Below are 56405 nucleotides of genomic sequence, written 5' to 3'. Positions count from 1 at the left end.
GCGCAGGAAGGTCGGCGTCGGGCCGACGACGAGCAGGCCGCGGCGGGCCAGCCGCTCGCGGTGCGTGTAGAGCAGGTAGGCCGCCCGGTGCAGCGCGACCGCGGTCTTGCCGGTGCCCGGGCCGCCCTGGACGACGAGCACGCCGGCGGCGTCGCTGCGGATGATCCGGTCCTGCTCGGCCTGGATGGTGCGCACGATGTCGGTCATGCGCCCGGTGCGCGAGGCGTCCAGCGCCGACAGCAGCGCGGCCTCGCCGGTGAGCCCCGAGCCGGCCAGGCCCGTGGTCAGCACCTCGTCGTCGAGGCGGACGACGGTGCGCCCGCGAGTGCGGATGTGCCGGCGCCGCACGATGCCCAGCGGGTGCACCGGCGTGGCCACGTAGAACGGGCGCGCGGCCGGGGCGCGCCAGTCGACCAGCGCGGGGTCCTGGGCGGGGTCGTCGCCGGGCAGGCCGATGCGGCCGACGTAGAGCGCCCCGCCGTCGTCGGCGCGGTCGATGCGGCCCACGCACAGCCCGGCCTCGGCGGCGTCGAAGGCGACCATCCGCTCGCCGTGGAAGCGCACGGTGGCGTCGCGCTCCTGCAGCGCCTGCGGGTCGACGGCGGGCCAGGAGATCGCCTGCCGCCAGCGCCGCTCGGCCAGGTCGCGGGCGGCGTCCAGGCGGGTGTAGAGGTCGGTGACGTACTCCTGCTCGAGGGCCAGGTCGGGGTCGGGGACGACGTCGGACGGGGTCGCCGGCAATGCACTTCCCTCTGCTAGAATGGTCGCCAGTTCGTTTTCGGTGCCATTTCGCCCGCCATTTCCGGCGCGCGCGGCAATCGACCATCCTGCGCCATTCACCCCCGTCCTGTCACGTCCGGTCCGCGTGTCGGGACGAGGTCTGCGCCACCAGGCCGTCGAGGGCGGCAGCCAGCGCCTCCGGCCGGCTCAGCGCGCACAGGTGCCCGCCGGGCACCTCGCCGACTTCCAGGCCCAGCCGCTCCCGCGCCACCCGCCGCTGCAGCGCCGGCGGGAAGAAGCGGTCGTCGCGGCCGGCGAGCACCCGGGTGGGCACGTCCGGCCAGGTGGCCAGCGGCCACGGCTCGGTGAACGGCGTGCCCGACTGCGCGAACGCGTGCTCCGCGCCGGCCGCCCACACCTCCGGCGGCACGTCGTGGGAGAAGTCGGCGTCGGGGTCGGCGTCGACGGCGCGCTCCTGTGACCGGGCCAGGTCGTCGCGGGCGGCGGCCTGGCCGACGGCGTCCCACCACTCGCCGCCGGTCTCGCCGGGGCGGGGCACCATCGCGTTGAGCAGGACCAGCAGCCGGACCGGCCGCCGCGCGGCGACCAGCGGTGCGGTGAGGCCGCCCATCGACTGCCCGACCACCACGGCGTCCCCGTCCGCGCCGTCCCCTCCTGCGACGAGGGCGTCCAGCGCGGCCGTCGCCACGGCGGCGTAGGCCTCGAGTCCCGCGGCGTCGTCGCCGGCCGGGAGGTCGACGGCGACCGCGCGGTGTCCCCGCCGCTCGAGCTCGGGGACCAGCCGGTGCCAGTACCAGGCACGGCCGCCGGCGCCGGGGACGAGGAGGAAGGAGGTGCCCACGTCCTCCCGACCGGCGCCGGCTCTCCGACTCATCGGTGGGCACTCATCTGCAGGTCAGAACAGGCCGGCCAGGGCGTCGACGGCGTCGGTCACCGCGTCGTCGTCGGCGGTGTTGGCGGTGATCTGCAGCGTGCCGGCCTTCGGCGCCTCGATGCCGGTGTCGTCGGAGTCGTGGCCGCTGGTCAGGCCGTAGCCGTACTCGACGGACAGCTCCCAGTAGGTCCAGCCGTCGGCCTCGGCGAAGACGTAGGTCACCGACGCGTAGGCGTAGGAGGTCGGCGCCATCGCCTCGGAGTAGTCGGCGTACCCGTCGTCGTCGACGTCGTAGGCCGCCGCGTCCACGTAGCCGTCGTAGTCGGTGTCGGCGCCCCACACGTCCGGCAGCGCGTTGCCGGTCGTGTCGACGCCGACCTCCTCGACGTAGCCGTCCTCGTCGCTGTCGAAGGCGAAGGTGTCGGCCCAGCCGTCGAGGTCGGTGTCGACGGCGACCTGCTCGACGTAGCCGTCCTCGTCCCAGTCGACGGCCCAGGTGTCCTCGTACCAGTCGCCGCTGTCGTCGAAGGCGTAGAGGTCGATCCAGCCGTTGGCGTCGGTGTCGTAGGCGTTGTACTCGGTGCCGCCGGCCGAGGCCGGGCCCGCGGTGGCGATCACGGCGGCGACCGCGGTGGCGGGGACGGCGGTGCGCAGCAGGGCGCGGGTGAGGCGGGAGCGGGTGGAAGCAGTGCGGGTCATGGCAGTGTCTCCTCGGTCGGGAGCCGGGGTCCGGCTCGCTGCGAGGACGCTCGCGCGCACCGCATGTGCGGGACTGCAGCCCGACTGGGGCGCCCCACTTGCAGCGCCCCACCAGTGCCCTGCCAGTGCTCGGTGGCGGGATGGCGGAGGAGTCAGGGGAGACCGTGACGTCCCGCAACCCGCAGGACACCTCCCCGTCATCCCGGCTGCCTACCGTCGGGGGCTCCCGGACGACAGGGGAGTACACCCATGAGCACCACCACGACCGAACGTCCCGTCGAGCGCACCACCGAGCGCACCACCGAGCACGCCGCCGTGGCCACCTGGACCTGCCCGAACTGCCAGGGCTCCACGACCACGGCCAAGAAGCGCTGCCGCGACTGCGGCACGTCCCGCTGGTAGAAGGACCCCTCTGCCCCCCACGACTCGCGAGCTCGCCGTGGGGCCCTGCAGAGGGGCCGATCTCGGAGCGGTAGAAGGGCCGATCTGGGAGGCGGGCCCGTCGTCGCGCCCGCTCTCCTCCAGCGCCTACCGGGCCGGCGGTGCCCCGCGGAGCCGGACCACGGCCGCGCGGTGACGTGACCGGCCGACCAGCCGCCACACCAGCCGGGTCCCCCGGCCCAGTCCCGACAGCAGCCGCGCCCGCTCCGCGGGACCGGCGTCCTCGAGGGCCAGCCCCAGCACCGTCAGCTGTTCGCGCGGGCTGAGCGCCGGCCGCACGGTCCGGGTGACCGCCGTCCACTCGCGGGCGGGCAGGTGCGCCTCCAGCAGCGGCAGCAGGTCCCGCTCCTCGGCCGCGGTCTGCGCGTCCACGGCGGCCGCGAGGTCGAGGCAGGTGAGGGCGAAGGCGTCGCGGGCCGGCGGAGTGCCGGCCACCGCCCACTGCCGTGCGGCGGTGGACAGGTCGCGCAGCCGGTTGTCCACGGCGGCGCAGCGCGCGGTCCAGTCGGCGACGCGGTCGCGGGCGGGCCCGGCGAGGTCGGCGGGCAGCGCGCGCAGCAGGGCCGGCCACAGCAGGTCGCGTTCCACGGCGTGGTGGCCCAGGAGCACCCGCCCGAGCAGGTCGGCGTGCCGGGTGAGGGCGGCCACGCGCGCGGGGTCGCCGGCCGGTGCCCAGGTCGACAGCTCGGCCAGCAGCCGCAGCTCGCGGCGGACCAGCCGGTGCAGCACGCGCTCCGAGTCGCCGGCGCGGGTGGCGGCCGGGCGCACGGGAGCGGGACGCGGGGGAGCCGTCGCGACGGTCATGGGGCACCTCGATGCGGCTGGTCGGGAGGTCGGAACCGGATCGGTCGCTACCGGCGACGAGGGCAGGGTAGGAGCCCGCCGGACGGCGCGACAGGGGTCGGCGCGCGAACGGGGCGAGCCGGGCGGGGACAGCGACGCAGTCGTCCGTTACGGTCGCCGTGTGAGCGTGGCCACGCGGAACTGCGTGCGCGTGAGTGGGCCGGGGACCGCCCGGCCGATGGTCTTCGCCCACGGTTTCGGCTGCGACCAGACGATGTGGCGGGCCGTGGTGCCGCACTTCGCGGCCGACCACCGGGTGGTCACCTTTGACCACGTCGGCGCGGGCGGATCGGACCTCTCCGCCTACGACCCGGAGCGGCACGGCTCGCTGCGCGGCTACGCCGAGGACCTCGTCGAGGTCGTCCGGGAGCTGGACCTGACCGACGTCGTCCTGGTGGGCCACTCGGTGAGCTCGATGATCGGCGTCCTGGCGGTGCTGACGGCGCCGGAGCGCTTCGGGGCCCTGGTGATGGTCGGGCCCAGCCCCCGCTACGTCGACGACGAGGACTACACCGGCGGCTTCAGCCGGGCCGACGTCGCCGCACTCCTGGAGTCCCTGGACAGCAACCCGGCGCAGTGGTCCGCGGCGCTGGCCCCCCTGGTCGCCGGCCCGGACAACCCCGACGTGGCCCTCGAGCTGGCCGAGAGCTTCTGCCGCACCGACCCCCGGATCGCCCGCGACTTCGCCCGGGTCACCTTCCTCTCCGACAACCGCGACGACCTCCCGGCGGTCCGCGTGCCGACGCTCGTGCTGCAGTGCACCGACGACGCCATCGCGCCGGAGGTCGTCGGCCGCTACGTGCACTCCCGGGTCCCGGGCAGCGTGTTCACGCGGCTGTCGGCCACCGGGCACTGCCCGCACCTGTCCGCGCCGGAGGAGACGGCCGCGGCGATCCGGGCGTTCCTGCGCACCCTCTGATCCGGCCGTGACAGACCCGTCTGCGCCCCGGGACCGGCTCGAGCAGCCGGAGGAACTGGCCCGGCTGCTGGTGGAGGACCCCGCCGACCTCTACGAGCACGCCCCGTGCGGCTACCTGTCGCTGCTGCCCGACGGGCGGGTGGTCAAGGTCAACCGGACGTTCTGCGACTGGACCGGTCTGACACCCGGCGCGGTCGTCGGCCTGCGGCTGCCCGACCTGCTCAGCGCCGGCAGCCGGGTCTTCTACGAGACCCACCTCGCGCCGCTGCTGCGCCTGCAGGGCGCGGTGCGCGAGGCGGCCCTCGACGTCGTCCGCGCCGACGGCTCGGTGCTGCCGTGCCTGCTCAACGCCATCGAGGTCCGCGACGAGGGTGGCCGGCCGCTGCTGGTCCGGGCCACGGTGTTCGAGGCGACCTCGCGCCGGCGCTACGAGCGGGCGCTGCTGGCGGCGCAGCGGACCGCGACGGAGTCCGAGCGGCGGGCGCGGACGCTGCAGCAGGTGGTCTCCGAGCTCGCCGCGGCGGCCTCGCCGGAGCAGGTGGCCGAGGTCGTCGTCCGGCGCGCGCGGGCCGCGGTCGACGCGAGCGGCGCCGGCCTGTGGCTGGCCGTCCCCGGGCCCGACCACGTCTCCGGGCAGGGGCCGGTGCCGGTGGTCCTGGCCGCCAGCGACGGGCTGGGGCCCGCGCTGCTCGCCGAGCTGACCGCGGCCGCGGAGGGCGGGGCGGACCTCGTCCGCTCCGGCGGGGTGCGCACGGTGCCGGTCGGGCCGGCGCTGGGCGCTGCCTGGCCGGAGCTGGCCGGGGCGCTGATCGGGGCCGCGCAGGACGCGGTCGTCGTCGTCCCGGTGTCGGCCGCCGACGACCGGCACCTCGGGGCGCTCGTGCTGGTCCTCGGCGTCGTCGGCGACAGCGAGCTGATCAGCCTGGCCGAGCCGGGCACCCGCGGCGCCCTGCCGGAGGCCGACGCGGAGCTGCTCGCCACCCTCGGCCGGCAGGCCGGGCAGGCGCTGGAGCGCGTCCGCCTCCACCAGGAGACCGCCCGCCAGGCCACCCGCTCGGCGTTCCTGCTCGACGCCGCCCGGCTCATGGCCGCCGGGCACGGGGTGGCCGAGACGATCGAGCGGATCGCCGAGCTCGCCGTCAGCCGCCTGGCCGACATGTGCGTCGTCGACCTGATGACCGAGGGCGGGCTGGTCCAGCCGGTGGTCGCGCACGCCGACCCGGCCCGGCGCCACCTCATCGAGGAGCTCCGCGACGTCCACCTGCCCCGCCGCGACGGCGCCCACCCGAGCGTGCGGGCCATGGTGGAGCACCGCACGATCTGGCTGCGCGGCGTCGACGAGGCCGAGCTCGTCCGGTTCACCACCAGCCCGCGGCACCTGGCCGTCACCCGCGCGCTGGAGCTCACCGACCTCATCTGCGTGCCGCTGGTGCTGGAGAACCGGCCGCTCGGGGTGATCTCGCTGGGCGCCGACGCGCGCCACGGCCTGTTCACCGAGGCCGACGTCGAGACCGCCGAGCAGCTGGCCCTGCAGATGTCGCAGGGCATGGACGTCGCCCAGCGCTACGAGCTGGAGTGGCGGACCTCCCACACCCTGCAGGCCAGCCTGCTGCCGCCCACGCCGCCGGAGGTGCCGGGCTACGCCCTCGCCGTCCGCTACCTGCCGGCCAGCCGCGGCGCCGACGTCGGCGGCGACTTCCACGACGTCGTCCCGCTGCCCGGCGGCGACGTGGCGCTGGCCGTGGGCGACGTCGTCGGCCACGACGTGACGGCCGCGGCGACGATGGGCCAGCTGCGCAGCGTGCACCGGGCGCTGCTGGTCGACCTGCCCGGGCCGGCGGCGCTGGTCGACCGGCTGCACGGCAGCTGGCCGCTGCTCGGGCTGCCGCGCATGGCCACCGCGCTGTTCGCCCGGCTCGACCCCGCCACCGGGGACCTGCGGATCGCCTCGGCCGGTCACCTGCCGCCGCTGCTGGTCGCCGGGGGGCGGGCCGAGCTGCTCGACGTCCGGCCCGGGCGGCTGCTCGGCGCACCGCCGGGCCCGGCGCCGGAGTGGGCGGGCCGACTGGCCCCGGGCGCGACGCTGGTCTTCTACACCGACGGCCTGGTCGAGAGCCGCACCGCCGACCTCGACGCAGGCCTCGAGCGGCTGCGCGCCGTCGCGGTCCAGGGCCCGACCACCGACCCGGGCGCGCTCTGCGACCGGCTGCTCGACGCGCTGGCCGGCCCCCGCCGCGCCGACGACGTCGCTCTGCTCGTGCTCACCCGGCTGCCGGCCGATCCGCTGGCGGCTCCCGGCCGGGCGGCGGACCATCGCAGCCACCGCCCCGTGATCGGGGCCGGGTGCGAGGAGGCGGCCGTGGAGCAGGCGCGCAGTGACCTGACCGACGCCCTCGAGGGGGCCAGCGGGGACGTCAGCGTCTCCGGCGACGCGATGCGGTGGTCGCCCGGGCGGACCGAGGTGCCCGCCCCGCCGGTCGCCTTCCCGGGGCTCGACGTCGCCGCCGGGCTCGGCTCGGTGCTCGGGTTGGACCCGGCCGCGGTGCGCCGGCTGGTCACCGGCGCGGTGGACCGGCTGACGACGGTCGCCGGCGACGTCGCCGACGGGCTGCGGCTGCTCACCCGCGACGCCTTCCCCGGCGACCCCTCCCGCGACGAGGACCGCTGAGGGACCAGGCCGTCCGGATGCGGGCCGCGCAGTGGGACATCCGACACCCCCGCGCCTGGGTGGGACACGGCAGTGGCCTGTACAACCGACGGTGACAACTGCCACGCCGACGTGGGGACGTGTCCGTCATGAGCAGCAACCAGTTGACCCTGGCGCCCGCACCGCCGTCCGAGGCCGCGGAGCGGGTCCGCCTCGAGGTCCGGGAGTTCCTGGCGCAGGAGCTCGCCGCCGGGACCTTCACCACGCACGTGGACACCTGGCTGTCCGGCGTGGACCCGGAGTTCTCGAGGAAGCTCGGTGCCCGCGGCTGGCTGGGGATGACCTGGCCGAAGGAGTACGGCGGCCACGAGCGCACCGCGCAGGAGCGCTACGCCGTCACCGAGGAGCTGCTGGCCGCCGGCGCCCCGGTGGCCGCGCACTGGATCGCCGACCGGCAGTCGGGGCCGAACCTGCTGCGCTACGGCACCGAGGCGCAGCGCAAGGAGATCCTGCCGCGCATCGCGGCGGGCCAGTGCTACTTCGTCATCGGGATGAGCGAGCCCGACTCCGGCTCCGACCTCGCCTCGATCCGCACCCGCGGGGTGCGCAACGCCGACGGCGACTTCGTGGTCAACGGCGCCAAGATCTGGACGTCGAACGCGCACCACTCCCACTACGGGATCGTGCTCGTGCGCACCGGCCCGCCCGGTGAGGGCCCGCGCGGCAAGCACCAGGGCCTCACGCAGCTGCTGGTCGACCTGTCGCTGCCGGGCATCAGCATCAACCCGATCCGCATCCTCGACGGCGGCCACCACTTCAACGAGGTGGTGTTCACCGACGTCGTCGTCCCCGGCGACATGCTGCTGGGCACCGAGGGCGCCGGCTGGCACCAGGTGACCGCGGAGCTGGCCTTCGAGCGCTCCGGGCCCGAGCGGTTCCTCTCCACCTGGCCGCTGCTCGCCGAGTTCGGCCGCCGCGCCGCCGCGACCCGCGACCCCGCGCAGCTGGCGGTGCTCGGCCGGCTGTCCTCGCGGGCGCTGGCGCTGCGCCAGCTGTCGCTGCGCATCGCCGCGGCGCTCGACCGCGGCGAGCTGCCCGACATCCCGGCCGCGCTGGTCAAGGACATGGGGACGACGTTCGAGCAGGACGTCGTCGACGAGGTGCGCCGGGTGGTCGACGTCCCGGCGTCGCTGGACAGCCCCGACCCGCTCGGGCGGGCGCTGGCCGAGGCACAGCTGCACGCGCCGGGCTACACGCTGCGCGGCGGCACCAACGAGATCCTCAAGGGGATCGTGGCGCGCGGGCTGGGGCTCCGCTGATGGCATCCGACCAGGACCTGGTGGTCGAGACCGTCCGGGACATCCTCTCCGGGCACGAGCCGTTCGTGCTCACCGCCGAGCGGCCGTGGGACGCCGGCCTGTGGTCGGCGCTGGCCGAGGCCGGGCTGACCGGCGTCGGGCTGCCCGAGGAGGCCGGCGGCTCCGGTGGCGAGCTCGCCGACGCCGTCGCGATCGTGCGCACGCTGGCCGCCGGCGCGGCCGCGGTACCGGTGGCCGAGCAGCTGCTCGTGGCCGGGCCCGCGCTGGTGGCCGCTGACCTCGACCTGCCCTCGCCCGAGGAGCCGCTGACCGTGGCGGTCGAGGGCACCGTGGCCGCCGAGCCCTCCGACGACGGCGACGGCCCGGGGCGGTTCGTCCTCACCGGCACCGCCACCGACGTGCCGTGGGCCGGCGTCGCCAGGCACGTGGCGGTGCTCGCCGCGGCGCCGCCCGGGATCGAGGGCGCGGTGCTGGCCGTCGTCGACGTCTCGGGCCTGACGGCGTCCTCGGCGGTGAACCTGGCCGGGGAGCCGCGCGGCTCGCTCGTGCTCGACGGCGTCGGCGTGCCCGGTGCGCTGCTGACCCCGGCGCGGGCCGCCACCCTGCGGGCCCGCTACGCGCTGACCCGCGCGGTGCAGATCTCGGCCGCGCTCGAGCAGGTGCTGGCGTGGACGGTGCAGTACGCCGGCGAGCGGCAGCAGTTCGGCCGGCCGCTGGGGAAGTTCCAGGCGATCCAGATGGAGCTGGCGCAGATGGCCGGCGAGGTCACCAGCACCGCCGCGCTGGTCGACGCCGCCGTCCAGGCGCTCGGCCGCGGGGAGGAGACCGTCGCGCTGGCCGCGGCCGCCGCCAAGGTGCGCGCGGGGGAGGCCGTCGAGCGGGTGGCCAAGCTCGCCCACCAGGTGCACGGCGCGATCGGCTTCACGCAGGAGTACCGGCTGCACCACCTCACCCGGCGCTGCTGGTCGTGGCGCGACGAGGCCGGCACCGAACTGGCGTGGTCGCGGCTGCTCGGCGAGGCCCTGGTCGCCGCGGGCCCCGACGACGTCTGGCCCGCCTTCACCGCGGTGGTCTGAGCCCGCTGCCGGCGCCCCGTGCGAGGGGCGCCGGCACGGGCGTCAGACGGTCTCGGGCGCCCTCAGGTGGGCGAGGACGAGGTCGAACTCCGCGGCGTCGGTGATCTCGATCTTCATCGACCGCGCGAAGTCGTCCCGGGTGGCCCGGGCGTGCACGCGGCCGCGGTCCATGTCCTCGCGGTCCTCGAAGGTCACCGCGGAGGCGGCGCGCCCGCCCTCCCGGTCGATCATCAGGCTCACGCTGCAGAAGCCGGGGTAGTCCTCCATCCGCGGCACCAGGACGTCGCGGTAGCCGTCGAGGACGCGGTCGATGCGGGCGGGGTCGGTGCGCCACCAGGTCACCCGCGTGCACGCGCCCGACGGCGCCTCCGACCGGCGGTGCATGACCGCGATCTCCCACTCCTGGACCTCGGCGGGGCCGCCGAGGACCTCCGCGGCCCGGTCGCGCAGTCCGCGCACCCGGTCGGCGCTGGCCCGCATCGCCTCGACGTCGTTCCACGACGAGGTGACGACGCACCGGCCGGTCTCGCGGTCGGTGAGCATCGACAGGCCGGCGCACCCGGGCATCTGGGTGAGCGCGGGCATGACCTCGTCGCAGACGAACGCGATCCCGTCGTCGACCTTCTCCGGGGTGCCGGCGACGGTGGTCGAGCGTGCGTACATGGCCGCTCCTCTCGAGGGGCGGCGCTGCCCGTGCGGCACCGCCGCGGCCGACAGCCTGCTCGCGACGGGGACGCTGAGCGAGGGGGTGACGACACGCGCGGGACGTCTTCCACTCAGCGTGTGCGTTCCGGTGTGTGGAGTGACGGGATCAGCGTCGGGTGATGTCCTCGCGCCGGCTCCGCGGAGCGTGGCGCGGCGGCCGGCGGCCACTGGCCATCACCAGGCCGAGGACGCGGTAGCGGTGCGGACGGTGGGGCGCGAGGAGGTCGAGCATCGCCGCGTCGTCCGCCCGGCGCTGACCGGCCAGCACCCATGCCACCAGCGACGGGATGCCGCTGTCACCGGTGATGACGGCGTCCCGGTCGCCCCAGGTGAGCGCGGCCAGGCAGCCCGTGGTCCACGGTCCGATCCCCGGGACCGCCCGGAGCGTCGCGGTGCCGGCGGCGACGTCGGCGTCGGCGAGGTCCTGGTGGCGGGCGAGGGCGACGGCGGCACCCACGAGGGTCTGTGCGCGCCGCCGCTCGAGACCGAGCCGGTGGAGCGCCGGGGAGGACAGGCGGCCCAGGACGCCGGGGGAGGGCGGCGTCCACAGCCCAGGCGCGCCGGGGACCGGGGAGCCGTACGTCGTGACCAGGCGGCGCCACTGCTCGGCGGCGTCGACCCGGCTCACACGCTGCTGCACCACCAGACAGGCGAGGTCGTGCCACAGGGTGCCGGTGCGGGCGATCCGCCGCCGTCGATGACGCCGCCACAGGTCCCGCAGCGGCGCGGCGGCCGGGTCGAACCCGGTGACGTCGTCCTCGCAGCCGAGCAGCCGCGGCGCGCGCTCGAGCAGCCAGCCGGCGCCGTCCCCGGAGGCCTCGACGCGGGCGGTGCCGTCCCCCGGCGCCCAGGTGACGACCACGGTGCCGCTGCCCTCGGGCGTCCAGGTGGCGCGGGTGAACCGGCCGGGCTCGACGCGGACGGTCGGGTCGCCCGGGAGCCAGACGAGGGAGCCGAGCGTGGCGGCCACGTCGACGTCCCCGGTGGGCACCGTCCGCACGCCTGCTGGTGGGGGAGCGTCGGGCACCTGCCGATACTGCACCCGTGCAGACCGCGCTCGTCCTCGTCCACGACGCCGACCCCTCCCGCGGCTCCCGTCTGGTGGGCACCCTCCGGCCGGCGCTGGAGGCGCAGGGGCTGACGGTCGTCGTCGGGACGACGGTCGGGCCGTCGCCGCTGCTGACCGACCTGCCCGACCCCGCGACGCTGCGCACCCTCGTGGTGATGGGCTCGGGCGCGGCGGCCTACGACGACACGGTGCCGTGGCTCGGTGCGGAGCTCGCCTACCTCCGGCGGGCGGTCGACGCCGGGACGCCGGTGCTCGGCGTGTGCTTCGGCGGGCAGGCGCTGTCGCGGGTGCTCGGCGGCGTGGTGTCGCAGGCGCCGGAGGGCGAGCACGGCTTCCTCGACGTCGAGACCGCCGACCCGGCGCTGGTGCCGCCCGGGCCGTGGTTCGAGTACCACGGCGACCGGTTCACGGTGCCGCCCGGCGCGGTGGAGGTGGCGCGCACCTCCCGCGCCGTCCAGGCCTTCGTGTCCGGACCGCACCGCGGGGTGCAGTTCCACCCGGAGATCGACCCCGGCGCCTTCTCGGCGTGGGAGGAGACCTGGGAGCTGACCGGCCCGCCGCCGGCCGAGGCCGCGGCGAAGGTGCCGGGGCTGCGCCGGGAGATCGCCGAGCGCGAGCCCGAGGCCGCCGCGGCCTGCGCCCGGCTGGTGGAGGCGTTCCTCGCCCGCGCCGACGAGCTGGAGGCCACGGACGAGACGGCGGCGTGAGCGGCGCTCGCCTCCGTGTTGATCATCGGCTGCGTGCACGGTCCTCCGGCGTGTCCAGCCGTGTCGCGTGCACGCATCCGATGATCACGGCCGACCCGGGCTGTCGGCCGGTCACCGCGCGAGGCAGCATGCGCGGGTGAGCGCTGAGCAGCACGGGCACACCCACCGTCTCGACCTGGATGACGCCACCGTGCGGGAGTGGGACGCGACCGTCGTCGCGGCCGACCCGGAGCAGGGCATCGTGCTCGACCGCTCGGCGTTCTACCCGGGCGGCGGAGGGCAGCCGCCGGACGAGGGCGTGTTGCTGTGGGGCGGAGTCCGCACCCGGATCGCCGGCACGCGGAAGGGCGACGAGCTGTACCTCATCCCGGTCGAGGGCGACCCCGTGCCGCCGCCGGGGACCGCCGTCCGCGGGGCCCTCGACGACGAGCGGCGGACCGCGCTGATGCGCACGCACTCGGGGCTGCACGTGCTCACCGGCGTCGTCCTGCGCGACTTCGGCGCCAAGGTCACCGGCGGCAACATGGAGCCGTTGACCGCGCGGATGGACTTCGACCTCGCCGAGGTGCCGGCCGACTTCAAGGACCGCGTGGCCGAGGCGGTGAACGCCGAGATCGCCGCCGACCGGCGGATCGAGGTGCGCACGCTCCCCCGCGAGGAGGCCTACGCCATCCCCGACCTCATCCGGACGGCCACCGACCTGCTGCCGCCCGACATCGAGCAGGTCCGCATCGTCGACATCGTCGGCCTGGACCTGCAGGCCGACGGCGGTACGCACGTGGCCTCGACGGCGATGGTCGGCCGGGTCGAGGTGGTCAAGATCGAGAACAAGGGGCGCGGGTTCCGCCGCCTGCGGGTGCGCATCATCTGAGCAAGTTCCATGACAGATCAACGAGCGGACCGGCCGGTCCCGTTCTACTCTGCGGGAGTGCGGAGGGCGACTTCCTCACGGGGGATGGGCAGCGAGGTGGCTGCCGTCTGGCCCCGGAGGCTGCTCCTCCTGGCCTCGCTGATCGCTGGCCTCTACGCCCTCCTCCTCCTGGTCACCGGCACGTCCCGTGCCGACGACGACCCGCTGGCCCCCGCCGGCGCCCTGCTCGGTGGAGCGGCCGACGGCGTCGTCTCGACCGTTGACGAGGTCGCGGATGCGCCGGTCGTGGACGTTCCCGCGGAGACGCTGGAGCCGGTGATCGAGCCGGTGGCTCCCGTGGTCGAGCCGGTGGCGCCGGTGGTCGACACAGTCGTAGAGCCGGTCGTGGACGTTCCCGCGGAAACGCCCGAGCCGGTTGTCGAGACCGCGGTCGAGTCGCCCGTGGACGTTCCCGCGGAAATGCCCGAGCCCGTCGTCGAGACCGTCGCCGAGCCGGTGGCTCCCGTGGTCGAGACGGTGACCGAGCCGGTGGCTCCCGTCGTGGAGACGGTGACCGAGCCGGTGGCTCCCGTCGTGGAGACGGTCGTCGAGCCGGTCGTGGACGTTGCCGCGGAAACGCCCGAGTCGGTCGTGGACACCGTGGTCGAGCCGGTGGCTCCTGTCGTGGAGACCGTGGTCGAGCCGGTCGTCGAGGACGTCGCGTCTCCGGTGGTCGGCCCGCCGGCCGGACTGCCCCCGGTCGCCGCCCCGGCGGCGGAGCACCGTGGACCTCCCGTGGTCGAGCGCGTGCTTCCGCCGGTCGTGCCACCGGTGGTGGAGCACGTCGGGCGTCCCGTCGTCGATACCGTGCTGCCTCCGGTCGTGCCGGTGGTCGATCACGTGCTCCCGCCGGTCGCGGCACCGGTCGTGGACGAGGTCCTGCCTCCTGTCGTGCCGCCGGTGGCGCCTCCGGTCGTGCCGGTGGTCGATCACGTGCTCCCGCCGGTCGCGGCACCGGTCGTGGACGAGATCCTGCCTCCTGTCGTGCCGCCGGTGGCGGCTCCGGTCGTGGAGCACGTGTTGCCGCCCGTCGTGGCACCGGTGGTCGAGCACGTGCTGCTCCCGGTGGTCGAGCACGTGCTCCCGCCGGTCGTCGCGCCCGTGGTGCCGGTGGTCGAGCACGTGCTGCCGCCCGTCGTCGCCCCGGTGGTGCCGGTGGTCGAGCACGTGCTGCCGCCGGCCATTGCCCCGGTGGTGCCGGTGGTGGAGCACGTGGTGCCGCCCGTCGTCGCCCCGGTGGTGCCGGTGGTGGAGTACGTGCTGCCGCCGGTCGTGGCGCCCGTGGTGCCGGTGGTCGACACCGTGCCGCCTCCGGTTGTGCCGGTGGTCGAGCACGTGCTCCCACCGGTCGCCGACGTGGTGGCCCCGGTCGTCGATGCGGTGGTCGAGCCGGTCCTCGAGCCGGTCCTCCCGGTGGTCGAGGACGTCATCCACCCGGCCGTCCCCGTGATGGAGGCCGTCGTCCCGCCGGTCGTCCCGGTGATCGACACCGTCGTGGCGCCGATCGTGGAGCAGGTCCTGTCCCCGGTCGTGGCGCGGATCGTGGTCGAGGTCGTGGCGCCGATCGTGGTCGAGGTCGTGGCTCCGGTCGTGGCGCCGATCGTGGTCGAGGTCGTGTCCCCGGTCGTGGCGCCGATCGTGGTCGAGGTCGTGGCTCCGGTCGTGGCGCCGATCGTGGTCGAGGTCGTGGCTCCGGTCGTGGCGCCGGTGGTCGAGGTGCCGGTGGTCGAGGTCGTGTCTCCGGTCGAGGTGCCGGTGGTCGAGGTGCCGGTGGTCGAGGTGCCGGTGGTCGAGGTGCCGGTGGTCGAGGTCCCGGTGGTCGAGGTCCCGGTGGTCGAGGTCCCGGCGGCCACCAGCACCCCGGAGCCGGTGGTCACGACGACGCCGAGCGTCGCCGTCACCGAGCCGGTCACCACGACGACCGCACAGGCCACCGTGACCACCGCACAGCCCGCCGCCGTCCCGGCCACCAGCGCGATCACCGCGGTGACCGAGGTACCGCTCTGCGTCGCCCTGATGCAGACCGGGCAGCTCGCCCACTGGCTGTCCTCCACCGCCGGCGCCGTCGGCCCGGCCGAGCGGACCGTGACGAACGAGCACCCCGCCGGTCCGGAGCCCGTCGAGCCGCCGCTCGGCACCGACCTCCCGACCGAGCCCACGTCCCCGGCCCCGCCGGAGCCCAAGCCGATCGCGCCGTCCGCGCCCACGATGTCGTCCTCGATGTCGCTCACCGCGATGGCCGCCATCTGCCCGGCCTGGGTGCCGCCCTCCGCCGTCTGCACCGTCCCGGCACCGACGTCGGCTCCCGCCGTCGCGTCCGCCGCCCTGCGCGACCCGTCCTTCTCTCCCGACTGACCTCCTCACCAGGCGCGCACCAGCCGCCGGACGAGGTCGGGGTCTCTCCCGCACCGCACCGCCGGCCGTGCGCTGCCTTCCCGGGCGTGACCCCGACCTGGCTCCCGCTGGGTCCGGGCCACCGGGTGGGGAGGTATCGGGGATGGGGGTTCCGAGGACCGGCCGGTTCGCCGTCGCGGCACCCCTGACCTCCCCACCCAGCTCTCAGGACGACGGGGGCGGTGGCCACACCGCGGCCCCCGCCCCCGTCGACCGCTCTCGACGCGACACCACGGCGACGCCACATGGCCATGCGACCGACACGTCGGTGTGCTGTCATGACGTCATGACGACTCCGCGCGTGCTGCGCCCGCTGCCCGACCGCGCCACCGTCGTCGACGTGCACGGCTCCCGCTTCCTGCTCGAGTGGCTCGACCGGGACACGCTGGCCGATGCCGCGGAGACGGCGCGGCGCCGTGACGACCTGCCGGAGGAGCGCGCCGCGAGTTGAGGCGCGCGGAGATCTGTCGCCCGGACGCACCATCGGGCACAGTCCGCCCGTGATCGTCGTCCTGCTCGTCATCGTCTTCGTCGTGGTGCTCGTGTCGGCTGTCACTGCCGTGGAACGGAAGTACGGACCTCCCGGCCGTCACGCCCGCCGTGACGGGTCGGGCGGCGGCTGGTACGGCGACGGCGGCTCCTCCTACGACGGCGGGCACCACGGCCACGGCCACTCCGACGGCGGTGGCTGGGGCGGCGACGGCGGCGGTGGGGGAGACGGCGGCGGAGGGGGTGGCGGCGGGGACTGATCCCGCGCGCCGACCCGTACCGGCGGCGCCCGCGGTCGGGCACAGTGCCCGCCCGTGGCCGCGCTCACCCTCGTCGCGCTCGTCGCCCTGGTGCTCTACCTCGTGCTGTCCTGGCAGGGGCCGCAGCCAGGCGCCGGCCGGCCCGACGCGTTCGACCCCGGCCACACCGGCTACGGGCCCCGTTACGGCCCGACCGCCCCTGGCGGTTCCGGCGCCTGGTCCGACGGCGTCGACCGGGGGAGCGTCGCCGACGGCGGGGGTGACTGAGGCCGCGGGCCCCCTGGCGCGGCGAGCCCCGTCGCGGGACAGTTCCGCCATGACGACGGTCGTGGTGATCGCGGCGGTGGTGGCCCTGCTGCTCATGGCGTACGGCCTGCAACGGATCCGGCGGAGCACGGGCAGGGGCACGGGCGGCGCGACGCCGTCGCGCCGGGCACACCACCTCGGTCGCCTCGCTGGTAGCGGCTACGTGGCCGGCGGCTTCGGCGGCGGGGGCTTCGACGGCGGAGGCGGTGGGGGTGGCGACGGCGGCGGCGGAGGCGGCTGCTGACCGTCAGTCCGGCAGGCGCCGGGCGACCAGCCGCCCGTAGAGCACCGGCACGGCGGCCCACAGGACGAACGCCCACCGGCCGACGAGCGGGAACAGCGGCACCGAGACGAGGAAGCCGAGCGCGCCGGGCGCCGCGTGCCGCCACGGGTGGCGCGTGACCGAGGCCGGGGTCCCCGCCGCGAAGAGCCCCTCCCGCGCGGCCAGGGACACCATCGCCGCGAAGACCACCTGCAGCAGCGCCTGCGCGACGGCGTACAGCCCGAACCGGGCGGCGTCGAGGTCGCCCTCGGTCAGCACCCGGGTCAGGAACGGCGTCAGCACGATCAGGAGCAGCCAGGTCAGGGACAGCGTGACCAGCCGGGGGTGCTCCCCGACCAGCCAGCGGAACACGCGGTGGTGCGCCCGCCAGTGCGCGGCGACGACGAGGAAGCCGACGAGGAACGCCAGGTACTCGTAGCGCCGGTCGGCCAGCGACCGCAGCACGTCCGCCGCCGTCGCGCCCTCGGGCACCGGCAGCCCGAGCGCCAGCAGGGTGATCGCGATCGCGACCACGGCGTCGGAGAAGAAGGTCAACCGCTCGCCGGCGCCCCGCGCGACCTCGGCGGCGCTCGGGTCGCGCGGGTCGCCGTCGGCCATCCGGGGAGGTTAGTGGCGCTCCTCGTCGGGCCGGTGCCCGATGCCGCCGGGGCCGTGCGAGGTCGGCACCTCCTCGCCGGCGGCCACCGGGCCGGGCGGCGTGCCGTCGCCGAACGGGGAGCCGCCGAGCTCCTCGCGGCCGTGCGGAGTCAGCCAGTTGCGGGTGTCGGGGCCCATCGGGATGACCTGCGTCGGGTTGATGTCGGCGTGGACGACGTAGTAGTGCTCCTTGATCTGCGGGAAGTCGGTGGTGTCGCCGAACCCGGGCGTCTGGAACAGGTCGCGCGCGTAGGCCCACAGCACGGGCATCTCGCTCAGCTTCTGCCGGTTGGCCTTGAAGTGGCCGTGGTAGACGGCGTCGAAGCGGGCCAGCGTGGTGAACAGCCGGACGTCGGCCTCGGTGATCGTGTCGCCCATGAGGAAGCGCCGCGTGGCCAGGCGCTCCTCGAGCCAGTCCAGCGCCGTCCACAGCCGGTCGTAGGCCTTGTCGTAGGCGGTCTGGTCGCCGGCGAAGCCGCACCGGTACACGCCGTTGTTGACCTCGGTGTAGACGCGCTGCATCACGTCGTCCATCTCGTCGCGCAGGTGCTCGGGGTAGAGGTCCGGGGCGCCGTCGCGGTGGTGCGCCGTCCACTGCGTGGAGAAGTCGAGGGTCATCTGCATGAAGTCGTTGGTGACGACAGCCTTCGTCGGGACGTCGACCATCGCCGGCACGGTGATCCCGCGCGGGTACTGCGGGTCGCGGGCGAGGAAGGCCTCCTGCAGCCGCTCGTAGCCCAGCACCGGGTCGCGACCGCCGGGGTCGAGGTCGAAGGTCCAGCTCCGCTCGTCGTGCGTCGGCCCGCAGATCCCCATCGAGATGGCCGGCTCGAGGCCGAGCAGCCGGCGCACGATCGCCGCGCGGTTGGCCCACGGGCAGGCGCGCGCGATCACCAGGCGGTAGCGACCGGGCTCGACCGGCCACGGGCTGGAGCCGTCGGAGGTGATCCGGTCGGTGATGTAGTTCGTGTCGCGGCTGTACTCCTGGCCGCTGGAGACGTAACCGGATCCCTTGTCGTCGCTCACCGCACGAGCCTCGCCGACGGCGACGTCCGGCGCGCGGCGGACGATCGAGATCCGCAGCACCTCGGGGTCCACGCCCCGTGCTCCGGCGCTCGCTCGTGCTCTGCCCACGATCGTGGGCAGAGCACGAGCGAGCGCGGGACTACAGCCGCGCCGTCGTCGCGTCGTCCTCCTGCCCGCCGAAGTACTGCTCCAGCACGGCGCGGAACACCGGCTGCGACGGGTCGGCGTGCGCGAACAGCGTCATCGACGAGCGCAGCTTCTGCGCGTCCACCGGCCCGAGCACCGCGGCGGCGTCGCGGCCGGGCAGCGCCGCCAGCGCCTCGGCGCACTCCACCAGCCGCGGGCCGAGCACCGGGTGGGCGAGGTAGGCGCGCGCCTCGTCGAGCCCGGAGACGGCGTAGCGCTGCGCGGTCGCGCTGCGGCCGAGCCCGGCCACCTGCGGGAAGACGAACCACATCCAGTGGCTGGTCTTGCGCCCGGCCCGCAGCTCGGAGAGGGCCTGGGCGTAGGTGTCGGTCTGCGCGTCGACGAAGCGGTGCAGCTCGAACGGATCGGTCATGCGGGGCCTCCCGAGGTGGTGTCGGCGGGGTCGTCGTCGGAACCGAGGGTGATCGCGGCGTTGACCAGCGCCAGGTGCGAGAGCGCCTGCGGCAGGTTGCCCAGCCAGTCGCCGGTGGCCGGGTCGAGCATCTCCGGCAGCAGGCCGACGTCGTTGGGCGCGGCGTCCACGAGCTCGTCCATGAGCGCGCGGGCCTCGTCGCGCCGGCCGCACAGCGCGAGCGCCGAGGCCAGCCAGAACGAGCAGGGCAGGAACGCGCCCTCGACGTCGGCGGCGCCGGTGAACCGGTGCAGGTACGGGCCGGTGCCGAGCTCCTCGCGCAGGCGGTCGAGGGTGGCGCTCATCCGCTCGCCGCGGTCGAAGCCGCTGATGGCGTGCAGCACGATCGAGGCGTCCAGGTCGGTGGTGCCGGGGTACCAGACGTAGGTACCGCGCTCGGCGTCCCAGGCGTGCTCGTCCACCCACTGGGTGATCCGCCCGGCCTCGTGCCGCCAGCGGTCGGCGTCGCCGGGGATCTGCCCGCGCTCGGCGAGCTCCACCGCCTTGGTCAGCGCCTGCCAGCAGCCGAGCTTCGACGTCGTGTAGTGCCGCAGCTCCGGTAGCTCCCACATGCCCGAGTCGCGCACCTGCCAGCGGTCGCAGGCGAGGTCGGCGATGCCGGCGAGCATCCGGCTGGTCTCGGCGTCGAGCACGTGGCCGCTCTCCACGTAGAGGGAGACGATGCCGAAGACGTCGCCGAAGACGCCGAGCTGCAGCTGGTCGGCGGCGGCGTTGCCCACCCGCACCGGGCCGATGCCGCGCCAGCCGGGGACATCGGCCACGTGCACCCCGCCGCTGCGGCCGCCGTCGACGGTGTAGCAGACCCGCGGCTCGGGGCCGTGCCGGCGCATGACCGACAGCAGCCAGCTCATCGCGCCGTGCGTCTCCTCGCGCAGGCCGAAGCGGGTGAGCGCGATGAGCGCGTAGGCGGAGTCGCGGACCCAGGCGTAGCGGTAGTCCCAGGTGCGCCCGCCGGCCGGGCCCTCGGGCAGCGACGTCGTCGGCGCGGCGACGATCGCGCCGGTGGCCGCGTGCACGAGCTGCTTGAGCGTCAGGGTGCTGCGGCAGACGGCGTCGGCCCACGGCCCGTCCCAGGAGAAGCTCTCCATCCAGGCCGCCCAGGTGCGGACCGTGCGGTCGACGCCGGCGTCGATGACCTCCGGCGGCGGGAGGAACAGCGGCTCGTCCTCGGTGCCGACGACGGCGAGCAGGTGCCGCGAGCCCTCGGACGTGGTGAAGGTGACGTCGATGCGGCGGTCGCCGGCGGTGACGTCGTCGGCGTGCATCGTGCGGACGGCGAGGGTCAGCCCGGCGACGCGCAGCACCGGCCCGTGCGTGGTGTCGTGCACCCACGGGGCCACAGTGTTGAGGCAGGTGCCCGGGCGGACGGCGGCGCGCATGCGGACGCTGCCCTCCAGCCCCTCGATGCGGCGGGCCAGCTCCGACCACGGCAGCCGCCCGGAGATCCCGGTGGTGAGCGCGTCGGTGACGCGGACGCTGCCGGTGGGCGTGGTGAACGTCGTCTGCAGGACGTTGGTGTCGCCGACGTAGCCGCGGCGCACGGTGAAGTCCCCCTCGGGGCACAGCTCCAGGCAGCCGCCGTTGTCGGTGTCGAGCAGCGCGCCGAACACGGGCGGGCCGTCCATCTCCGGCAGCGGCAGCCAGTCGATGCGGCCGTCGCGGGCGACCAGCGCGACGGTGCGGCCGTCGCCGATCGCGGCGTAGGTGCGCAGGTCGGCGTAGCCGAGGTCGTCGCGCTCGGTGACCTCGGTGTCCGCGCCGGTGCCCCGGCGCAGATCTGCGCGGACGGCGCCGGGGCGGGGGACCTCGGTGCGGCCGGGGTCGACGCCGGAGTCCTCGGGCGCGGGCGGGATGCCGGGCATCGGGCGGGCGGCGGATCGCGCGGTGCCGGTCACCGCGGGAGGCTGCCCCTTCTGCCGCCGGCCGACACCCGGGTGGCCGCGCTCACAGGAGCACGCGTCCCGCGCCGGATGCGCCCGCCCGGGGTCCCGCGCCTCAGCCGGCCTTCGCGGCCTCGGTGAGCGCCCGGGCGCCGGCCCGCAGCGACGCCACTCGGGTCGGGGCGGGCGCGGGCACGGACCGCAGCCGCCGGACCGGCCGCGGCGGGAGGTTGTCGCGGCACCACCGCTCGCAGTCGGCCAGGAGGTGGCCGGTGGAGAGGGGACCGGGGACGCCCCGGACGGACTCGAGCCGGGTGCGGGGGAGCATGCGGTCCTCTCTGCAGGGGCGTGGTCGCGCCCGTTCCCTCTGGCTATCGGCAGGCGCGGCGCGTGTCGGAACCTCCGCCGCCGCGGAAGTCGTTCATCGCCTCGTTGCCGGTCCTGACGGCGTGTCCGTGCGTGTCGGCGGCAAGAACGCGATGGTCGACCGGTGTCAGCGCGGCACGACCGTGACGGCACAGCGGATGCCGGGCGCACGCGCCAACCGACCGTCGGCGGTGACGACCGCGCAGTCGAGCGCCTCGGCCAGGGCGACGTAGGTGGCGTCGTAGGCGGTCAGGTTGTCGCGCAGTTGCCACACCCGGTCGAGCAGCCCGGACGCGGGATGGCGTGTGACCCCGAGCCGCCGCCAGGTGTCCAGTGCAGCCCATCCCTCGTCCGCCGTCACGGTGCCGGCGGCCACGGTTCGCCGCAGTGCGCTGGCCACCTCGATGTCGACCAGGTGGGGCACCTGGATCCGCTCGCGAGCGAGCAGGTCGCGGGCGGCGCCGGCGTTCAGCAGGGCGGACACGACTGCCGAGGCGTCGGCGACGATCACCGCCCGGCGCGCTCGGCGTCCACGGCGGCGACGAGGTCCTCGGGTGGCACGCCGAGATCGGGCAGTGCGCCGAGCAGGGCGGGGTTGTCGGCGCGGCGCGATGCCTCGGACAGCTCGCGGACGGCGAGGGCTCCCACGGACGTCGCCTCGCGGGCGGCCAGCCGCTCCAGCCGGTCGACGACGTCGTCCGGGACGTTCCGCAGGTACAGCGTCCTCATGTCGCAGGATGCTAGCAGCCTGCAAGCACCATTGAACTCAGGCGAGCAGCCTGAGACCCGGGCAGTGTGTGCGCAGGTGCTCGCGGTGGTGGCGCATCCACACGACGGTCTCGATCGCGCGCAGGTCGCCCGTCGTCACGAGTCCTGCCTCGGCGCGGGCCGCGGCGACGACGTCGCCCAGTACGCCGCCGTCCGCCGAGAAGGCGTCCAGCGCCCAGCCCCACGGGTCGTCGCTCCAGTCCAGCGCGCACAGCACCACCGGGTCGGGCACCGGCACGAGCAGCGGCCGCTTGCGGGCGAGCAGCGTCCCCGCCGTCCGGAGGTCCATGCCCGCCGGCTCCTCGAGCAGGTCCCGCGCGAGAGCGAGGGGTCGGAGCAGGTCGGCGGCGAGCGGTGAGGTGATCGGCACGTCGGCGGGGACCTGGCGCAGCAGGTCGGCGACGTCGAGCCCGAGGTCGCCCTCCAGCAGGTCGAGCGCGACGCCCGCCGGGACGCAGACGCCGACCAGCGTGAGCGCCACGAGGTCGCCGGCGGTGACGCGGAGCGGGTCGACGTCGCCGACGAACTCGAAGCGCCGTCGCGGGTAGACCGGCGAGTCGGAGCGGCGCAGGTCGGCCACGGCGAGCGGGTCGTCGACGAGACGGAGCAGGTCCTCGAGCACGGCGTCACCGTGCCGGAGGGGTCCGACGAACCTAGGCCGGGAGCAGCGCCTCGAGGCCCTGCTCCGAGTCGGCGGCCAGGGCCCGGCCGACGGCGACCGCGTGCGTCATCCGCAGCGACCCGGACAGCCACAGCAGGACGTCGTGCAGCCGCAGCCGGGTGAGCGAGCGGCCGAGCAGCGTCGCCGCCGCCGTCTCGAGCACCTCGAACGCCGCGGCGTTGGCGACCAGCTCGCGGTGGACGACCGCCTCCGGCCCGCTGTCGCCCTCGCGCAGGTGGCCCCACAGCTGGCGCCGCGTGACGCCGTCGAGCAGCGGGACCAGCGCCGGGTGCCGGTGGTGCAGCGCGGCGACGACGTGCCGCGCGTCCGGTCCCTCGGCCAGCGACCGCAGCGCCGCGCCTACGGTGCCGGGCTCGGCGAGGACGGAGAACTCGTCGTCGGGGAGCTCCCAGAACGTCCGGACGCCGGCGCGCTCGAGAGCCATCTCCATGAGGGGCCAGGCGGAGACCAGGCGCGCGCGGACGGCCGACCACGCCGCCGGGTCGAGCCGGCCGTGCAGGCCCTCGGCGAGCAGGACGTCGCGGTCGGTGGGGCCGTCGGCGGTCTCGGGCGGCTGGCCGTCGAAGCGGTCCATCGCGTAGGCGAGCACCTGCACCCACCGGCCCTGCGGCGAGCTGGGGGAGCGGAAGAACAGCGGCCGGCGCCCGCGCGCGTAGCCGAGGACGGCGGCCAGCGCGGTGGCCAGCGGGATCGGGTCGGGCCCCGCGCTCGGGAGCACGAGGGCAGCGGCCTGCGGTCCCCCCATCACGACCCCATTCAACTCCGTCTCGCGAGGGCGGCGACGCGCTGACGCGGGTGGCGCTCACGGGGCCACTCGGGAGCGACGATGACCGCATGACCGCGGGGGAGATCGTCGAGACGCACAGGTCCTGGAAGGACCAGCACGCGAAGGAGCTCTTCGAGTACGAGCGGTTGATGCAGCGGGTACTGGCTCAGAACGCTCTCGTCTGGCAGACGCCGAGTCTCGGCCTGGCGGCCCAGGCGTTCGTGCTGACGACGTCCCTCAACGGCCGCACGGACACGGTTCCGCGGTGCCTGGCGAGTGTCCTCGGCGTCCTGCTGGCGCTGATGACCATGCAGCTCATGGCCAAGCACCGCTACCTGCTCCAGCTCGACCAGGCCCGCATGCGGCAGATCGAGACCGCTGTCGGCATCGACAACCTCGCCGACCACCACCGCGAGACCCCGGTCGACGACCTGGTGGACAAGCGCTTCTACACGCGGATCAGGAGCTCCCAGGTCTGGCAGGTGGGCCTGTTCACCCTGATGCTCGTCCACGTCGCGGTCCTCGTCCTGGCACTCGTCGCGCCGTCCGTCCTGACGACGCCGTGACGGGCGCCGGCGACCGCTGAGTCCCGGGGCCGGCGGGAGTCCTACCCCCATGACGACCGACCTGGGACCAGCGGCCGCCGCCACCGCGACGGTGGTCGCCGGCATCCGCGACGAGCAGCTGACCGAGCCCACCCCCTGCGAGGGCACACCGGTGGCGGGGGTCCTCGCCCACCTCGCCGGCCTGGCCTACGCCTTCCGCATGGCCGGGGAGAAGACGCCGGTCGACGGCCAGGCCTCCGCCGACCCGGGGATGCTGCCCGCCGACTGGCGCACCCGGATCCCCGCGGAGCTCGACGCGCTGGCCGCCGCCTGGCGCGACCCGGCCGCGCACGAGGGCGTCACCGCGGCCGGCGGGGTGGAGATGCCGGGGAGGGTGGCCGCCGTCGTCGCGCTCGACGAGGTGGTGGTGCACGGCTGGGACCTCGCCGTCGCCACCGGCCAGCCCTACGACGTCGACCCGGCCGACGCCGACGCCTGCCGCGCGTTCGCCGACTCCTTCGGCGACGAGCGCCCGCCGGACCTCTACGGCCCGCGCGTGCCGGTGCCCGAGGACGCGCCCGCGCTCGACCGGCTGCTCGGCGCCACCGGCCGCGACCCCGGGTGGAAGCCGCCGGTCTAGCCGAACCGCCACAGCGTCGGCTCGCCTCGGCAGTCGCTGACGACCGATCCGCGGCCCGCGTCGTCGACGTCGGCCCCCGCGACGGCGCCGCTGTCGCACAGCTCCACCTCGCCGGTCACCTCGTCGGCGGAGAGGTCGACGGTCCGCTGCAGCACGCGCGGCACCTCGCTGTCGGCCACCGTGTCGACGAGGGTGACCTCCTCACCGGCCGGGTCGACGGCGAGGGCGGCGGGCAGGTCGCCGGGCACCGTGGCGAGCACCTCGGCGCCCCGGGCGATCGAGACCTCGCCGTTCCCGCCGACGGTCGCGTACACCTCGCCGCCGGCGACGGTCACCGGTCCGGCCGCTCCCGGGCCGAGCGGCACCTCGCTCACGGTGCCCGATGCGTCGACGGTGACGGCCGCGGCGGCACGGCCGGTGTCCGTGGCGACGACGACGCCGCCGTCCCCGGTCGTCGTGAGGTCGCGAGGCGTACCGGGCAGCGCCACCTCGGTGCGGACGGCACCGGTGGCGGGGTCGACGGCGAGCAGCCGGTCGGTGCCGTCGATGCCGGTGAGCGCAAGCCACAGCACGCCGTCGGCGGCGGTGACGTGCAGCGCGGCGACGTCGGCGCCCCCGAGCGTGCCGACCGGCTGCGGCGCGCCGGCGCCCTGGGGCCCGGCGGGGACGAGGGCCACCCGCCCGGCCGCGAACCCGACGACGACCACGCCCTCGCCGGTCGCCGCGATGCGGGTGAGCCCGGGCCGCTCGGCGTCGAGGCCGGGGACGGGCACGGCGGTGGCCGAGCCGTCGGCGGTGACGTCGGCGAGGGTGAGCGGCCCGCCGGGTGGGGCCAGCAGGACGACGGACCGGCCGTCGTGGGTGGCGGCTACGTCGAGCACGCCGGCGTCAGCTCCCGCGACCTCGGCCAGGGGGATCGGCTCCGCCCCGGGGGACGCCGTGTCCTCGACGGCTGCCCCGCCGCACCCCGTCAGCAGGAGGGCGGCGAGCAGGAGCCCGCGGCGGCGACGCACGTCGAGGGACTCTGTCAGGTCCGGCGGGCGGGGACGAGGGGTCGCGGCGCGGTCGCCGGCGCGGCATCGTCGCGGGCATGCGACCGCTGAGCGAGCAGACAGTGCTGATCACCGGCGCCACCGACGGCCTCGGCCGCGCGCTGGCCCTCGACCTCGCCGGCCGCGGCATGACCGTGCTCGTCCACGGCCGGAACGAGGAGCGGCTGCAGGCGCTGCTCGCCGAGCTGGGGCCGACGGCACGGTCGTACCGGGCCGACCTGTCGTCGCTGGCGGAGGTCCGCGCGATGGCAGAGGCGGTGGAGGCCGACGTCGACCGGCTCGACGTGCTGGTCAGCAACGCCGGCATCGGCCGCGAGGTGCCGGGCGGGCCGGAGCGGCAGGAGAGCGCCGACGGCCTCGAGCTGCGGTTCGCCGTCAACTACCTGGCCGGCTACCTGCTGACCCGCGAGCTGCTGCCGCTGCTCAAGGCGGCCGGCGAGGCGCGGATCGTCAACGTCTCCTCGGCGGCGCAGATGCCGATCGACTTCGACGACGTCCAGCTCACGCAGGGCTACAGCGGCACCCGCGCCTACAGCCAGAGCAAGCTCGCGCAGATCCTGTCGACCGTCGACCTCGCCGAGGAGCTGGCCGGCACGGGCGTCACGGTGAACGCGCTGCACCCGGCCACGTTCATGCCGACGAAGATCGTCGCCAACCCGACGTCGACGATCGAGGAGGGCGTCGAGGCGACCGCGCGGCTCGTCGTCGACCCGGAGCTTGCCGGCGTCACCGGGCGCTACTTCGACGGCCTCCGCGAGACCCGCGCGCACGAGCAGACCTACGACGCCTCCGCGCGCGAGAGGCTGCGGAGGCTGTCCGACGAGCTGGTCGGGTGACGGCGCCGCCGCCACCCGACCGACGTCGTCAGCTCTGGCCGGCCTTCTCCTTCTCGTAGCGCTCGGTCATCGTGGCCACGGCCGCCATCTGCGCGGCGGCGTAGTCCTCGCGCTTGCCCATCGCGTACTCCTTGGCGCCGAGCGTCGCCTGCGCGTGGCTGACCTCCCCGCCCTGGAAGTGCGGCATGACGTGCTGGGCGATGAGCTCCCACGAGCGCTTGGTCGCCTGCGGGTTGGCCCACTCGTGGCCGAGCAGCAGCATCGCGCCGAAGCCGCCGGACTGGTCCCACAGCCGCTGCACCTGCGCGCGGGCGTCCTCGACGGTGCCGATCGCGCCGATGCCGGCCTCGTTGATGAAGTCGATCATCTCCGTGGCGTCGCCGCCCTCGACCGCCATCTGCGGGAACGCCGCCGTCTTCTGGAAGTAGCGGAACCAGGTCTCGATGCCGAACTGCACGTCGGCGTAGGCCTGCTCCTTGGTCTCCGCGATGTGCATGAGCCCGACCAGCCGCCAGTCCCGCCGCGACGCGGTCTGGCCGTGCTTCTGCGCCTGCTCCTCGACGACGTTCCAGTGGTGGGCGAGCGCGTCGAAGCCGTCCTTGCTCAGCGTGGCGCCGATGCTCAGCAGTCCGACACCGTGCCGGCCGGCCATGCGCGGCCCGGTCGGGGAGGCGACGGCCGCGACGGCCATCTCGAAGCACGGCTGCGTGTAGGGGCGCAGGTGCAGCCGGGCGTTGACGAGGTTGTGGGTCCTGGTCTGCTGGGTGACCGTCTCGCCGCGCAGCAGCCGCATGATGATGTCGAGGTCGACCTCGAGCAGCTCGCGGGTGTCGGTGGGGGTGAGGCCCAGCATCATCGAGTCGGTGGGCAGCGAGCCGGGGCCGCAGCCGAGCATCGCGCGCCCGCGGGTGAGGTGGTCGAGCAGCACCATGCGCTCGGCCACCCAGAGCGGGTTGTGGTACGCGATCGAGGTGACGCCGGTGCCCAGCTTGATGTGCTTGGTGCGCTCGGCGGCCGCGGCGATGAAGATCTCCGGCGAGGCGATGATCTCGGTGCCGGCCGAGTGGTGCTCACCGATCCAGGCCTCGTCGTAGCCCAGCCGGTCGAGGTGCTCGACGAGCTCGAGGTCGCGCTGCAGCGCGAGCGTCGGGTTCTCGCCGGCGGGGTGGAAGGGTGCCAGGAAGGTGCCGAAGCGCAGCCGGTCCATGAGGGCCTCCTTGTCGGGGAAGGCGCCATAGTGGTCCAGGTCACACCCTGTTGGCCATGGTCAGCCGACGAGGAAGGCGGTCGTCGACGCCGCTTCGCTGCCGATGCACGAGCCGACCACCGTCAGCCGGTCGCCGCTGAGGGCCACCCGGCCGAAGGTGCCCTGCCCCTCGCACAGCCGGGCGGTGCCGAGCTGTTCGCCGCCGGCCAGGTCGAGGGTGATGACGCCGGACTCCACCTCGAAGCCGGCCACCGGCAGGTAGGCCACGCGCCCGTCGGGGGAGACGGCGAGGTCGGCGGGGATGCGGTCGGTGCCGGGGACGGCGTGGCTCGCGGTCACCTCGCCGTCCCTCACCACGACGACGCGGAACGGATCGTCGCCGGAGCCCGCGGTGAGCGTGACGACGGCGGTGCCGTCGTCGGCCAGGCGCAGCGCGGACGGGATGCTGGCCGGCCGGTCGGGGGCGAGCTCGACGGTCCCCGGCTGCCGCAGGTCCTCGTCCCACGTGCCCAGGACGGCGACGTCCGCCAGGTCGGCGGCGCGCGCGTCGCTCATCAGCGCGACCGGCCCGTCGGGACCCGCCTCGAGCTCCGCCACGGTGAGCCCCTCGCCGAGGTCCGTCTCGGCGGTGGTCTCCCCGGTCCGCGGGTCGAGGCCGACCAGCCGACCGGGGGTGGCGGCGTACAACCTGGTGCCGTCGGGGGAGAGGGCGGCGGCGGCGAGCTCCTTGAGCACGACCTCGGTGACCGTCGGATCGCCGTCCGTCGGGACCGTGGTGATCCGGTCGGGGCCGACGACGAGCGCGGTGCCGTCGTCCGCGACGAGGAGCTCCGTGCCGACGCCGTCGATCCGCCGGACCTCGCCGAGCCCGTCGGCGGTGAGCGTCGCGAGGTAGCCGACCGCGGGATCGGCGGTGCCGCCGAGGAGGACCAGTGCGCCGTCGCCGGTGGGCTCGAGGCCGAGGACGTCGACGCCGCCGGGCGCCACGGCGTCGAGGTCGACGGTGCCCGCCAGCTCGGTGAACTCCCGCGGCGGCGGGGCTTCCTCGTTCCCGCCGGTGCACCCCGCGGCCACCATCGCGACGACGGCGAGGGCGGCGCGGCGGGCGGGCATGCGGGCTCCGGGAGGTCGGTGCGGCGAGTGTGGAGCCGGGCCACCCGGGGCGGCAACCGCGCGCCGTGGTCTGATGCCCGGGATGGTCCCCGGGCCCGCGGGCCCCCAGATCCGGAGGTGCGCTCGTGGCTGACGCCGAGGTCCTGCTCGAGGTCGACGGCGGCGTGGCGGTGGTGACGCTCAACGCGCCCGACCGCCGCAACGCGCTGACGCCGGCGATGGCGTCGGAGCTGATCGGCGTGTTCGACCAGGTGGACGCCCAGCCCGAGGTCGGCGCGCTGGTGCTCCGGGCGGTGGGCAAGTCGTTCTGCGCCGGCGGCGACGTCGCGACGCTCACCAACGCCGGCAAGGACCCGGCCGCGCCCGAGAACTACGACGGCATGGGCCGCATCTACGACTCCTTCTACCGGCTCGGCCAGGTGAAGGTGCCGACCATCGCCGCCGTCCGCGGGTCCGCCGTGGGCGCCGGGATGAACATGCTGCTGGCGACCGACCTGCGGATCGTCGCCAACGACGCCCGGCTGCTGGCCGGCTTCCTCAAGCGCGGGCTGCACCCCGGCGGCGGGCACTTCGTCATCCTGTCCCGGCTGATCGGCCGCGAGGCCGCCGCGGCGATGGCGCTGTTCGGCGAGGAGATCAACGGGACCAAGGCCGTCGAGCTCGGGCTGGCGTGGGAGTCGGTGGACGAGGCCGCCGTCGAGGACCGTGCGCTGGAGCTGGCCCGCCGCGTCGCCGCCGACCCCGAGCTCGCCCGCGTGGCCGTGGGCAACTTCCGGCGCGAGGTCGTCAACGGCGCGGTGAGCTGGGAGGTCGCCACCCAGTTCGAGCGCCCCGCGCAGATGTGGTCGATGCGCCGCTCCGCCCAGGGCTGACGTCCGGCGGTTCCTCACGGCTGTCCGCAGGCTCGGTACTCGCCGTCCTCCTCGACCACGAGGAGTGTGTCGAAGTAGACCGCGGAACCCAGGTCGTGCTCGAGGTCGATGACGTAGGAGGGGCGTGCGGAGCGCTCGTTGGGTCGGACGTCCTCGACGGTGACGGTCTCGCCCTCCAGCGCGGGGCTGCGGATCTCGACTCGCAGGTCCTGCACGTCGCTCCACATCGCGAACGACTCGTGCCGTAGCTGCTCACTGCGACAGAGCAGTTCCCAGGAGGCCGCCCAGTCGTGACGCTCGTTGGCGGTGAGGAAGGCCTCGGCCACCGCGCGCGGTGAGCGGTGGGCGTCCGTGAACGTCAGCCAGGCGGCGACACCGGCGGTCACCAGGACCACCGCGACGACCGCCGCACCGGCGATGCGGATGCGGCGTCGCCTTCTGGGATGAACAGGAGGCGGTGCCACCGCGACGTCGTCATGGTCCTCGCGAGACCAGCCGTAGCGCACCGTCACCGCGGACCGTCCGTCGACCGCGCGACCCGGCCGAGGAAGTACTGCGCCTCGACCAGTGGCTCGACCCGCCCTCCGGCGGCGAGGTGCAGGCTCCAGGCCTGGTCCAGCGCGTCGCCGAGGACGTCGTGGAATGCCATCAGCCAGTCGGTGTCGTCCGCGGTCTCGACCGGCTCGCCGGGACGGCAGAGCGCCATCGCGAGCAGGACGTCGTTGGACCCGTGGGAGGCGGCCACCTCGTCGTGGACGCCGAGCAGGCCGCTGACCAGGCTCAGGTCGGGCCGGTCGGGGAGGTCCTCGACGGGCAGGAGGACGGGGGACTGCCGGCCGTCCGGGCCGAACCAGGCCAGCCAGAGACTGCGGGTGTCGAAGAGCAGTGGCTGCAGCAGGCTCGCCCAGCGGCGGGTGAGCGCGAGCGGTGAGCGGACGGGGACGTCGGCGAGGAGTGGAGTCGTCACGCGGCACACCGTGGCAGCGCGAGACGACCGGCCCGGGAGTTTTCCACAGGCCGACGGAGTCGGTCTGTCAGACGGGAATGACGCGGAGGTCGCTGATCTCGGCGAGCGCCCGGTAGTCGGCGTCCTGGGTGACCACGGGGACGTCGTGCGCCAGCGCGGTGGCGGCGATCCAGGTGTCGTTGACGTGTACCCGTTGACCGGCCGTGGCCAGGAGGAGTCGCAGCCGGGCCCACTCGTCGGCCACGGCTGTGTCGATGGGCAGGGGATTGAGGTCGGCCACGGTCTGCAGGGTGGACAGCCGGCGGGACCGGACGGAGACGTCCGTGGCGGCGAGGACGCCGGCGCGCAACTCGCCGTAGGTCACGACGGAGACGGCGACCTCGTCCGGCAGTGCCGAGACGTCGAGCCCCCGCCCCTCACGGGCGATGAAGACGCTGGTGTCCAGGAGCCCGCGACTCACGGGATGGGGCCGAGCTCGTCGGTGTCCCCGGTGAGTGGGCGCAGGTCTTCTCTCAGTCCCGGATCGGCCTGCGCCCTCGCCAGCCGCGCGGCGAACACAGCCTTCGGCGTCCAGGAGGACCGGTGCTCGTGGAGCGGGCCCAGCTCGGCGACGGGCTCGCCGTTCACGGTCACCTGCACGACCTCGCCCGCGGCGGCCCGCCGGAGGACGCCGGCCGTGTCGTTGCGCAGCTCTCTGGATGCCACCCGCATGGCTACGACTGTAGGCCAGATGTAGCACCCGGAGGAGGGGATGCGAGGTCAAGGTGCGGCGTGCCGGGGAGGGGAACAGGAGGTCGGAACCGAGCAGGCGGTGCACGGGCGCGGCTGTCACACGGCCTCGGGGACGTGCAGGTGGGCGAGGACGAGGTCCATCTCGGCGACGTCCACGATCTTGGCGCCCATGGCCTGCGCGAACTGGTCGCGCAGTGACCGGGCGTGCTTGCGCACCAGCCCGGCGGCATCGCGGTTCTCGAAGCTGGTGACGCTGACCGTCCGGCCGAGGCGCCGGTCGACCAGCATGCTGACGCTGCAGAAGCCGGGCAGTTCCTGCAGGCGCGGCAGGAGGTTGCTGCGGTAGGCCTCGAGCAGGTCGTCGAGGTGGTTCGGTGCGATGCGGGCCCAGGTGACCTGTGCGCCGGCGCCGTCCCCGGCCGGACGGTCCCGGTGGAGGACCGCGATGTCCCACTCCTGGACGTCGGCGTGCGCGCCGCCGAGGATGTGCGCGAGGCGGTGCTGGACGGTGCGGTCCTCGGCGGCGGTGGCGCGCATGGCCTGCTCGTCCCTCCACGCGGTCGCGACGATGCAGCGGCCGCCGTCGCGGTCGGTGAGCATGGAGAGGCCGATGCAGCCGTCGGTCCCCTGCACCGTCGGGAGCACGTCGTCGCGCACGTAGGCGATGGCGGCGTCGATGTCGGCCGCGTTGCCGCGGATGCTCGTGGACCGTGCGTGCATGCGCCGCTCTCCTCCTTGTCGGGCAACTCGTCAGTGGACGGCGCGCTCCTGTCCGGCCCAGTACGGCTCGCGCAGCTCGCGCTTGAGCACCTTGCCGGCCGCGGACAGGGGCAGCCCGTCGGCGACCTCCATCGACCGCGGCGTCTTGTAGCCGGCGAGCCGGCCGGCGCAGAACGCGTGCAGCTCCTCCAGGGTGACGGTGGCGCCGGCGGCCGGGACGACGACGGCGTGGACGCGCTCGCCCCAGGTCTCGTCGGGGACGCCGATGACCGCGCAGGTGGCCACCGCCGGGTGCTGGGCGAGGACGCTCTCCACCTCGACCGAGTACACGTTCTCCCCGCCGGAGATGATCATGTCCTTGAGGCGGTCGGTGAGGGAGACGTACCCCTCGTCGTCCATCCAGCCGGCGTCGCCGGTGTGCATCCAGCCGCCGCGCAGGGCCTCGGCGGTGGCCTCGGGCCGGTCCCAGTAGCCGAGCATGACGTTGCCGCCGCGGACGAGGATCTCGCCGACCTCCCGGCGGGGGAGCTCGGCGTCGTCCGGCCCGACGACGCGCACCTCGGTGCAGGGAGCGGCGCGGCCGACCGAGCGCCGGTGGACCGGGTCCTCGTGGTCCTCCGGGGTGAGCAGGGTCGCGACGGGTGCGAGCTCGGTCATCCCGTAGGCCTGGACGAAGCTGGCGTTGGGGAGACCCTTCACCGCACGGCCCAGCAGGGCGTCGGACATCGGAGAGGCGCCGTAGAGGACACGCCGGAGGCTGGTCAGGTCGAAGTCGTCGACCCGTGGGGAGTCGACCGTCAGCTGGATCATCGTGGGCACCAGCAGGACGTCGGTGACCCGGTGCTCCTGGACGGCGGCCAGGACCGCGACCGGGTCGAACGCCGGGATCATCACCTGGGTGCCGCCGACGATCCCTCCGGTGACCCAGGCGGAGAAGTCGGCGAGGTGGAACATCGGCGCGGCGTGCAGGTACACCCGGTCCGGCGGTGTGGCCACGCCCGCGAGGTACCCCATGGACGACGTCAGCAGGTTGTCGTGGCTGAGCATGACGCCCTTGGACCGGCCGGTGGTGCCGCCGGTGTAGAAGACGCCGGCGAGCTGGTCGCCGCCGCGGCGGGCGTCCTCGACGGGCTCGTGCGTCCCGACCAGATCCTCGAAGGCGAGCATCCCGTCGGGGGTGGGGCCGTCGCCCGCGTGCACGACGTGCTGCAGGCCGTCGTGAGCGGCCCTGATGCCCTCGACGCAGCCGGCGAGGGCGTCGTCGACGACGAGGACCCGCGCACCGACCTCGGCGAGCGACTCGGCCATCTCCGGGACGCTCCAGCGGAAGTTGACCGGGACGACGACGCCGCCGGCCCACAGCGTCGCGGCGAGGAACTCGTGGTAGCGGTCGGAGTTCAGGGACAGGATGGCGGCGCGCTCGCCGTCGGCCACCCCCAGGCCCTGGAGGGCGGCCGCCAGCCGGGCGATCCGGTCGACCGACTCGGCATGCGTCCTGGTGCGGCCGGCGCAGACGGTGGCGACCTCGTGCGGGCGTTGCTGGACGTGGCGGTGCAGACCCTGGGTGACATACACGGTGCCGACCTCCCGTTTCCGGTGAGGCCCCGGATCGTGGCGCCGGCGACGTCCGCGGAGACAGAGGCGGACGGCCCGGGGCCACCCGCACGGCTACGACTGTGCGCCATCCGGAGCACGCCGCTCGAGGGTCGCCATCAGCTCGGCGACGACGTCGGCGGCCGGCCGGACGGCGGTCACCGCGCCGACGCCGGCGCCCGCGTACATGGCCATCGCGTCGAGGTGGCCCTCGGCGCCGGCCACGGGCGGGAGGCCGGACCCGCGCGGCACGGGCACCCGGGTGCCGCCCATCGACACCGTCCCGACGACGTCGCCGTCCAGCTCGGCGAGCCGCTCCACGGCGGCGCGCAGCACCCGGGCCCGCGGGCTGGTGGCGCAGAGCGGGCAGACGGCGAACGCGTCGGTGACGACGGTGCTGTCGCCGGCGGCGTCGACGACGGCCTGCCTGTACGCCGGGGAGGCGCCGGACTCGGTCGTCGCGAGGAACCGTGTGCCGATCCGGGCGCCGGCCGCGCCGGCCGCCATGACCTCGGCGAAGGAGCGCCCGTCGGTGATGCCGCCGGCCGCGAGGACGGGGACGTCGACGGCGTCGAGCACCTCGCGCAGCAGGGGGAGGAGCGGCTCGGAGCCCCGCACGTGCCCGCCGGCCTCGACGCCCTGGACGGTGACGACGTCGCAGCCGGCGTCCACCGCCGCGCGCGCCTCGGCGACCGATCCGACCTGCCAGTTGACCAGCGCCCCGGCCCGGTGGGCGAGCTCCACGAGCCGCGGCGAGGGGTCGAACCAGAAGAAGTCGACGAGCCGCACCCGCTCGGCGATGTCCTCGACCACCTGCTCGTCGACGTCCGGGGTGAGGACGTTGGCGGACAGCACGCCGGACGTGCGCCGGCGCATCCCGTCCAGGAGCCGGAGCAGGACCTCCGGTGGCACGCCGAGCGCGCTGACCGTGCCGACCCCGCCGGCGTCGGCGACCGCCACGGCCAGGTCCGGCGAGGAGACCGCCCCCATCGGGGCCTGCTGGATGGGAACGGAACAGCCGACCAGCGCGGTGAAGGACGTCTCCACGACCGGCCTCCTCTCGGTGCGGGATCAGACCTGCGTGTCGTAGCCGGGCAGCCACCGGCGGATCTCGGCGTCGACGGCGACGGTGGCACCCAGGGAGCAGAGGACGCCGGTCATCCCGACGGCCACGCGCTGGAGCAGCAGGTGCCGCGGCGGGATGGTGAGCCGGCGCTGGGTGCGGGCGGGAGCGCTGAACGGGTCGGAGGCGAGCCGGGTCTGCTCCTGGATCCAGGCCCGGGTGAACGTGTAGGTGGGGCTGCGCAGCGGCTCCAGGTAGCGGTCGAGCAGGGCCATCAGGGCGTCCGGGGTCACGGCCTTCGGCTGCAGCAGCCCGGCGGTGGCGGCGATGCGGTGCAGGGCGGCGGCGTCGCGGTCCCGGCCGGCGGCGAGCAGCGGCCCGAGCTTCACCGGCCAGCCGGACGGCAGGGCATCGGTGGCGCCGAAGTCGAGGACGCCGAGCCGGCCGTCGGGCAGCAGCCGGAAGTTGCCGGGGTGCGGATCGCCGTGCAGCCGGCGGGCGCGCACGGGCGCGGAGGCGAACAGCCGCACCAGCAGAGACCCGGCGCGGTCCCGGTCGTCCTGTCTGCCGTCGGCGATGACCCGGGACAGCGGCGTGCCGTCGATCCACCGGCTCACCAGCACGCGATCCTCGACGGCGAACACGTCGGGGACGGCGATGTCGGGGTCGTCGCGGTAGGCGTCGGCGAAGGCCATCTGCGTGTCGGCCTCGAGGACGTAGTCGACCTCCTCGACCAGCCGCGCGCGCAGCTCCGCGAGCAGTTGCCGCGCGTCGAGACCGGGCACGGCCGCCTGCACGACCGGCGCGACCGTCTGCATCATCCCGAGGTCGGCGACGAGCGCCTCGCCGGCGCCCGGGTACTGGATCTTCACGGCCACCGGGGTGCCGTCGGACCAGGTGGCGCGGTGCACCTGCCCGACGCTGGCCGCGGCGACCGGCCGGTCGTCGAAGTCGCGGAGGAGCTGCCGCCAGCCGGCCGGGAACGCCTCGTCGAGCTGCTGGTGCACCATCGCGGTGGGCATGGCCGGCGCCGCGTCCTGCAGCCGGACGAGCGCCTCGCGGTAGGGGCCGGCCAGCTGCTCGGGCAGCGCGGCCTCCATCGCCGACATCGCCTGGCCGACCTTCATGGCGCCGCCCTTGAGCTGGCCGAGGGTGGCGAACAGCTGCTCGGCGGTGCGCTGCTGCACCTGTGCGGCGACCGCCTCGGCGGGCCGGCCGCCGATGCGCTTGCCGATCCCGACGGCGGTGCGGCCGGCGAACGCCGCGGGCAGCGCGGCGAGCCGGGCGGTGCGGGCGAGGCGGCTGTGCGTCGGCCCGCCGGTGCCGGGCTGGTCCACCGGCGGACGGTAGCGCCGGTCGGCTGCGCCGCGGTGCCGGTCGTGCGCGGCTCAGCCCGGCAGGTGCACCAGCTCCAGCTGGAGGTTGTCCGGATCCCGGAACACCAGGACCGAGTACGGCATGGGGTCGGTCGTGTCGGTCACGCCGGCGTGCTCCACGCCCTGCTCGTCGAGCCACGAGGCCCAGGCATCGAGATCCTCCCGGGAGGACACCGCCCACGCGAAGTGGTCCAGACCCGTCGCCGCCTCACTGGCCGGCGTCCCTGGGTTGGAGACGTGGCGGTGGATCCCGATCGCCCACCCCTGGGCCGGTTCGAGGAGGAGGACGGCGTGCCCGGACTCCTCCGCGCCGTGGTGCGGGAACGTCATCGGGAGCGGCTGGAGCCCCAGCACGCGCTGGTACCACGCGACGCTCGCGTCGAGGTCCGTGGCTGTGATCCCGATGTGGTGGTAACCCGTGATGGCCGGTCGGGCCTGAGTGGGAGCGGTCACGTCGCCCTCCTGACTGACTGCCTGGACCGGTGTCCGGCTGGCGGGTTTCCTGGCCGGTGAGGTCCGGAGCGTGGTGCCGGCGACGTCCGTGGCGACAGAGGCGGACGGCCCGGGGGGCCGAGCAGGCGACGTCCTGACACCGTGGCGTGACCCGCCGGTGCCACCGGGTGAGCACGCGCAGGTCGGGGGACAGGACGCGGGCCGTCGGGGGTTGGCCTGCCGTCCCGCGTCCCCCGAGGCTCGCGGGCGGAGCCGCGGCGACGCGGCGCCCGCCAGCCGGGGACCCGGTGGCGCGGAGCGGAAGGGTCCGCCGTGGCCATCTACCAGTACCGGTGCGCCGAACACGGCCTGCTGGAGGTCGCCCGCCCGATCGGCACCGCGGCCGACTCCGAGCCCTGCCCCGACTGCGCGACCCCCGCGCCCCGCGTCTTCACCGCTCCGCGCCTGGCGCTCGGGTCGGCCCGCAACCGGGCGCTGATCGACCGCACCGCGCGCACTGCCGACCAGCCCGCGGTGGTCTCCGCCCCGCCGTCCCGGCGGGCCGTGCCACAGGCGCACGACCCGGCGCTCGCCCGCCTGCCCCGTCCCTGACCCGTCCCCGCCCGGAGGTCCGCCGTGCCCGAGGTCGTCTTCCCCCTCGACTCCAGCAGGTCGTTCACCGACCAGGAGCTGGTCGGCCACAACCGCTGGCACCCCGACATCCCGCCGGCGGTCACCGTGCGCCCGGGCGACGTCTTCCGGGTGCACTGCCGCGAGTGGTTCGACGGCGCCATCCACAACGACGACTCCGCCGACGACGTCCGGGACGCGCCGCTGTCCCGGGTGCACGCGCTGTCCGGGCCGATCGCGGTGGAGGGAGCCGAGCCCGGGGACCTGCTGCTCGTCGACATCCTCGACCTGGGCCCGATCCCGCAGGAGGACGCCGGCCCGCTGGCCGGGCAGGGCTGGGGTTACACCGGCATCTTCACGAGGACGAACGGCGGCGGGTTCCTCACCGACCAGTTCCCCGACGCCTACAAGGCCATCTGGGACTTCCGCGGGCAGACGGCGACGTCGCGGCACGTGCCGGGGGTGTCCTACACCGGGATCACCCATCCCGGGCTGATGGGCACCGCGCCGTCGGCGGACCTGCTGGCGCGCTGGAACCGGCGGGAGGGCGCGCTGATCGCCACCGACCCGGACCGCAACCCGCCGCTGGCCCTGCCGCCGCTGCCGGACGACGCGATCCTGGGCTCCCTGTCCGGCGAGGACTTCGACCGGGTGGCGGCGGAGGCCGCGCGGACGGCGCCGCCTCGGGAGAACGGCGGCAACCAGGACATCAAGAACTTCACGCGCGGCAGCCGGGTGTTCTACCCGGTGTTCGTGCCGGGGGCGAACCTGTCGGTGGGCGACCTGCACTTCTCCCAGGGCGACGGCGAGATCACCTTCTGCGGCGCCATCGAGATGGGCGGCTTCATCGACCTCCACGTCGACCTGCTCAAGGGCGGCATGCAGACCTACGGGGTGGCGGAGAACGCGATCTTCCTGCCCGGCAACGTCGAGCCCCGCTACGACCGGTGGCTGGCCTTCTCGGGCACCTCGGTGACGCTGGACGACGAGCAGCACTACCTCGACTCCGACCTGGCCTATCAGCGGGCCTGCCTGCACGCGATCGACTATCTGACGAAGTTCGGCTACAGCCCCGAGCAGGCGTACCTCCTGCTCGGCTCGGCGCCGATCGAGGGCCGGCTGTCCGGCGTCGTCGACATCCCCAACTCCTGCGCGACCGTCTACATCCCCACCGGGATCTTCGAGTTCGACGTCGAGCCGTCGGCCTCCGGGCCGGTGCGCATCGACCCGGGGATGGGCGCGCCCAGGTCGTCCGCCTGAGCGATCCGGGTGCGGCGCCGTGCCGCAGCGTGTTCCTTCGGTGACACCCCGCAGCTAGGGTGCGCGCCCGTGAGCGCCGCCGTCCCGACGCCCCGCCTGCCCGAGTCCGTCCTGCCCAGCCCGCGGTCCGCCGTCGCCGATCCGGCCCGGCTGGCCGCGATCGCCAGCTACCGGCTGCCGGGGCACGCGGGGGTGTCCGACCTCGACGCCGTCGTCGCGTACATGGCGCGGACGGTGGAGGCGCCGATCGCGATGATCAACCTGGTCGGGCCGGACGAGCAGTGCTACCCAGCCGAGCGGGGCGCGGGCGCGCCGTACTCGCACGTGCCCGACGAGCTGTCGTTCTGCGCGTACGTGGTGGCGCTGCGGGCGCGGCTGCACGTGGCCGACGCGCTCGAGCACCTGATCTTCCGTGACAAGCCGGCCGTGGCGGCCGGCGCGATCCGCTCCTACCTCGGCGTGCCGCTGATCGACGAGGACGGCTTCGTCCTCGGCTCGCTCGGCGTCTTCGACGACGAGCCGCGGGCGTTCTCCCGGGCGGAGGAGGAACTGCTCGAGAACCAGGTCCGGCTGGTGCGCAGCGTGCTGTCGCTGCGGCGGCAGGTGACCGCGCACCGGTGGGACGCCGGTCTGCTGGCGGCGCAGGGCCGGACGCTGGAGGCGGTGGCGGCCGGGCTGCCGCTGGAGTCGGTGCTCGAGACGTTGACCTCGTCGACGGCGGGGCTGAGCGTGGACGCGGACGTCGACCAGGCCGTGCGGCTGCAGGAGACGGTGGACCGGCTGACCGCGGTGGCGACCAAGGCCGACGGGTGGAAGCAGGCGCTGCTGCGGTCGGCGCGTCAGGACCCGCTGACCGGCCTGGCCAACCGCAGCCACCTGCTCGACACCGGCCGGGCGGCGCTGGCCGTCGGGGGAGCGGTGCTGTTCGTGGACGTCGACCGGTTCAAGGAGGTCAACGACCGCGGCGGGCACGCGGTGGGGGACCAGCTGCTCGTCCGGCTCGCCGACCGGCTGCGCCGGCACGTGGAGAGGGAGCTGCCGGGCGCCGTGGTCGGCCGGCTGGGTGGGGACGAGTTCGTGGCGGTGCTACCCGGGGTGGACGCGGCTACTGCGGAGGCCATCGGGCACGGGCTCGCCGCCGCCCTGGTGGACGAGGTCGAGGTGGGACGCCGGACCGTGCGGGTCTCGGCCTCCATCGGGCTGGCGATGGCTGCGCCCGGGACGACGCTGGACGAGGTCCTCTCACTGGCGGACCGGGCGATGTACGGCGCCAAGGAACGCGGCCGCGGCGTCCTGCACGTGGTTGAGGACCCGCCGGCGTAGGTCTCTCGCGCGTTAGATCGCGACGCCTCGGCAGTTATCGGATGTCTCATTCGAGGTGACCTGCGGTGCGTCGAGGGCTCATCTGGTCGTGTGGTTGTTAGTCCTCTGTTGATCGGGACGAGATCCACCGTCCCCTGCGGAGGACGAGCGTGATGACCAGCCCTGTCGACGCGGACACCACCCCTGTGGTGAAGAGCCCGCCGCCTCCTCGGCGACGCCGGTTTGGGCTCGTCCTCCTGAGCTGCATCAGCGTCGCGATGACCGCTCTCGCAGTACTCGCCTTCATCTCTGGGCGGGGGGATGCGGACGCTACTGCCGACCTCGTCGAGCAGGCGAGGTCCGAGGGAGTTGCGGAAGGCAGCTCTGCGGGCGTCACCGCCGGCAGGAGCCAGGCAGAGGCGTCACCCAGACAGCAGCACGCCCGGGAGCTGGCCGAGGCGACACTGAGCGCGTACAACGCGGGAGCAGAGTTCGCCTACCCGTCAGGGGTCGCCGACGGTCACAGCGCGGGCTACGAGGAGGGCCACGCGGCTGGCCTCAGCGAGGGCTACGCGGAAGGCCAGCTCGACGGCCAGGCGGTTGGCGAGGCGGTTGGCTACAACGACGGCTACCGAGCCGGAGAAGCCGCCGGTTACGACGAGGGGTACGACGACGGCCTGGACGCCGGCGCTTCGCGCTACGCGTACTGCCAAACCCGCAGCATCAGCGTCTACTGCTAGGCGCCAACCGGCGGCACCTTCGCGAGGGCGGACAGCCGACGTCAACAGATCAAGCTCCGCCCGCAGGGAGCGTGTCTGGGGCCTCCATCACTCGATTGCGGCACGACATGGTCCGCTTCCTCTGGATCGCCGGTCGTGCATGCGAGCCTTTGGCGTCCGTTTTCTTGAAGACAGGAGAGTCCTCCGTGCGGCTGTTCCCGATGTTCGATGCAAAGAGCCTCGCGGAGGAGAACCAGAAGGCACACGAGGAACTCCTGGCCGCCAAGGAGAAGGCGGAGCAGCAGGCAGCCGGAGCCCAGATGAGGCTGGACGCGGCCTACGCGAAAGGGTTCGACACCTACCTCAGCCCCTTCGCCACACAATTCGCGCGTCTGCGGAACGTCGAGCTGAGCGATCTCCCGACCATCACGGCGGTGCCCGAGCTGCGGGCCATGGACGTCAAGCTGCGCGATGTCGGCTTCAAGGCCGTGGACGGACTGGCTGCCCTGGCGGGCGGCACCGCCGCCGGTGCGGCGGCCGGAGGACTGACCTTCGCCGCCGTCGGGGCCCTGGCAGCTGCCTCGACAGGCACTGCCATCTCTGCGTTGAGTGGAGCTGCGGCAACCAGTGCGACGCTGGCCTGGCTCGGCGGAGGATCACTCGCGGCCGGAGGCCTCGGTGTCGCGGGCGGAACTGCGGTGCTCGCCGGTGTGGTGGCTGCGCCGGCGGTCCTTCTCGCCTACGGATTCCTGTGGTGGAAGGGCGAGGCTGCGTACCAGGAGCAGGTCAAGGCCCAGCAGGAGCTGGAGGTAGCCAAGAGCGAGATGACCGTCCAGGTGGCGAAGGTCGATGCCGCCGTCAAGCGCATCAGGGACACGGCCCGCGTGGTCCGTGCGCTCGGGGCCTGCGGTCGCCCGCGGCTCAAGAAGCTCACAGCGCTGATCGACACCAACGATGACTACGCCACCTACACGCCGGCCCAGCGGGCGCTCGTCGCTGAGCTCGCCGGCGTGGCGCAGGCCATGGCCGCCGTCATCGCCTGCCCGATCATCGACGAAGACGGGCGAGTGACGGCGATGTCCGACAGGACCTTCACCGCCGCCAACAGGCTCGCCGACCGCCTGGCCGCATGAGCGGATCACCTTTCGATGGGCGTCCAGCACTCGCGGACGCAACCCAGGAGGCAGCCGCTCGAGCCGCTGCTCACGCGGCTACCCACGTGGGTCGGCAGCAGCTCGCCATGCTGCTGCAACAGCGTGAGGTCGCAGCACGGATGGCCGAGCGGTTCGGCAAGCTCGGCCAGGAGCAGCGACAGGGACACGTCTTCGAGTGGATGCATGAGCTCTCGTACAACCTCAAGGCGGTAGCGCAGGACGAAGAGGCGCGGCTCCGTGTCACCACGTGGCTCGGTGAGCCGCATGCTGCTGCAGACCTCCGCGTGTATGGCGCCTCGGGCGACGTGCTGAGTGAGGTCCAGGCGAAGGTTGTCAGTGGAGCCGCACGACGGCTGGCCCCGACGGACGGACTCTCCGCACACAAGTACGAGGGGATGCAGCTCCTCGTACCGAGCGACCACCTGACCGGGACGCAGGAGCTGATCGACCAGCGACTGGGGATGCCAGAGGGGCCTTTCCATGCGCGATACGCGGACGTCCGCGAGCGGCTCACCGACCGGATTGTCAGCGGGGAGGTCTCCTCGACCCCGGTGAGCACGAGCGACGTCGCAGGGGCGGCGTGTGACCCGCAGGCGTACCTGCAGTCGTTGATCAGGTCACAACAGCTCCGCGACATCGCGCGCGCCGGCGGTGCGGCAGCACTAACGGCCGGGCTCACGACCGGCTTGGTCGAAGTCGCGACTTCCTACGTCCAGGCGGGAACACGCGAGGGCATCCCTTGGCCGGAAGTCGCCCGCCGAGCGGCGCAGAGCGCGCTCAAGGCCGGAACCATCGCCTGCCTCAGTGAGGGCATCGCCGGCGCTGCGCAGCACGCCGCGGAGGCGGGAGCCGGGTCCTGGGTCGGCGCGGTGGTCGAGGGCGGCTTTGACCACGTCCTCGGCAGAGCGGTGTTCGGGTTGGCAGGCATCGCGCACGGGGTCGCCACCGGTCGGCTGACTGCCGACGCGGCAGCGTGGGCAGCGGCTGAGACCCTCACCAAGGGCGTCGCCGGATGGGCATGTGCCGCAGTGGGCCAGGCGGTGATCCCCGTCCCGATTGTGGGGGCGGTGATCGGCCAGGTGGTCGGCCAGTACGGAGCTGTCATGTTGGTCCAAGGACTGCGGATGGCGGTCACGGCTCGTGACAGGTCGGCCGCATGGGACGCGGAGTACGAGGCGCTGCTGCGCCACACCGCCGAGGTCCAGGCTGCTGCCGCAGAGGAGCTCCGCGAAGTGGAGGCGGCTCTGGCGGCCTATGACGTTGGCTTCCGCCGGTTGGTGCTGCCTCGGCTGGACGCGATCCAGGCTGCCCTGGGCACGGGCAGACCGGACGACGTCTTGGCCGACCTGGCGGACCTCACTCACACGTACTTGGGGACGCCGGTGTTTGCCTCGATCGCGGAGTTCGACGCGTTGATGCAGGACCGGGACTTCACCCTCGTTCTAGACCTGGGTGGCGTCTGACCGCCTCGGGCTGACGCGCGACGTGATGGCCCGGCCTGATGCGCGTGTTTCACCCCAGGCCTGGGGCCGGTGAGCAGCCATGTGCCCGCAGTGCGGTTGCTCGTGCCTCGGCGCGTCCCCGTGCGAGCGGGCCTTTCCTTCGCCGCTCGAGACCTGGAGCCTCCACGTGCATCGGCGAGGAGGACGCCATGAGATGTTGACCAGGGCGGGTCGTATGGGAGCGCGACTTGGTGGAGTGGGTGCAGGTCCGGTGAGAGCCGCTCGGCCGCAGAGGCCGAGACCCGTCTCCAGCAACGTCGGCACTCACGGGCCCGATCCGCCCACACCGGTACACGTGTCACTGGCGCCGAGGCTGGATGTCCAGCTCGGCTGTTTCGGCCAGGTGCCGAGTGAGCCTCAAGCGGTCCGCGGACCGCAAGGTGACCAACCTGCCGTCCCCCAACGGCAAGACAGCCAAGATCGCCAACAGCTTCGGTCTACCCGCCGGACGCGGCTACTCCTGTCCCGGAGCAACGGAGACCTGCCAGCGCGTCTGCTACGCCGGCAAGCTCGAGAACCTCTACAAGGGCCTCCGCGAAGTGCTCACCGCGAACCTGGCAGAGCTCGTCGCGCTCGACCGCGCCGGCATGGCGCGCTTGCTGGGCGACATGATCGCCGACTTCCGGGCCGACTGTGAGCGCGCCGAGGCCAGAGGAGCGAGAGTCCCGAGGGACTTCCGCATCCACTGGGACGGCGACTTCTTCTCCTGGGAGTACGCGCAGGCATGGGCGGACGTGGTCCGAGACAACGCTGACGTCCGCTTCTGGGTGTACACGCGCAGCTTTGACCCTCGTTCGCTCGACGTCCTACCGGCCTTGGCCGATCTCACAAATCTGTCCGTCTACCTGTCTGTGGATCCCGACAATCTCGAGGCCGCTGCAGCTGCGCGGAAGCGACACCCGTGGGTTCGATGGGCTTATCTGGCCGAGACATTCGCCGACGGTCGAGCGGACCTCGACGGCCTCCCGGGCAAGCGTTACCCGTGCCCCGAGAACGGAAGGCGGATCCCCCTGATCAGCGCCAAGGGGTCCGCCTGCATCCGGTGTGGCATCTGTCCCAGCGGCCGAGGCGACGTCGTCTTCTCCGTGGCGAAGCGGTAGCGCTGCTGGCTCACCACGGTGACGCACGTCTGGACTGGCCGCGCTACATCGCTGGCTGTCGACGGACAACCCGAGGACGTCCCCGGATGGGCGGTGAGTCACGGTCGGCTCAACTGCCCGTGTCGCGTCTTCACCGACCGATCAGGACCCATAGCATCCCCGAGCCAGGCCTTGCCGTCGGACATCGGAGTATCAGTGGCGTTCCAGACACCTGTCACCGTGCAGGAGGTCCTCGCGGGGATCCATGAGAAGCGGTATCTCCTCCCGGCCATCCAGCGGGAGTTCGTCTGGGGCACCGATCAGATCCGTCAGCTGGTGGACAGCCTGATGCGGGGCTATCCCATCGGGTCGTTCCTGCTGTGGAACGTCGAGCCCGATACGGCGAGTCACTACGCCTTCTACGACTTCCTGACCGACTTCCACGAGCGGGACCACCCGTACGCCACGAAGGCCACAGTGCCGAGCGGCCGATCCGCCGTGGCGATCCTTGACGGACAGCAGCGCCTGACGTCGCTCAACATCGCGGTGTACGGCAGCCACGCCGAGAAGAAGAAGTACGCCTGGTGGAACAGCCCCGACGCCTTCCCGAGGAAGCGGCTGTACCTGAACCTGTTGGAGGATCCCGACCACGAGGAGCTGTCACTCCGGTACGACCTGCGCTTCCTCACCGATTCCGAGGCGCAGCCCCAGCCCGGTGAGCCGGCCAAGTGGTTCCGTGTCGGTGATGTGCTGAAGCTGGAGAACTCGGGGCCCGCGCTGATGAAGGCGCTCAAGGACCGGGGCGTCGACCTCAACGAAGTCGACGCTCACCAGCGGCTGTACGACCTGTACGAGGCGATCCGGGTCACCAAGCCGATCAACTACTACCTCGAGGGCTCGCAGGACCCGGACAAGGTGCTCGACATCTTCGTCCGGGTGAACAGCGGTGGTACGACCCTGTCCTACTCGGACCTCCTGCTGTCGATGGCGACGAACCAGTGGGAGGAGTACGACGCACGGGAAGAGGTCCGGGCGCTCGTCCAGGAGCTCAACACCGGCGGCTCACGGGAGTTCTCCTTCTCCAAGGACGTGGTCCTCAAGACGGCGCTGATGGTGGCCGGCGTCGACCTCCGGTTCCGCGTCACCAACTTCACGCAAGACAACATGAAGAAGGTCGAGAAGGTCTGGAGCACCACCAGGGCCGCTCTCCTGCGTGCCGCCACTCTGTTGAGCCGATTCGGACTCTCGACCCGGAGCCTGACTGCTCACAGCGTGGTCATCCCGATCGCCTACCTCCTCGCCTCCAAGGGGCTCGACGACTCGTACCTCGACTCGACGGCCAGCGCCGAGGACCGGGTGCGCCTGCAGAAGTGGGTGAACCGGTCGCTCATGAAGCGAGGGATCTGGGGCTCTGGCTTGGACACGACCCTGAGCCGCATTCGTCAGGCGATCGACGCGCATGGCGCATCTGGCTTCCCCGTCGAGGCTGTCCAGGCCGAGATGGCAGCGATCGGGAAGTCGCTGGAGTTCGAGGCGACCGAGGTCGACGAGCTGCTGGAGCTGAAGTACGGCGGACAACGGACGTTCCCCGTGCTGGCGATGCTGTACCCGGGTCTGGACCTCAGCAAGGTCTTCCACGAGGACCACGTCTTCCCACGGTCTCGGTTCACCAGGAAGCGGTTGGCCGAGGCCGGGGTGGCCGTACCGGACATCGACGTCTTCGTGGCCGCTGTGGATCGGCTGCCGAACCTCCAGCTGCTGCAGGGGCAGGCGAACGTCGAGAAGCAGGCCGTCCTGCCGGCCAAGTGGCTCGACAAGGCCTTCGTGTCGGAGGAGCAGCGAGCGACCTACGTCGAGCAGAACGACCTCGATGTCCTGCCGGAGGACATCAAGGAGTTCATGGACTTCTACGAGGCCAGGAAGGCTTGCTTGCGGGATCGGCTGCAGCAGCGGCTGGGCGTCAAGGCGTCAACGGCGGCGGATACACCCTGACGATCGGAGGTGGGTCGACGTCGCAGGGCGTCGACCCACCTCGACTCGGGGGCTTCAGACTGGTCGGAAGAGCCGGTAACGCTCCGCGAGGCGATCGGCGTCCGGGTGATCGGCTCGACGGACGGGGAGCCGCATCAGTCGCCTGCCGTGGTGCCCCTGCAAGCCGTGGCGCAGCATCGGCCCATCACTCACCTCGAGGAGACTTCCGGCGATCTCCACGGTGAGGTCCGGGCGGATACCGAGGATGTTCGCGTCGTAGGCCGCGTGGTGCAGCTTGCACAGCGCTAGCCCGTTGGTGACGACGGCGTCCCCGCTCGGATGCGTGTCCGGGATGATGTGTGCAGCGTCGATCAGCTCCCGCTGGTTGAGGTTGCACACGGCGCATCGCATGTCGTAGGCCGTCTTCACCTGGCTCGCGAAGACGGCCTGGTGCAGGCGCCGCTTGGTCTGCGCGAAGTTCCAACGACGGAGCGCGGCCTCGATGGGACTGTCCGGACGAACGAGCCGCTGCTCCTCGGTCAGCGCCATGACGAACTGCGACTCCGCGGGCTCCTCCCACAGCAGGTACACGGGGAAGATCGCCTGGAAGACGCTCGGCTGGATCCCGTAGAACCAGATCAGCGGGACCTGCTTCTGCATGGCGACGCGTAGAGCCTCGTTCTCGCCCTCGCCGCCCTTGTCGCGGCGCAGCTTGTAGCGATGGAGGCCGTCGGCTCCCTCCGAGTCGTCGTAGGGCCGCCAACGAGCGCCCTTGGGAGCAGCCGTCAGGATGCTCAGCGCCGACGACCAGCCCTGCGGCCTGCGAATACCTCGGCCGCGGTCCACCAGGGGGAAGCGCTCGCCATCGACGAAGAAGTCGTTGGCGAGCTGAGCGCGGGTGATGGGGACCGTCCCATCGAGCGTCGTCCTGGCGAGCCAGTCGATCGCCGCAGCCCTGACGTACTCCTCCGAAACTGCCCCGTCCACATGTGGAGCCTGCCTGGCGACTGTCCGGAGCACAACGAGTCCTGCGTGTCGGTCAGCTCGTGTCGTCGCACAGGTCACGGCTGACGCGCAGCCTGACCTCACGAGCGACGTCTCACCGGTCTGGCACGCTCCGGGACGTGCGCTCTCACTCGGTCCTGGGTCTGTTCGCAGGGATCGGAGGGCTGGAGCTCGGGCTGCACCAGGCGGGCCTCACCGGACCGACACAGCTGTACGAGTGCTGGTCCTCCGCCCAATCCGTCCTGGTTGAGTGGTTCCCACAGGCTGAGCTCCACGACGACGTCCTCGCGCTCGAGGACCTCGGTGATGCGGACGTCGTCACCGCCGGCTTCCCCTGCACGGACTTGTCGCAGGCAGGACGCACTGCTGGGTTGCAGGGGAGTGCCTCCGGGCTCATCCGGCACGTCCTGGAGCTGCTGCAGTCCTCGCGGCCCGAGTGGCTCCTCGTCGAGAACGTCCCGAACATGCTCCGGCTCGGCCGGGGCAGTGCCATCCGCGAGATCACCCGTGCTCTCGAAGCGGTGGGGTACGACTGGGCCTACCGGACCATCGATTCCCGCTCCTTCGGCTTGCCGCAGCGACGCAAGCGCGTCTATCTGCTCGCATCAGCGGTACACGACCCGGCCGCGGTGCTCTTCCGCGAGGACGACCCGTCCGAGGAACCGGACGGAGGGGCGGAGGGCGCCTCGCACGACAGCGCCTACGGCTTCTACTGGACGGAGGGAAACCGGGGTGTGGGCTGGGCGCGCGATGCGGTGCCGACGCTGAAGGGTTCGACGACGGTCAGCATCCCCAGCCCGCCTGCCATCTGGGTGGTGGACGACGAACCGGGACGACGGATCGTCCGACCGTCGATCGAGGCAGCTGAGGTCCTGCAGGGCTTCCCGGCCGGCTGGACCGCGAAGGCGCCGACGCGCGACCGCTGGAAGCTCGTCGGTAACGCCGTCAGCGTCCCTGTCGCGAAGTGGATCGGCGAGGGACTTCTGACCGGCGACGACTTCCCCGCTGACGGATATGCGAAGGCTCCTCGCCTGACCGGGACCGTGTGGCCGCAAGCGGCATGTCATGTGGACGGCAAGTCCTGGGACGTCGCTGTCTCGGAGTGGCCCAGGTCCCCCACCACGAGTTACGTCCACCTGGTTAACGTGCTTGAACAGCACGGGAGCGAGGCCTTGTCGCATCGGGCGACGAGGGGCTTCAGGGACCGGCTGCGACGCAGCTCGCTCAAGTACGAGCCGGCGTTCATGGCTGCCCTCGACGAACACGTGAGCCTCACCAGATCATGACGCCTGATCAGGCTGGGGGCTCACCCTCTCGTAGGTGACCGAGGATCCGGGCCGCTACCTCGTCCGGCTTCTCGTGTTCCCAGAAGCGCATGACGGTCCAGCCGAGGCCCTGGAGCTGAGTCGTCACGTCTGCGTCCCGGGCACGGTTGGCGGCGATCTTGTCAGCCCACCACTTGCTGTTCGCCTTGGGCGAGGTGGCATGGACCGGGCAGCCGTGCCAGAAGCACCCGTCGATGTAGACCGCCAAGTGCGCCCTGGTGAAGGCGATGTCGATGGTGCGTCGGCGCTGACCGGGGACCGGCCAGGAGACTCGGTAACGGAGTCCCGCCCCGTGGAGCAGCCGGCGGACGGCCATCTCGGGGCCGTTGTCGCGCCTCCGCAGGACGCTCATGCGTCGGGCGATCTCCGGGGAGGAGGCCCCGGGGTGGGGACCCGGATCGCGGGGTGCTGCGCGCTCCACGACAACAGCCTGCCACCGGCCTCGTACGCCTCGCGCCAGCAGCACCAGGCCTCAGGGCGAGTAGTCGACCAAGAACTCGCTTTCGCGGAGCAGGTCCAGGTGCGACTTGATGGCCGACGCCACCGACGCATCGCGGAGGAGCACCCCGCACTCGAGGTTGGTCTCCGCCGCCGCTGTCGAGAAGTTCGCGCTGGTCACCAGAGCGGCGAGGCTGTCGATCATGACGATCTTGGCGTGCTGGACGGCGTACCCACCCCCCTCGGGTTTGCGCAGCGTCCAGATGCGAGCGCCGGCGAGCATCCCGGCGAGCAGAGCCGCCCTCTGCTCCTGCTTCGCCCGGTCCAGGATCAATGTCACCTTGACGCCCCGGCGGAGCGCCTCCCGGAGCGCCGTCACGTAGGACGAGTCCATCGTGGCGGAGTAGGTAGCGGCGTAGACGTACGTCTGTGCCTCGTTGATCAGCTGCGACACGGCCAGGGTCGTGTGGCCCTCGGACTTCGGCAGGCTCGGTGAGGTCCAGACCAGTTGCGGTCGCGCGGCCTGCGGGACTCCGCTGATCGCCTCCAGGACGGCTGACAGCGCACCGACGTTTCCGTCCAGTTCCGCCAGGACGGCGTCCAGGATTCGTTCGACCTGTTCGCGACGGGACGGGTGGATGCCGGCAATGGCCTGGTGCAGCAGCCCGTGGCCGAGCACCAAGCCAGCCTTCAGCCGTTTGGCCTCCTCCTTGGTGACAAATCCACCCAGCTCGGCAGCAGCGCTCACCAGCTGCCTTCTGGCAGGAGACCGTGGAAGAGGCCGGGCGTCCGGACGCTCTCATCAACCAGGAGCTCCATGACCATCCGTCGGTCCAGAAAGCGGTTGGTCCGCTCGCAGCTGGTCTCGCTCACGAAGAGGCAAAAGTGGCAGGCGGCCCCATGGAGGAAGTCCTCCTTGTCCTGCGGCGCCCGGTGCGAACAGATGGGGTCGGACGAACAGCGCCTACCGCGTTCCAGCGCATGCACGATGACGTCCCGCAGCTTGCCGGGCTTGGCGAGCTCCACCAGACCGCCGAGCGTCCCCTCGCTGTCGGAGGATGTCGTGCTGATCAGCAGCCCTGCCGCCGGCTGGACGTCGTCACCTGCGGGCCACGCAAAGATGCGTTCGGTGAGGCTGGCCGAGCCGTAGCCACTTGACATCGCCATCTCGCGGATCAGCAGGTGCGAGAGCGTGTGGATGGCCCAGTAGCGCGGAGACGGGAAGCGCTCGTGCGGATCGATGTCCGCGGCCGTACGGCTGGTTCGACGCAGGAAGTTGAGCCGGTGGGCCTCCCGGTAGCGCCGCCAGACCTCCAGTTGCAGGACGACGGCCTCCCACTTCGCCACCCGCTGCTCGTCGAACTGGATGAAGACCCCCTCGCCGCGGTCCTCCGTGGCGGGAACCCATGTCGGGGACCCGTTGCGGGTGAGGGGCGCGACCCGGTCGGAGGCGTCGTCGATGCGGTCGAAGGCATCGATGCGCGTGAAACCGATGAAGGCGTTGACCTTCTTCAGCCGTTCGACAGCAACGACACCTGTCACGAGCGGGTCGAGTTCATCGGCCACCTTGCGCGACTCCGCCCTAAAGTCGACGGAGCCGCTGTACTTGGTGAACTTCGACCGGTCGCTGAGGACGTTCCACTCCGGTGCCAGCAGGGTCCGCGGGTCCCGCCGCGCCACGACCTGCTCGCCGTCGTCCGTGCTGGTCGGGTGACCGATCGCGATCTGGAAGGCCTCCCAGAGGACAGCGTTGTCCACGTCGTCCAGGCCGGGGATCCCGTTGACGCCTGCCAGAAGCTTCAGGGAGTCCATGCCTTCCGGCCCGTGGATGGCCTCCAGCACCTTCTTGGGCAGGCCCTTGATGGCTGCAGCAAGCTCAGATGCCGACGCCTGGTCCTCACGCGGCAGTGCAAGGGCGCTCACGGTGTTCGAGAACCACTGGTTGGCGGCGCCCAGGAGCATCAGCCGGCCCTGCTCCTTGCACGGGAAGAAGGCATCCAGGTGCGCGTGCCGTCCCCGGCAGCGCGGGAGCTTCGTGTCCGCGCCGCGCGCCGTCGCCTCGAGCATGCCGCGCTGCTTCTTGCACACCTGGCAGATGATCTGGACGTCCGGACCGATGTTGCTCTTCCACTCCCGCATGCGCAGGCGCGGCCTGGGCACCGTGCACTTCTCGCCCCGGTGGACCCATGCCACGTAGGGGAACTCGTCGAGGTGCCCCTTCCGGCAGGCGATGAGGTAGCGGGCCGGCACCGCCGTCCGGTCCTTCGGCGGACGCTTCTTCGCGCCGTCCTCCGACCATCCGGTGCACTTGACGTGCACGAACTCCGCCTTATCGGGCCGGAACGGATTCGTGTTGCGATACTCGAAGCTCACGCCGTCCGAGACCTGGCCGAGCAGGCCGCAGCCGGTGCAGCGGAGCCACTGCGGAAAGATCCGTCCCGGGATGCCCAGGTCCGTGGCGGAGTCCTTCTGTCCGATCTCCGCGGACGCCCACGGCGGCTTGCGGAGCTCCTCCACGTTCCTGCCCAGGTGCGCCTGGACGACCTGGAGCAGACGAGGCTCGACGATCGTCTCCGGCGGAGTGGGTCGGCGCCGGTAGATGCGCTCCCAGTCGTCGAGACCGTGCGGCATGACCGACAGGTGTGGTAGGTCGACCGTCGAGCCGATGCCCTGCGTGTAGAGCAGAGCCGACGGTCGGATGGCGCCGACCTTCGCCCGGTTCTTGGGCTTGTTCGTCTCGACGTCGGCGAGAGGGTCGAGGCTCGGCTCGACAGTCGCGATCGCCGACTCGGTGGCGTCGAGGCCAACCTCGGTGACGTCGGTCGCGTCGTCCGACACGGCCGTCATGCGTCCTCCTCAGCAGGGGGTGAGAAGTCCCAGCCGGGAGCGTCGACGGGCTCCTTGGCCGCCAGGTAGCTGGGACTGGGGCTGACCAGCAGGTTGATTTCCGGCTGCACCTCGCGCATCGAGTTGGCGACGACGAAGACCTTCTGCTCCGGAGTGGTGGTTCGGACCTCGGGACTGATCAGCAGCGGTCGCGTGATCTGGTTCTTGTCCGGTGACCGCTCGTAGACGAGTCCGCCGCCCTCCTCGAGAGCGCGACCGAGCCAGCGGTCCTTGCGCTGGAGAAGCTTGGCCCTGACCCGCTCGTCGAAGTCCGGCTCGAGGTACGCGCGGGACGCGCGCTCGGTCAGTCGCTCGATGATCTGGTCCAGACGGGGCGACCCGCTGATGACCCGGCCCGCACCGAGCTCGGGGGAGAGCGAGTTCGCCCGACCGACGTCCATCACCCGCGCAGCGCTCACGAGGACGCCCATGAGCCCTCGTTCGAGCGCGGCCTCCGAGAACGGCGTCACGCTGAGCGCCTCGACCTGGGCGTAGAATGTCTCGTGATAGTGGCGGAATTGCTCGAAGTGAGCCATGTCCCGCGGCCTCGCCCAGTTGGCCAGCGACACCACGAGGCCGGGCCGGGCCGCGTCCCGTCCCACTCGGGAGGACGCCTGGATGTACTCCGCGGTGTTCTTCGGCTGGCCCACGACGAGCATCAGGCCGAGGCGTGGGACGTCGACGCCCACCTGGAGCATCGACGTGGCCAGGACGAAGTCGTACGGCCGGTCGTAGTTGCCTCCCAGCTTCCCGTTCGACTTTTGCAGGGCCTCGCTGAACGCCCTTTTGCCCTTCGTGCTCCACCGGTCCGGGTCGAACTCCAGGGCGAGCTTGTCGAGCGTGGCCCCGATCTCCGACGACGAGATGCGGGAGGTGAGCTCACCGATCGCGAGGCGTGCGAAGTCCGTCGTCCGGCGCGGGAAGGGCTCGGTCTTCCCGGACACACGGGTGGTGACGTCATCGTCGAGGTAACGCCGCATGCCGGCCAGCTCGCGGGTCGCGCTGAAGTAGGCGACCGACGTCATGTACGGGTCGGCCGCCTTGCCGTGCTCGTCGAGGAGCTTCTGCCCGGCGAGCAGGAGGACCTCGGCGATCCGGATCTCGGCGAGCGTCAGCCGAATACCGTGCGCGCAGACGCCGATGTACTTCCGCCCGGGCTGGTCGGGCGTGACCTCCAGCTCCCTCGAGAAGTACGTCTGACGGACGTCGAGGACCTGCGGGGGAAAGACGTCGACGCCTCGCCCGTAAAGGTTCCGGACCTGCTCCTCCGCCTTTCGGACCGTCGCCGTGGACGCCACGATGAGCGGCCGGACCAGCTGGTCGTCGCGCGACCAGGAGCACAGTACGTCGACGGCGTTCTCGAAGACGCCGACCGCCGTGCCCAGTGCGCCGGTGATCAGGTGGAGCTCGTCCTGGATGATCAGGTCCGGAGGCCGTAGGCGCGGGACCGGCCGGACATCGACGGCCTGGTACGTGACGCCGCCCTTGGTGACCGCGTTGTGTTTCTGCCCCTTGCAGAAGTCGCCACGTGCGTCGGGGTGGCGGTAGCCGTGACGCGGGCAGGACTCGCTGACGTAGCCGAAGAGGCTCGCTGCTTCGCCCTCGCGGGCGAGCCGGGCGAACTTGTCGACGGTGGCGAGGAGGAACGTCGGCGGATGCCGGTAGATCTCCTCGTCGACCGTGAGGATGGGCAACCCCTCGTCCTGCGGACCACGTTCGGAGAAGGGGCATTCCTCGTCGCGGTCACCGCAGTAGACGTGGATGCGCTGGGTCGTGGCCACGGCATCGACGTCGCGCTTGGGGTCGATCGGCGTCCCGCACCACGGGCAGCGCTTGATTTGCAGCACCGTGAGTCCGTGGGCCCGGCCGTCCTCGGACTTGGCCAGCTGGACCTGGCTCTGGGCCTCGGTGAAGCGCTTCGGGCTGACGCTGCTGCCGACCCAGAGTCCGATGCGGAAGGGCTCGGTGCCCCAGGTCGCCTCGTCCTCCTGGCGGATGAGCTCCGCCGCGCAGACCAGGGCCGCCGCGCGCTGGAACTGCTGCGAGGTGAGCAGGCGGAGCGTGTAGCGCATCAGGACGGCAACACCGTCACCGCCGTCGAGCTCGCCGTCGTCCCCGCTGACCGTTCGCTGGAGACGTCGGATGGCGAACGTGAAGGCCGCCAGCCCCAGGTAGGCCTCGGTCTTCCCACCACCGGTGGGGAAGAACAGGAGCTCGACACGGGAGTCGTCGCTGCTCCGGTACGGGTCGGCGGGATCCACCAGCGCCGGTAGCTGCATGAGGATGAAGGCGAGCTGAAACGGCCGCCAGGAGGCAGCCCTGTCCCCGTCCGCCTCGACCTCGGCCAACGCTTGCTCCAGGGTCACGCCGGCTTTGGCAGCACGCTTGGCGGCGACCTGTGAGCGGATGCGCTGGTCTCGCATCGCCCGGTTCATGAATCGGAACGCTCGGAGGGTGTTCGCATCGCTGGCCAGCAGCTGCAGGCCGGCCTCGAGGCGCGTGGCCGCAACCTTGGCGTCGCCGATGGCCCTGTTGGCGGTCTTCCGCAGGTGATCGGGGAGCTCAGCGGCCGCCGTTTCCTGCTCGGCCAGCCACTGGCTGTAGCCCGCGACCATCGGCTCCAGCGCCCCACGTACCTCATCCGCCTGGATGTCGGCGAGGACACGCATCGACGTGACGGTGTCGCCAGCAGCGCCGGCGACGGTCTGCGGGACATCCGCCGTCGGAAGCCAGGTGGTCAGGACCTTCCCCGCGCGGCGAGTGCCCGGGACCTCGTCCCAGTCGACCGAACAGGTCCGGCCGACCGCGAACTCGAGCTTGTGCTTGTACTGGAGATCGAGGCGTCGGCGCTCCTCGTCCTTCTCCAAGTACTGCGGCTCGTAGACGTCGCGGCTTGGCAGGAAGCACGCCGACCCGTTTACAGATTCCACGCTCAGCTCCGTCTGGAAGAGCCAGTCGCCGGGTGGAGCCTCGACACCGGTGACACGGTCGTTGCTCAGTGCCAGCTCGACGATCAGGCGGTCACCTAGCGGGAAGACCTCAACCCGCAGGCTGACGTCCTGGCCGAGCTCGATAACCTCGCTGCGGCGCGCTGTGGTCCCCGCAAGGTCGAGCGGCTTGGAGATCTCGTAGGGCGTCCGCCGGAAGCAGGTCCGATTCTTCCCGGTTTCCTCGTTCAGGCGCTGAAAGCTCTCGTAGCGGCCCCACTTCGCTGTCACGAGAAGCGTGCCGACCCCGGCGGGCACCTGAAACCGCAGGCCCATGGATGAGGGATGGGTCAGCGCGCCCTTCGGGCCGGTGTCCTCTTCATCATCGGACTCGGCCGTGGACACCTCTTCGTCGGAGGGGACAGGAACGCCCGGCTGACCGTCGCGCTCCGGGTCGAAATCGCTGAGGGCCTGTAACGGTTCTCCCTCAACTCCCTGGCTCTCTACCTCCTCCGGGTCGGTCTGGAGTCGCGCGAGGTTGGGGTCAATGGTGACTGGAGCCAGACCACCCACTGCAAACATCGCCCGGGGACTCGCAGGGATCTCCTCGTCAAGTTCGCCTCTCGGGCCGAGGAGCTCCTGTTGAAGGATATCGATAAGCTCTGCACGAACTACCATCGTTTGGCCGTCTGACATCAGACAAGTTCCAACCGTCCGGGCGCAGACGGCCCTTCGTTGGCTGCCCGCCTGTGATTCTCTCGTAGCAGTCGATCCAATATCTCTGTACGCGCTTCAGCGTTGACCATAAACCGGGTGACACCCTTGTATACGTGAAACCCGTGGGCTAGTGGCACGTCTGACCATCCGTAGGAAGCCATTGTGGCTTCGTCGATCTCTACATGAAGCTGCCGCAGGTGCAGGATGTCCCTGTCAGCCTGACAGGCTGAATCGTTGACTAGATTGTAGAGAGCGGTAAGTCCAAGTTGCCGCCTCATCATAATTTCGCGGCGGTCTTCGTCTAGTTGTGCTCCTGCCTGTCCAAGCCGCTCGGTGTTGGTCGCTCGAGGGAAGGGGTCGAAGCACGACCGCGCGGAATATCTGGCATCAGTGCGCATGGTAGTCCCGTAGCGAAGGGCCCACAGTCGGTGGGGGCTCGAGGAGAGGACTGCCAACGTGGCAGGGTCGTCAAACGGAAAGATCACCAGCATCTGGTCGAGGACGATGTTGGTAGGCACGAATGCAGGCATCAGCGTCTTGCTCACCGAGGTGATGGCGATGGCTCGATCTAGCCCGTTGAGCGCCCGGTAGAGTCCAGGGCGAGTCTCGTTATAGCGCCACCAGCGCTCACGAGCAGACTTCCGATTGAGTCCCGCGCGCTCGGGGCGCACGAGTCGTTCTACGCGCTCGAATGGCGCGCTGTAGGTGCGGGCCTGACTCTCCTCCCAGTCGAAGAAGTTTATGGCGTGCCGACTGGGAGATTGATCGGGGCGGGAGTTGAAATCTGCGCCGTTCAGGTATGGGAAGATCACCTCGGCATTGCGCGGGTCGGCTGCTATGAGCTGTTCGGCTTCCCGATCCGTTAGAATGAAGCCCATCCCGAGTATGTACGAACCCAAGAAGGATAAATTGGCATT

General features: G+C 72.8%; 59 protein-coding genes (2 of these 59 cut by a window edge). 25 read left to right on the top strand and 34 right to left on the bottom strand.

Annotated elements, in window-relative coordinates; translation table 11 throughout:
- The 3 genes from FN207_RS16455 to FN207_RS16445 form a co-directional block, all read right to left on the bottom strand.
- Nucleotides 1–741 carry the 5' end (the start) of a HelD family protein gene (locus FN207_RS16455; RefSeq protein ID WP_142459550.1) on the bottom strand. The gene continues 1572 nt to the left of window position 1, outside the view, so only the first 741 of its 2313 coding nucleotides appear in the window; its start codon is at nt 739–741; its stop codon lies beyond the left edge, outside the window.
- A 109-nt stretch (nt 742–850) separates the two neighbouring features.
- A complete protein-coding gene (locus tag FN207_RS16450; protein ID WP_221888243.1) occupies nt 851–1582 on the bottom strand; it encodes an alpha/beta fold hydrolase in 732 nt (243 codons plus the stop codon).
- Nucleotides 1583–1636: 54 nt separating this feature from the next.
- Nucleotides 1637–2314: a hypothetical protein gene (locus FN207_RS16445; RefSeq protein WP_142459548.1), complete on the bottom strand. Its 678-nt coding sequence runs from the start codon at nt 2312–2314 to the stop codon at nt 1637–1639.
- Nucleotides 2315–2563: 249 nt separating this feature from the next.
- On the opposite strand from FN207_RS16445, the gene FN207_RS26350 reads away from it, so the two are divergent.
- On the top strand, nt 2564–2716 hold the full coding sequence (locus FN207_RS26350; protein WP_185938380.1) for a hypothetical protein: 153 nt from the start codon (nt 2564–2566) through the stop codon (nt 2714–2716).
- Nucleotides 2717–2842: 126 nt separating this feature from the next.
- Here FN207_RS26350 and FN207_RS16440 read toward each other — a convergent pair whose 3' ends face one another.
- Complete coding sequence (locus tag FN207_RS16440; protein WP_142459547.1) at nt 2843–3559, bottom strand: hemerythrin domain-containing protein; 717 nt, start codon at nt 3557–3559, stop codon at nt 2843–2845.
- A 160-nt stretch (nt 3560–3719) separates the two neighbouring features.
- Between FN207_RS16440 and FN207_RS16435 the strand changes: the two genes are divergently transcribed.
- The 4 genes from FN207_RS16435 to FN207_RS16420 all read left to right on the top strand — a co-directional run bounded on the left by FN207_RS16435 (nt 3720) and on the right by FN207_RS16420 (nt 9559).
- A complete protein-coding gene (locus FN207_RS16435; RefSeq protein WP_246066108.1) occupies nt 3720–4517 on the top strand; it encodes an alpha/beta fold hydrolase in 798 nt (265 codons plus the stop codon).
- A gap of 7 nt (nt 4518–4524) precedes the next feature.
- Nucleotides 4525–7185 (top strand): SpoIIE family protein phosphatase, encoded by a 2661-nt coding sequence (locus tag FN207_RS16430; RefSeq protein WP_246066107.1) that lies wholly within the window; start codon nt 4525–4527, stop codon nt 7183–7185.
- Nucleotides 7186–7313: 128 nt separating this feature from the next.
- Nucleotides 7314–8483, top strand: coding sequence for an acyl-CoA dehydrogenase family protein (locus tag FN207_RS16425; protein ID WP_142459546.1), 1170 nt, complete (start codon nt 7314–7316; stop codon nt 8481–8483).
- Nucleotides 8483–9559: an acyl-CoA dehydrogenase family protein gene (locus FN207_RS16420; RefSeq protein ID WP_142459545.1), complete on the top strand. Its 1077-nt coding sequence runs from the start codon at nt 8483–8485 to the stop codon at nt 9557–9559. The genes FN207_RS16425 and FN207_RS16420 overlap by 1 nt, the downstream gene beginning before the upstream one ends.
- Before the next feature lie 42 nt (nt 9560–9601).
- On the opposite strand, the gene FN207_RS16415 is transcribed toward FN207_RS16420, so the two are convergent.
- Both FN207_RS16415 and FN207_RS16410 read right to left on the bottom strand, forming a co-directional pair.
- A complete protein-coding gene (locus FN207_RS16415; RefSeq protein ID WP_142459544.1) occupies nt 9602–10222 on the bottom strand; it encodes an antibiotic biosynthesis monooxygenase in 621 nt (206 codons plus the stop codon).
- Between the two features lie 148 nt (nt 10223–10370).
- On the bottom strand, nt 10371–11255 hold the full coding sequence (locus FN207_RS16410; protein WP_142459543.1) for a DNA-3-methyladenine glycosylase family protein: 885 nt from the start codon (nt 11253–11255) through the stop codon (nt 10371–10373).
- A 53-nt stretch (nt 11256–11308) separates the two neighbouring features.
- Here FN207_RS16410 and FN207_RS16405 point away from each other — a divergent pair, with 53 nt between their 5' ends.
- Nucleotides 11309–12040: a type 1 glutamine amidotransferase gene (locus FN207_RS16405; protein ID WP_221888242.1), complete on the top strand. Its 732-nt coding sequence runs from the start codon at nt 11309–11311 to the stop codon at nt 12038–12040.
- Nucleotides 12041–12176: 136 nt separating this feature from the next.
- Nucleotides 12177–12911, top strand: a complete 735-nt coding sequence (locus tag FN207_RS16400; protein WP_142459542.1) for an alanyl-tRNA editing protein — start codon at nt 12177–12179, stop codon at nt 12909–12911.
- Nucleotides 12912–12986: 75 nt separating this feature from the next.
- Here FN207_RS16400 and FN207_RS16395 read toward each other — a convergent pair whose 3' ends face one another.
- Nucleotides 12987–14003, bottom strand: a complete 1017-nt coding sequence (locus FN207_RS16395; protein WP_185938379.1) for a hypothetical protein — start codon at nt 14001–14003, stop codon at nt 12987–12989.
- On the opposite strand from FN207_RS16395, the gene FN207_RS16385 reads away from it, so the two are divergent.
- From FN207_RS16385 to FN207_RS26340, 5 genes are all read left to right on the top strand, one after another.
- A complete protein-coding gene (locus FN207_RS16385; RefSeq protein WP_185938378.1) occupies nt 13968–15305 on the top strand; it encodes a hypothetical protein in 1338 nt (445 codons plus the stop codon). The two genes, FN207_RS16395 and FN207_RS16385, sit on opposite strands and share 36 nt — an antisense overlap.
- Nucleotides 15306–15630: 325 nt before the next feature.
- Nucleotides 15631–15795, top strand: a complete 165-nt coding sequence (locus FN207_RS26345) for a hypothetical protein (RefSeq protein WP_185938377.1) — start codon at nt 15631–15633, stop codon at nt 15793–15795.
- 49 nt (nt 15796–15844) lie between these two features.
- Entirely contained in the window at nt 15845–16093 is a 249-nt protein-coding gene (locus FN207_RS16380; protein WP_142459538.1) for a hypothetical protein, read from the top strand.
- A gap of 54 nt (nt 16094–16147) precedes the next feature.
- Nucleotides 16148–16360 carry a hypothetical protein gene (locus FN207_RS16375; RefSeq protein WP_142459537.1) on the top strand — a complete coding sequence of 71 codons (213 nt, stop codon included), beginning with the start codon at nt 16148–16150 and terminating at the stop codon, nt 16358–16360.
- A 49-nt stretch (nt 16361–16409) separates the two neighbouring features.
- Entirely contained in the window at nt 16410–16643 is a 234-nt protein-coding gene (locus FN207_RS26340; RefSeq protein WP_185938376.1) for a hypothetical protein, read from the top strand.
- A 3-nt stretch (nt 16644–16646) separates the two neighbouring features.
- On the opposite strand, the gene FN207_RS16365 is transcribed toward FN207_RS26340, so the two are convergent.
- The 9 genes from FN207_RS16365 to FN207_RS16325 form a co-directional block, all read right to left on the bottom strand.
- Nucleotides 16647–17279: a TMEM175 family protein gene (locus FN207_RS16365; RefSeq protein WP_142459536.1), complete on the bottom strand. Its 633-nt coding sequence runs from the start codon at nt 17277–17279 to the stop codon at nt 16647–16649.
- A 9-nt stretch (nt 17280–17288) separates the two neighbouring features.
- Nucleotides 17289–18416, bottom strand: a complete 1128-nt coding sequence (locus FN207_RS16360) for a glutathione S-transferase family protein (RefSeq protein ID WP_246066106.1) — start codon at nt 18414–18416, stop codon at nt 17289–17291.
- 67 nt (nt 18417–18483) lie between these two features.
- A complete protein-coding gene (locus tag FN207_RS16355; RefSeq protein ID WP_142459535.1) occupies nt 18484–18903 on the bottom strand; it encodes a DUF1810 domain-containing protein in 420 nt (139 codons plus the stop codon).
- Nucleotides 18900–20858 carry a glycoside hydrolase family 15 protein gene (locus tag FN207_RS16350; RefSeq protein WP_246066105.1) on the bottom strand — a complete coding sequence of 653 codons (1959 nt, stop codon included), beginning with the start codon at nt 20856–20858 and terminating at the stop codon, nt 18900–18902. The genes FN207_RS16355 and FN207_RS16350 overlap by 4 nt, the downstream gene beginning before the upstream one ends.
- A gap of 100 nt (nt 20859–20958) precedes the next feature.
- Nucleotides 20959–21171 carry a hypothetical protein gene (locus FN207_RS16345; protein ID WP_142459534.1) on the bottom strand — a complete coding sequence of 71 codons (213 nt, stop codon included), beginning with the start codon at nt 21169–21171 and terminating at the stop codon, nt 20959–20961.
- A 165-nt stretch (nt 21172–21336) separates the two neighbouring features.
- On the bottom strand, nt 21337–21720 hold the full coding sequence (locus FN207_RS16340) for a type II toxin-antitoxin system VapC family toxin (RefSeq protein ID WP_142459533.1): 384 nt from the start codon (nt 21718–21720) through the stop codon (nt 21337–21339).
- On the bottom strand, nt 21717–21938 hold the full coding sequence (locus tag FN207_RS16335; RefSeq protein ID WP_142459532.1) for an antitoxin: 222 nt from the start codon (nt 21936–21938) through the stop codon (nt 21717–21719). The genes FN207_RS16340 and FN207_RS16335 overlap by 4 nt, the downstream gene beginning before the upstream one ends.
- A gap of 37 nt (nt 21939–21975) precedes the next feature.
- Nucleotides 21976–22599: a DUF6308 family protein gene (locus FN207_RS16330; RefSeq protein ID WP_142459531.1), complete on the bottom strand. Its 624-nt coding sequence runs from the start codon at nt 22597–22599 to the stop codon at nt 21976–21978.
- A 31-nt stretch (nt 22600–22630) separates the two neighbouring features.
- Nucleotides 22631–23404 (bottom strand): DUF6308 family protein, encoded by a 774-nt coding sequence (locus tag FN207_RS16325; protein ID WP_142459636.1) that lies wholly within the window; start codon nt 23402–23404, stop codon nt 22631–22633.
- Nucleotides 23405–23493: 89 nt separating this feature from the next.
- Here FN207_RS16325 and FN207_RS16320 point away from each other — a divergent pair, with 89 nt between their 5' ends.
- Nucleotides 23494–23991: a hypothetical protein gene (locus FN207_RS16320; protein ID WP_142459530.1), complete on the top strand. Its 498-nt coding sequence runs from the start codon at nt 23494–23496 to the stop codon at nt 23989–23991.
- Nucleotides 23992–24040: 49 nt separating this feature from the next.
- A complete protein-coding gene (locus FN207_RS16315; RefSeq protein ID WP_142459529.1) occupies nt 24041–24610 on the top strand; it encodes a TIGR03086 family metal-binding protein in 570 nt (189 codons plus the stop codon).
- Here the strand turns inward: FN207_RS16315 and FN207_RS16310 are convergent.
- The gene (locus FN207_RS16310; protein WP_142459528.1) at nt 24607–25623 is read right to left on the bottom strand and encodes a YncE family protein; all 1017 of its coding nucleotides are present in this window, start codon (nt 25621–25623) and stop codon (nt 24607–24609) included. The two genes, FN207_RS16315 and FN207_RS16310, sit on opposite strands and share 4 nt — an antisense overlap.
- A gap of 77 nt (nt 25624–25700) precedes the next feature.
- On the opposite strand from FN207_RS16310, the gene FN207_RS16305 reads away from it, so the two are divergent.
- Nucleotides 25701–26498, top strand: coding sequence for an SDR family NAD(P)-dependent oxidoreductase (locus FN207_RS16305; RefSeq protein WP_142459527.1), 798 nt, complete (start codon nt 25701–25703; stop codon nt 26496–26498).
- A gap of 28 nt (nt 26499–26526) precedes the next feature.
- Here the strand turns inward: FN207_RS16305 and FN207_RS16300 are convergent, their stop codons facing one another.
- Both FN207_RS16300 and FN207_RS16295 read right to left on the bottom strand, forming a co-directional pair.
- A complete protein-coding gene (locus FN207_RS16300) occupies nt 26527–27705 on the bottom strand; it encodes an LLM class flavin-dependent oxidoreductase (protein WP_142459526.1) in 1179 nt (392 codons plus the stop codon).
- Nucleotides 27706–27765: 60 nt separating this feature from the next.
- A complete protein-coding gene (locus FN207_RS16295; protein ID WP_142459525.1) occupies nt 27766–28818 on the bottom strand; it encodes a hypothetical protein in 1053 nt (350 codons plus the stop codon).
- 125 nt (nt 28819–28943) lie between these two features.
- On the opposite strand from FN207_RS16295, the gene FN207_RS16290 reads away from it, so the two are divergent.
- Entirely contained in the window at nt 28944–29690 is a 747-nt protein-coding gene (locus FN207_RS16290) for an enoyl-CoA hydratase-related protein (protein ID WP_142459524.1), read from the top strand.
- A gap of 14 nt (nt 29691–29704) precedes the next feature.
- Here the strand turns inward: FN207_RS16290 and FN207_RS16285 are convergent, their stop codons facing one another.
- From FN207_RS16285 to FN207_RS16245, 9 genes are all read right to left on the bottom strand, one after another.
- A complete protein-coding gene (locus tag FN207_RS16285; protein WP_142459523.1) occupies nt 29705–30076 on the bottom strand; it encodes a hypothetical protein in 372 nt (123 codons plus the stop codon).
- Between the two features lie 122 nt (nt 30077–30198).
- Complete coding sequence (locus tag FN207_RS16280; RefSeq protein ID WP_142459522.1) at nt 30199–30657, bottom strand: hypothetical protein; 459 nt, start codon at nt 30655–30657, stop codon at nt 30199–30201.
- Nucleotides 30658–30724: 67 nt separating this feature from the next.
- Nucleotides 30725–31117, bottom strand: coding sequence for a type II toxin-antitoxin system VapC family toxin (locus tag FN207_RS16275; protein ID WP_142459521.1), 393 nt, complete (start codon nt 31115–31117; stop codon nt 30725–30727).
- The gene (locus tag FN207_RS16270) at nt 31114–31368 is read right to left on the bottom strand and encodes a type II toxin-antitoxin system Phd/YefM family antitoxin (protein WP_142459520.1); all 255 of its coding nucleotides are present in this window, start codon (nt 31366–31368) and stop codon (nt 31114–31116) included. Before FN207_RS16270 ends, FN207_RS16275 begins: the two co-directional genes overlap by 4 nt.
- Before the next feature lie 117 nt (nt 31369–31485).
- A complete protein-coding gene (locus tag FN207_RS16265) occupies nt 31486–32109 on the bottom strand; it encodes a hypothetical protein (protein ID WP_142459519.1) in 624 nt (207 codons plus the stop codon).
- Nucleotides 32110–32139: 30 nt separating this feature from the next.
- Nucleotides 32140–33684 (bottom strand): acyl-CoA synthetase, encoded by a 1545-nt coding sequence (locus FN207_RS16260; protein ID WP_142459518.1) that lies wholly within the window; start codon nt 33682–33684, stop codon nt 32140–32142.
- 93 nt (nt 33685–33777) lie between these two features.
- On the bottom strand, nt 33778–34749 hold the full coding sequence (locus FN207_RS16255) for an NAD(P)H-dependent flavin oxidoreductase (protein WP_142459517.1): 972 nt from the start codon (nt 34747–34749) through the stop codon (nt 33778–33780).
- A 24-nt stretch (nt 34750–34773) separates the two neighbouring features.
- Entirely contained in the window at nt 34774–36102 is a 1329-nt protein-coding gene (locus FN207_RS16250; RefSeq protein WP_142459516.1) for an ABC1 kinase family protein, read from the bottom strand.
- 51 nt (nt 36103–36153) lie between these two features.
- A complete protein-coding gene (locus FN207_RS16245) occupies nt 36154–36594 on the bottom strand; it encodes a VOC family protein (protein WP_142459515.1) in 441 nt (146 codons plus the stop codon).
- 312 nt (nt 36595–36906) lie between these two features.
- Here FN207_RS16245 and FN207_RS16240 point away from each other — a divergent pair, with 312 nt between their 5' ends.
- From FN207_RS16240 to FN207_RS16205, 8 genes are all read left to right on the top strand, one after another.
- Complete coding sequence (locus FN207_RS16240; protein ID WP_142459514.1) at nt 36907–37185, top strand: FmdB family zinc ribbon protein; 279 nt, start codon at nt 36907–36909, stop codon at nt 37183–37185.
- A 24-nt stretch (nt 37186–37209) separates the two neighbouring features.
- Complete coding sequence (fmdA, locus tag FN207_RS16235) at nt 37210–38463, top strand: formamidase (protein ID WP_142459513.1); 1254 nt, start codon at nt 37210–37212, stop codon at nt 38461–38463.
- Between the two features lie 69 nt (nt 38464–38532).
- A complete protein-coding gene (locus FN207_RS16230) occupies nt 38533–39786 on the top strand; it encodes a sensor domain-containing diguanylate cyclase (RefSeq protein WP_142459512.1) in 1254 nt (417 codons plus the stop codon).
- A gap of 149 nt (nt 39787–39935) precedes the next feature.
- Nucleotides 39936–40505 carry a FliH/SctL family protein gene (locus tag FN207_RS16225; RefSeq protein WP_142459511.1) on the top strand — a complete coding sequence of 190 codons (570 nt, stop codon included), beginning with the start codon at nt 39936–39938 and terminating at the stop codon, nt 40503–40505.
- Between the two features lie 185 nt (nt 40506–40690).
- The gene (locus FN207_RS16220; RefSeq protein ID WP_142459510.1) at nt 40691–41617 is read left to right on the top strand and encodes a hypothetical protein; all 927 of its coding nucleotides are present in this window, start codon (nt 40691–40693) and stop codon (nt 41615–41617) included.
- Between the two features lie 107 nt (nt 41618–41724).
- Nucleotides 41725–43101 carry a hypothetical protein gene (locus tag FN207_RS16215; RefSeq protein ID WP_142459509.1) on the top strand — a complete coding sequence of 459 codons (1377 nt, stop codon included), beginning with the start codon at nt 41725–41727 and terminating at the stop codon, nt 43099–43101.
- A 356-nt stretch (nt 43102–43457) separates the two neighbouring features.
- A complete protein-coding gene (locus FN207_RS16210) occupies nt 43458–44240 on the top strand; it encodes a GP88 family protein (protein WP_142459508.1) in 783 nt (260 codons plus the stop codon).
- Nucleotides 44241–44435: 195 nt separating this feature from the next.
- Nucleotides 44436–46211 carry a DUF262 domain-containing protein gene (locus FN207_RS16205; protein ID WP_142459507.1) on the top strand — a complete coding sequence of 592 codons (1776 nt, stop codon included), beginning with the start codon at nt 44436–44438 and terminating at the stop codon, nt 46209–46211.
- A 54-nt stretch (nt 46212–46265) separates the two neighbouring features.
- Here the strand turns inward: FN207_RS16205 and FN207_RS26695 are convergent, their stop codons facing one another.
- The gene (locus tag FN207_RS26695; protein WP_221888240.1) at nt 46266–47177 is read right to left on the bottom strand and encodes an HNH endonuclease; all 912 of its coding nucleotides are present in this window, start codon (nt 47175–47177) and stop codon (nt 46266–46268) included.
- A gap of 137 nt (nt 47178–47314) precedes the next feature.
- On the opposite strand from FN207_RS26695, the gene FN207_RS16195 reads away from it, so the two are divergent.
- On the top strand, nt 47315–48481 hold the full coding sequence (locus FN207_RS16195; RefSeq protein WP_221888239.1) for a DNA cytosine methyltransferase: 1167 nt from the start codon (nt 47315–47317) through the stop codon (nt 48479–48481).
- Nucleotides 48482–48488: 7 nt separating this feature from the next.
- Here the strand turns inward: FN207_RS16195 and FN207_RS16190 are convergent, their stop codons facing one another.
- The 5 genes from FN207_RS16190 to FN207_RS16170 all read right to left on the bottom strand — a co-directional run.
- Nucleotides 48489–48872 carry a very short patch repair endonuclease gene (locus FN207_RS16190; protein ID WP_142459506.1) on the bottom strand — a complete coding sequence of 128 codons (384 nt, stop codon included), beginning with the start codon at nt 48870–48872 and terminating at the stop codon, nt 48489–48491.
- 120 nt (nt 48873–48992) lie between these two features.
- Nucleotides 48993–49706: a DISARM system phospholipase D-like protein DrmC gene (drmC, locus tag FN207_RS16185; RefSeq protein ID WP_185938375.1), complete on the bottom strand. Its 714-nt coding sequence runs from the start codon at nt 49704–49706 to the stop codon at nt 48993–48995.
- Nucleotides 49703–51805: a DUF1998 domain-containing protein gene (gene drmB, locus FN207_RS16180; protein ID WP_221888238.1), complete on the bottom strand. Its 2103-nt coding sequence runs from the start codon at nt 51803–51805 to the stop codon at nt 49703–49705. The genes drmC and drmB overlap by 4 nt, the downstream gene beginning before the upstream one ends.
- On the bottom strand, nt 51802–55449 hold the full coding sequence (drmA, locus tag FN207_RS16175; RefSeq protein ID WP_246066120.1) for a DISARM system helicase DrmA: 3648 nt from the start codon (nt 55447–55449) through the stop codon (nt 51802–51804). The genes drmB and drmA overlap by 4 nt, the downstream gene beginning before the upstream one ends.
- 17 nt (nt 55450–55466) lie before the next feature.
- Nucleotides 55467–56405 carry the 3' portion of an Eco57I restriction-modification methylase domain-containing protein gene (locus tag FN207_RS16170; protein ID WP_221888237.1) on the bottom strand. The gene runs 3048 nt beyond the window's last position, so 939 of the gene's 3987 nt are visible here — the last part of the coding sequence; its start codon lies off the right edge, out of view — the gene reads right to left on this strand; the stop codon is at nt 55467–55469.

Origin of the sequence: Geodermatophilus aquaeductus, assembly GCF_900182545.1 — a bacterium.
Lineage (GTDB): Bacteria > Actinomycetota > Actinomycetes > Mycobacteriales > Geodermatophilaceae > Geodermatophilus > Geodermatophilus aquaeductus.
This window is presented reverse-complemented; position numbering and strand designations above follow the sequence as displayed.

Excerpts from the sequence above, each read along its gene's own strand:
- drmB (WP_221888238.1), bottom strand. The coding sequence starts at position 51,805 with ATGACGGCCGTGTCGGACGACGCGACCGACGTCACCGAGGTTGGCCTC.
- FN207_RS16355 (WP_142459535.1), bottom strand. The coding sequence starts at position 18,903 with ATGACCGATCCGTTCGAGCTGCACCGCTTCGTCGACGCGCAGACCGAC.
- FN207_RS16440 (WP_142459547.1), bottom strand. The coding sequence starts at position 3,559 with ATGACCGTCGCGACGGCTCCCCCGCGTCCCGCTCCCGTGCGCCCGGCC.
- FN207_RS16345 (WP_142459534.1), bottom strand. The coding sequence starts at position 21,171 with ATGCTCCCCCGCACCCGGCTCGAGTCCGTCCGGGGCGTCCCCGGTCCC.
- FN207_RS26345 (WP_185938377.1), top strand. The coding sequence starts at position 15,631 with ATGACGACTCCGCGCGTGCTGCGCCCGCTGCCCGACCGCGCCACCGTC.
- FN207_RS16215 (WP_142459509.1), top strand. The coding sequence starts at position 41,725 with ATGCTGCTGCAACAGCGTGAGGTCGCAGCACGGATGGCCGAGCGGTTC.
- FN207_RS26350 (WP_185938380.1), top strand. The coding sequence starts at position 2,564 with ATGAGCACCACCACGACCGAACGTCCCGTCGAGCGCACCACCGAGCGC.
- FN207_RS16210 (WP_142459508.1), top strand. The coding sequence starts at position 43,458 with ATGTCCAGCTCGGCTGTTTCGGCCAGGTGCCGAGTGAGCCTCAAGCGG.
- FN207_RS16295 (WP_142459525.1), bottom strand. The coding sequence starts at position 28,818 with ATGCCCGCCCGCCGCGCCGCCCTCGCCGTCGTCGCGATGGTGGCCGCG.
- FN207_RS16270 (WP_142459520.1), bottom strand. The coding sequence starts at position 31,368 with ATGCGGGTGGCATCCAGAGAGCTGCGCAACGACACGGCCGGCGTCCTC.
- FN207_RS16420 (WP_142459545.1), top strand. The coding sequence starts at position 8,483 with ATGGCATCCGACCAGGACCTGGTGGTCGAGACCGTCCGGGACATCCTC.
- FN207_RS16315 (WP_142459529.1), top strand. The coding sequence starts at position 24,041 with ATGACGACCGACCTGGGACCAGCGGCCGCCGCCACCGCGACGGTGGTC.
- FN207_RS16425 (WP_142459546.1), top strand. The coding sequence starts at position 7,314 with ATGAGCAGCAACCAGTTGACCCTGGCGCCCGCACCGCCGTCCGAGGCC.
- FN207_RS16325 (WP_142459636.1), bottom strand. The coding sequence starts at position 23,404 with ATGGGGGGACCGCAGGCCGCTGCCCTCGTGCTCCCGAGCGCGGGGCCC.
- FN207_RS26340 (WP_185938376.1), top strand. The coding sequence starts at position 16,410 with ATGACGACGGTCGTGGTGATCGCGGCGGTGGTGGCCCTGCTGCTCATG.
- FN207_RS16365 (WP_142459536.1), bottom strand. The coding sequence starts at position 17,279 with ATGGCCGACGGCGACCCGCGCGACCCGAGCGCCGCCGAGGTCGCGCGG.
- FN207_RS16190 (WP_142459506.1), bottom strand. The coding sequence starts at position 48,872 with ATGAGCGTCCTGCGGAGGCGCGACAACGGCCCCGAGATGGCCGTCCGC.
- FN207_RS16415 (WP_142459544.1), bottom strand. The coding sequence starts at position 10,222 with ATGTACGCACGCTCGACCACCGTCGCCGGCACCCCGGAGAAGGTCGAC.
- FN207_RS16300 (WP_142459526.1), bottom strand. The coding sequence starts at position 27,705 with ATGGACCGGCTGCGCTTCGGCACCTTCCTGGCACCCTTCCACCCCGCC.
- FN207_RS16305 (WP_142459527.1), top strand. The coding sequence starts at position 25,701 with ATGCGACCGCTGAGCGAGCAGACAGTGCTGATCACCGGCGCCACCGAC.
- drmA (WP_246066120.1), bottom strand. The coding sequence starts at position 55,449 with ATGGTAGTTCGTGCAGAGCTTATCGATATCCTTCAACAGGAGCTCCTC.
- FN207_RS16445 (WP_142459548.1), bottom strand. The coding sequence starts at position 2,314 with ATGACCCGCACTGCTTCCACCCGCTCCCGCCTCACCCGCGCCCTGCTG.
- FN207_RS16335 (WP_142459532.1), bottom strand. The coding sequence starts at position 21,938 with ATGAGGACGCTGTACCTGCGGAACGTCCCGGACGACGTCGTCGACCGG.
- FN207_RS16265 (WP_142459519.1), bottom strand. The coding sequence starts at position 32,109 with ATGCACGCACGGTCCACGAGCATCCGCGGCAACGCGGCCGACATCGAC.
- FN207_RS16320 (WP_142459530.1), top strand. The coding sequence starts at position 23,494 with ATGACCGCGGGGGAGATCGTCGAGACGCACAGGTCCTGGAAGGACCAG.